36 protein-coding genes, 1 tRNA gene and 1 pseudogene are annotated in these 42,025 nt (G+C 67.4%); 23 read left to right on the forward strand and 15 right to left on the reverse strand.

Going from position 1 to position 42,025, the window contains the following annotated elements; genetic code table 11:
- The 3 genes from BN972_RS30270 to hisI form a co-directional block, all read left to right on the forward strand.
- The coding region (locus tag BN972_RS30270) for an inositol monophosphatase family protein (RefSeq protein WP_036355919.1) at positions 1-223 on the forward strand (223 nt) is incomplete at its 5' end.
- Positions 223-1,104, forward strand: coding sequence for an imidazole glycerol phosphate synthase subunit HisF (hisF, locus tag BN972_RS10290; protein WP_235192403.1), 882 nt, complete (start codon positions 223-225; stop codon positions 1,102-1,104). The genes BN972_RS30270 and hisF, both read left to right, overlap by 1 nt.
- Positions 1,101-1,451, forward strand: a complete 351-nt coding sequence (gene hisI / locus BN972_RS10295) for a phosphoribosyl-AMP cyclohydrolase (RefSeq protein WP_036355924.1) — start codon at positions 1,101-1,103, stop codon at positions 1,449-1,451. Before hisF ends, hisI begins: the two co-directional genes overlap by 4 nt.
- Here the strand turns inward: hisI and BN972_RS10300 are convergent.
- Both BN972_RS10300 and BN972_RS10305 read right to left on the reverse strand, forming a co-directional pair.
- Positions 1,448-2,950 carry a serine/threonine-protein kinase gene (locus BN972_RS10300; protein WP_036355927.1) on the reverse strand — a complete coding sequence of 501 codons (1,503 nt, stop codon included), beginning with the start codon at positions 2,948-2,950 and terminating at the stop codon, positions 1,448-1,450. The two genes, hisI and BN972_RS10300, sit on opposite strands and share 4 nt — an antisense overlap.
- A 33-nt stretch (positions 2,951-2,983) precedes the next feature.
- Positions 2,984-3,439, reverse strand: a complete 456-nt coding sequence (locus BN972_RS10305) for a peroxiredoxin (protein ID WP_036355930.1) — start codon at positions 3,437-3,439, stop codon at positions 2,984-2,986.
- Between the two features lie 50 nt (positions 3,440-3,489).
- On the opposite strand from BN972_RS10305, the gene BN972_RS10310 reads away from it, so the two are divergent.
- The 11 genes from BN972_RS10310 (at position 3,490) to BN972_RS10360 (ending at position 15,456) form a co-directional block, all read left to right on the forward strand.
- On the forward strand, positions 3,490-5,079 hold the full coding sequence (locus tag BN972_RS10310; protein ID WP_051545350.1) for an anthranilate synthase component I: 1,590 nt from the start codon (positions 3,490-3,492) through the stop codon (positions 5,077-5,079).
- Positions 5,066-5,725, forward strand: coding sequence for a TIGR02234 family membrane protein (locus tag BN972_RS10315; RefSeq protein ID WP_036357245.1), 660 nt, complete (start codon positions 5,066-5,068; stop codon positions 5,723-5,725). The genes BN972_RS10310 and BN972_RS10315 overlap by 14 nt, the downstream gene beginning before the upstream one ends.
- Before the next feature lie 120 nt (positions 5,726-5,845).
- Positions 5,846-6,664, forward strand: coding sequence for an indole-3-glycerol phosphate synthase TrpC (gene trpC, locus BN972_RS10320; protein WP_036355932.1), 819 nt, complete (start codon positions 5,846-5,848; stop codon positions 6,662-6,664).
- A gap of 35 nt (positions 6,665-6,699) precedes the next feature.
- Positions 6,700-7,950 carry a tryptophan synthase subunit beta gene (gene trpB, locus BN972_RS10325; protein WP_036355935.1) on the forward strand — a complete coding sequence of 417 codons (1,251 nt, stop codon included), beginning with the start codon at positions 6,700-6,702 and terminating at the stop codon, positions 7,948-7,950.
- Entirely contained in the window at positions 7,947-8,759 is an 813-nt protein-coding gene (gene trpA, locus BN972_RS10330; RefSeq protein ID WP_099051028.1) for a tryptophan synthase subunit alpha, read from the forward strand. The genes trpB and trpA overlap by 4 nt, the downstream gene beginning before the upstream one ends.
- Positions 8,756-10,699, forward strand: a complete 1,944-nt coding sequence (locus tag BN972_RS28190; RefSeq protein WP_036355941.1) for a prolipoprotein diacylglyceryl transferase — start codon at positions 8,756-8,758, stop codon at positions 10,697-10,699. Before trpA ends, BN972_RS28190 begins: the two co-directional genes overlap by 4 nt.
- Positions 10,700-10,780: 81 nt before the next feature.
- Positions 10,781-11,179, forward strand: coding sequence for an NINE protein (locus tag BN972_RS10340; protein WP_036355943.1), 399 nt, complete (start codon positions 10,781-10,783; stop codon positions 11,177-11,179).
- Positions 11,169-11,594 (forward strand): DUF2752 domain-containing protein, encoded by a 426-nt coding sequence (locus BN972_RS10345; RefSeq protein WP_036355946.1) that lies wholly within the window; start codon positions 11,169-11,171, stop codon positions 11,592-11,594. Before BN972_RS10340 ends, BN972_RS10345 begins: the two co-directional genes overlap by 11 nt.
- Positions 11,595-11,668: 74 nt before the next feature.
- Positions 11,669-13,087 (forward strand): pyruvate kinase, encoded by a 1,419-nt coding sequence (gene pyk / locus BN972_RS10350; RefSeq protein ID WP_036355949.1) that lies wholly within the window; start codon positions 11,669-11,671, stop codon positions 13,085-13,087.
- Complete coding sequence (locus BN972_RS10355; RefSeq protein WP_036355952.1) at positions 13,088-13,954, forward strand: acyl-CoA thioesterase II; 867 nt, start codon at positions 13,088-13,090, stop codon at positions 13,952-13,954. It begins immediately after the preceding gene.
- 125 nt (positions 13,955-14,079) lie between these two features.
- On the forward strand, positions 14,080-15,456 hold the full coding sequence (locus BN972_RS10360) for a bifunctional lysylphosphatidylglycerol flippase/synthetase MprF (protein ID WP_390176188.1): 1,377 nt from the start codon (positions 14,080-14,082) through the stop codon (positions 15,454-15,456).
- On the opposite strand, the gene cydC is transcribed toward BN972_RS10360, so the two are convergent.
- The 8 genes from cydC to BN972_RS10400 all read right to left on the reverse strand — a co-directional run bounded on the left by cydC (position 15,431) and on the right by BN972_RS10400 (position 24,704).
- Positions 15,431-17,086 (reverse strand): thiol reductant ABC exporter subunit CydC, encoded by a 1,656-nt coding sequence (cydC, locus tag BN972_RS10365; RefSeq protein WP_036355954.1) that lies wholly within the window; start codon positions 17,084-17,086, stop codon positions 15,431-15,433. The genes BN972_RS10360 and cydC overlap by 26 nt on opposite strands.
- Complete coding sequence (cydD, locus tag BN972_RS10370) at positions 17,073-18,689, reverse strand: thiol reductant ABC exporter subunit CydD (protein ID WP_167659573.1); 1,617 nt, start codon at positions 18,687-18,689, stop codon at positions 17,073-17,075. Before cydD ends, cydC begins: the two co-directional genes overlap by 14 nt.
- 71 nt (positions 18,690-18,760) lie before the next feature.
- Positions 18,761-19,801, reverse strand: a complete 1,041-nt coding sequence (gene cydB / locus BN972_RS10375) for a cytochrome d ubiquinol oxidase subunit II (protein ID WP_036355957.1) — start codon at positions 19,799-19,801, stop codon at positions 18,761-18,763.
- Positions 19,802-19,824: 23 nt separating this feature from the next.
- Positions 19,825-21,291: a cytochrome ubiquinol oxidase subunit I gene (locus tag BN972_RS10380; protein ID WP_036355960.1), complete on the reverse strand. Its 1,467-nt coding sequence runs from the start codon at positions 21,289-21,291 to the stop codon at positions 19,825-19,827.
- Between the two features lie 71 nt (positions 21,292-21,362).
- Entirely contained in the window at positions 21,363-21,962 is a 600-nt protein-coding gene (locus tag BN972_RS10385) for an HdeD family acid-resistance protein (RefSeq protein WP_099051029.1), read from the reverse strand.
- A 30-nt stretch (positions 21,963-21,992) separates the two neighbouring features.
- Positions 21,993-23,324, reverse strand: a complete 1,332-nt coding sequence (locus BN972_RS10390) for an adenylate/guanylate cyclase domain-containing protein (protein ID WP_036355962.1) — start codon at positions 23,322-23,324, stop codon at positions 21,993-21,995.
- Positions 23,325-23,417: 93 nt separating this feature from the next.
- Entirely contained in the window at positions 23,418-24,242 is an 825-nt protein-coding gene (locus BN972_RS10395) for a GAF and ANTAR domain-containing protein (protein WP_036355964.1), read from the reverse strand.
- Between the two features lie 385 nt (positions 24,243-24,627).
- Positions 24,628-24,704, reverse strand: a tRNA-Leu gene (locus BN972_RS10400).
- Between the two features lie 69 nt (positions 24,705-24,773).
- Here BN972_RS10400 and BN972_RS10405 point away from each other — a divergent pair.
- Complete coding sequence (locus BN972_RS10405) at positions 24,774-25,385, forward strand: ANTAR domain-containing response regulator (RefSeq protein WP_036355966.1); 612 nt, start codon at positions 24,774-24,776, stop codon at positions 25,383-25,385.
- A 29-nt stretch (positions 25,386-25,414) separates the two neighbouring features.
- Here the strand turns inward: BN972_RS10405 and BN972_RS10410 are convergent, their stop codons facing one another.
- Positions 25,415-26,617 (reverse strand): lipid-transfer protein, encoded by a 1,203-nt coding sequence (locus BN972_RS10410; RefSeq protein ID WP_036355969.1) that lies wholly within the window; start codon positions 26,615-26,617, stop codon positions 25,415-25,417.
- Entirely contained in the window at positions 26,614-27,060 is a 447-nt protein-coding gene (locus BN972_RS10415; RefSeq protein ID WP_036355972.1) for a Zn-ribbon domain-containing OB-fold protein, read from the reverse strand. Before BN972_RS10415 ends, BN972_RS10410 begins: the two co-directional genes overlap by 4 nt.
- A gap of 141 nt (positions 27,061-27,201) precedes the next feature.
- Here BN972_RS10415 and polA point away from each other — a divergent pair, with 141 nt between their 5' ends.
- From polA to BN972_RS10440, 5 genes are all read left to right on the forward strand, one after another.
- On the forward strand, positions 27,202-29,865 hold the full coding sequence (gene polA / locus BN972_RS10420; RefSeq protein WP_051545211.1) for a DNA polymerase I: 2,664 nt from the start codon (positions 27,202-27,204) through the stop codon (positions 29,863-29,865).
- A gap of 66 nt (positions 29,866-29,931) precedes the next feature.
- On the forward strand, positions 29,932-30,942 hold the full coding sequence (locus BN972_RS10425; protein WP_036355977.1) for a lysophospholipid acyltransferase family protein: 1,011 nt from the start codon (positions 29,932-29,934) through the stop codon (positions 30,940-30,942).
- Positions 30,943-31,213: 271 nt separating this feature from the next.
- On the forward strand, positions 31,214-32,659 hold the full coding sequence (gene rpsA, locus BN972_RS10430) for a 30S ribosomal protein S1 (RefSeq protein WP_036355980.1): 1,446 nt from the start codon (positions 31,214-31,216) through the stop codon (positions 32,657-32,659).
- A gap of 9 nt (positions 32,660-32,668) precedes the next feature.
- A complete protein-coding gene (gene coaE, locus BN972_RS10435; protein ID WP_036355983.1) occupies positions 32,669-33,883 on the forward strand; it encodes a dephospho-CoA kinase in 1,215 nt (404 codons plus the stop codon).
- A gap of 7 nt (positions 33,884-33,890) precedes the next feature.
- On the forward strand, positions 33,891-34,841 hold the full coding sequence (locus BN972_RS10440; RefSeq protein WP_036355986.1) for a DUF2889 domain-containing protein: 951 nt from the start codon (positions 33,891-33,893) through the stop codon (positions 34,839-34,841).
- On the opposite strand, the gene BN972_RS10445 is transcribed toward BN972_RS10440, so the two are convergent.
- The gene (locus BN972_RS10445; RefSeq protein ID WP_080696811.1) at positions 34,786-35,367 is read right to left on the reverse strand and encodes a TetR/AcrR family transcriptional regulator; all 582 of its coding nucleotides are present in this window, start codon (positions 35,365-35,367) and stop codon (positions 34,786-34,788) included. The genes BN972_RS10440 and BN972_RS10445 overlap by 56 nt on opposite strands.
- A 155-nt stretch (positions 35,368-35,522) precedes the next feature.
- Between BN972_RS10445 and BN972_RS10450 the strand changes: the two genes are divergently transcribed.
- Positions 35,523-35,993 (forward strand): hypothetical protein, encoded by a 471-nt coding sequence (locus BN972_RS10450; protein WP_036355992.1) that lies wholly within the window; start codon positions 35,523-35,525, stop codon positions 35,991-35,993.
- On the opposite strand, the gene BN972_RS10455 is transcribed toward BN972_RS10450, so the two are convergent.
- The gene (locus BN972_RS10455; protein ID WP_036355995.1) at positions 35,974-36,414 is read right to left on the reverse strand and encodes a DUF402 domain-containing protein; all 441 of its coding nucleotides are present in this window, start codon (positions 36,412-36,414) and stop codon (positions 35,974-35,976) included. The genes BN972_RS10450 and BN972_RS10455 overlap by 20 nt on opposite strands.
- A gap of 75 nt (positions 36,415-36,489) precedes the next feature.
- Positions 36,490-39,072 carry an FHA domain-containing protein gene (locus BN972_RS10460; protein WP_080696762.1) on the reverse strand — a complete coding sequence of 861 codons (2,583 nt, stop codon included), beginning with the start codon at positions 39,070-39,072 and terminating at the stop codon, positions 36,490-36,492.
- Between the two features lie 252 nt (positions 39,073-39,324).
- On the opposite strand from BN972_RS10460, the pseudogene BN972_RS30975 reads away from it, so the two are divergent.
- Positions 39,325-41,419: pseudogene (locus BN972_RS30975) on the forward strand (serine/threonine-protein kinase).
- A 199-nt stretch (positions 41,420-41,618) separates the two neighbouring features.
- A partial coding sequence (locus BN972_RS30980; protein WP_051545352.1) for a PE family protein occupies positions 41,619-42,025 on the forward strand: 407 nt, incomplete at its 3' end.

Here is a 42,025-nt window from a genome sequence, read left to right on the forward strand (position 1 = left end):
TACGTCGCAGACGGAATTCCTGGGTGGCGCAATCAGTTTCGGCAGCCATGTGTGGGATCACGCCGCCGGGGTGGCGCTGGTCCGGGCCGCCGGCGGCATCGTCACCGATCTGGCCGGCGAGCCGTGGGTACCGGCGTCGAAGAGTGCTCTGGCAGCGGCGCCCGGTGTGCACGCCGAGATCCTGGAGATCCTGCGCAGCACCGGCCAACCCGAGGACTACTGATGCCGAGCAGACACTCAAGTCCCCGACACGCCGAGGAAAAGGGCGCTTTCGCGTCTGCTCGCGGGGGAGAGGTGCGCCCCGCGCACACCGATGGTGACGGCCTGGCGGTGCGGGTGATCCCGTGCCTGGACGTCGACGGCGGACGCGTGGTCAAGGGAGTCAACTTCGAAAACCTGCGCGACGCGGGCGATCCGGTCGAACTCGCGGCTGCCTATGACGCCGAAGGCGCCGACGAACTCACCTTCCTCGACGTGACGGCGTCCTCCTCGGGCCGGGCCACCATGCTGGACGTGGTGCGTCGCACCGCTGAGCAGGTGTTCATCCCGCTGACGGTCGGCGGTGGCGTGCGCACCGTCGCCGACGTCGACGTGCTGCTGCGCGCCGGCGCGGACAAGGTTTCGGTCAACACCGCCGCCATCGCCCGCCCCGAATTGCTCGCCGAGATGGCAAGGCAATTCGGCTCCCAGTGCATCGTGCTGTCCGTCGACGCCCGCACGGTCCCAGCCGGCTCGCCGCCAACCCCGTCGGGGTGGGAGGTCACCACCCACGGCGGGCGCCGGGGCACGGGTATCGACGCCGTCGAGTGGGCCACCCGCGGTGCCGAGTTGGGGGTGGGGGAGATCCTGCTCAATTCGATGGACGCCGACGGGACCAAGGCCGGATTCGACCTGGCCATGTTGCGCGCGGTCCGCGCGGCCGTCACCGTGCCGGTCATCGCCAGCGGCGGCGCGGGCGCGGTCGGGCACTTCGCGCCGGCCGTCGCGGCGGGAGCCGACGCGGTCTTGGCCGCCAGCGTGTTTCACTTCCGCGAGCTGACCATCGGCGAGGTCAAGGCCGCGATGGCCGCGGAGAAGATCACCGTTCGGATCGCCGCGCCATGACACTCGACCCGGATATCGCGGCGCGTCTCAAGCGCAACGCCGACGGCCTGATCACCGCCGTCGTGCAGGAACGCGGCAGCGGCGACGTATTGATGGTCGCCTGGATGGACGACGACGCCTTGGCCCGCACACTGGAAACCCGTGAAGCCACCTACTTTTCGCGGTCCCGCGGCGAACAGTGGATCAAAGGCGCCACCTCCGGGCACACCCAGCGCGTGCACGAGGTGCGCCTGGACTGCGACGGCGACACCGTGCTGCTGACCGTCGACCAGGTCGGCGGGGCCTGCCACACTGGTGATCACAGTTGCTTCGATGCCGCGGTGCTGTTGGAGCCGGGCACCGATTAATTGGCCGCGACGTCCAGCCCGTTGGCGGCCACCAGGGCGGCGCGGGTCCATTCCCGGCGCTCGACGGCCGGCGCGATGCGCTCCCGGCGGATCTCCTCGACGTCGATCGGCTTGCCCACCGTGGCCGCCACCGGTACGTGGAAGGCGAACGAGGGTTGGTCGGTGGCGATGGCCAGCAGGGCGTCGTGGTCGGTGAAATCGTTGGCGCGCAGGGTGCGCTCGGCCCAGCGGGCCGGCTTGAATTCACCGAAATCGGTGACATAGACGACCCACAGCTTGATGCCCCGGGTGTCCGCGAGTCTTCTGAGATCACGCTCGATGACGGCACGTTCGGCGGGCCGTAGTACTCGCGCCTCGTCGGTGACCTGTTCGGTCAGATGCAGTGTCGGCGGCGCCGAGTTGTTGCCGGGCGGCGGCGCCGAGTACGTGCTGGTGCCGCCGCCGCCGGGCTTGCCGGCCGGAGCGGCGGCCGGGTCGCCGGACGGACCGTGCAGCGCCACCAGGCCGAGCACGGCCGCGGCCGCCACCAGCGCCACGGCCACCAGTGACGCGATCAGCGTGCCGTGCCCGCGGTGGGGCGGGGGCGGCGGCAGCGGGGCGATGGCTGGGGTCGGGACAACCCCGACCGGCGGGTACAGGGTGCCCGGCGGTGCTGCCAGCGCGGCCGCGAACTCCGCACACGACGCGAAACGACCGGCCGGCTCCTTGGCGAGCGCCCGGGTGATGACGCCGTCGAGGTGCGCCAGATCCGGTCGTCGGGTGCTGAGCAGCGGCGGCGGCGCGGACAGTTGCTGGGCGATCACCACCGCCAAGTTGGAGTCCTGGAACGGGGCCGCACCGGTGAGCAACTGGAACGCGGTACAGCCCAGCGCGTACTGATCGGCCCGACCGTCCAGGTCGAACCCCTGCAGTTGCTCGGGCGCGCAGTAGGCGCTGGTGCCCATCGTCATGTTGGTGGCCGTCAGGCCACTGGCTTGGCCCAGTTCGCGGGCGATGCCGAAATCGGCCAACAGGATGCGGCGCTTGGGCTGACCGTCGCCGAGCAGGATGTTGGCCGGCTTGACGTCGCGGTGCAGCAAACCACGCGAGTGCGCGTAGTCGAGCGCGTCGGCCACGGCCGAGACGATCTCGACGACCTCGGGCAGGGGCATCCCGGACGGGTACCGGGTACGCAGCAATTCGTTGGCGTCGGTGCCCTCGACGTAGTCCATCGAGATCCACAGTTGGCCGTGATACTCGCCGCGGTCGTGGATGCCGACGATGTGTTCGTTGTACAGGCTCCCGGCCAGATCGGCCTCGCGGTTGAAGCGCTGGCGGAATTCGGAATTCGCGGTGTACTCGCGCGGCAGGATCTTCAGCGCATCCCGGCGCGGTAGCCGCGGGTGTTGCGCGAGATAGACCTCACCCATCCCGCCCGCCCCGAGCCGGCGGACGATGGTGTAACCGGCGAACAGCTCGCCTTCCTTGAGGCCGCCGCCCTCGCCGGCGCTTGTTGGCATGGATGCATGCTAACGAGCCGTCCCCGGCAAAGCTCAGCGATTGCGCAGCGTCGCCAAAGCCTTATCGGCGTGTGTGTCCATGCTGATCTCACTGGAGATCACGTCGAGCACCTTGCGGTCGGTGTCGATGACGAACGTGGTCCGCTTCACCGGCAGCAATTTGCCTAACAGCCCGCGCTTGACGCCGAACTGGGTGGCGACGGTGCCATCGGCGTCCGAGAGCAGCGGGTAGTCGAATTTCTGTGTATCGGCGAACTTGGCCTGCTTCTGCACCGGGTCGGTGCTGATGCCGACCCGGTTGGCGCCCACGGCGGCGAATTCGGTGGCCAGGTCGCGGAAGTGGCAGGCCTCCTTGGTGCAGCCAGGGGTCATGGCCGCCGGGTAGAAAAAGAGCACCACGGGCCCGTCGGACAACAGCTCGCTGAGTCTGCGCGGCGTGCCGGTCTGATCGGGAAGCTCGAAGTCGGCCACGGTGTCACCAGTTTTCATGGTCGACACGCTACGCGGGCTGGCGCTTAGCAATCTGATTGGATGGTTCGGTGCACGCCAACCTTGCAGCCACGATCACGCGGGAAGAATTCCGCGCGCTGGCGGCCGAGCACCGGGTGGTCCCGGTGACCCGCAAGGTCTTGGCCGACAGCGAAACTCCGCTCTCGGCCTACCGGAAGCTGGCCGCCAGCCGTCCTGGGACTTTCTTGCTCGAGTCAGCCGAGAACGGGCGGTCATGGTCGCGCTGGTCCTTCATCGGGGCCGGCGCGCCGACGGCGCTGAGCGTTCGCGACGGGCAGGCCGTGTGGCTGGGCGCCGTGCCCAAGGATGCCCCCACCGGTGGCGACCCGCTGGACGCGCTGCGCGCGACGTTGGAGGTGCTGGCGACCGCGGCTCCCCAGGAGTCGAGGCCGGGATTGCCGCCGCTGTCCGGAGGCATGGTCGGGTTCTTCGCCTACGACATGGTGCGCCGCCTGGAGCGGTTGCCCGAACTCGCCGTTGATGACCTGCAGCTGCCCGACATGCTGCTGTTGCTGGCGACCGACCTGGCCGCCGTCGACCACCACGAGGGCACCATCACCCTGATCGCCAACGCGGTGAATTGGAACGGCACCGACGAGCGGGTCGACTGGGCTTACGACGACGCCGTCGCCCGGTTGGATGTGATGACCGCGGCGCTCAGCCTGCCGGTGCCGTCGACGGTGGCGACGTTCGCCCGGCCCGAGCCGCGCCATCGTGCGCAGCGCACCGTCGAAGAGTACGGCGCGATCGTCGAGTACCTGGTGGAGCAGATCGCGGCCGGCGAAGCCTTTCAGGTGGTGCCGTCACAACGCTTCGAGATGGACACCGACGTCGACCCGATCGACGTCTACCGCATGTTGCGGGTGACCAACCCCAGCCCCTACATGTATTTGCTGCAGATTCCGGACAACCAAGGCGCCGTTGACTTTTCGATCGTCGGATCCAGTCCCGAGGCGCTGGTGACCGTGCACGACGGGCGGGCGACCACGCATCCGATCGCCGGGACCCGCTGGCGCGGAGCCACCGACGAGGAAGACCTCCTGCTGGAAAAGGAGCTGCTGGCTGACGAGAAGGAACTCGCCGAGCATCTGATGCTGGTGGACCTGGGCCGCAACGATCTCGGCCGGGTCTGCGCGCCGGGCACCGTCCGCGTCGAGGACTACAGCCACATCGAACGCTATAGCCATGTGATGCACCTGGTGTCGACGGTGACCGGCCTGCTGGCCGAGGGGCAGACCGCACTGGACGCCGTCACGGCCTGTTTCCCGGCCGGCACCCTGTCGGGTGCGCCGAAGGTACGGGCGATGGAGCTCATCGAGGAGGTCGAGAAGACGCGTCGCGGCTTATATGGCGGCGTGGTCGGCTACCTGGACTTCGCCGGTAATGCCGACTTCGCGATCGCCATCCGCACGGCATTGATGCGCCGCGGCAAGGCCTACGTCCAGGCCGGCGGCGGCGTGGTCGCCGACTCCAACGGGCCCTACGAATACAACGAGGCCAGAAACAAGGCGCGGGCCGTGCTGAACGCGATCGCCGCCGCCGAGACACTTGCCAGCCCCGACATCGGCAGTTCCGACATCGGCAGTTCCGACTTCAGCGCGGTGCCTGGCGGTGGCTGATCGGCGCCGCCTCTCGATCGGGGTCGCGCAGGTGCTGTTGGTGGTGGCCGCGGGCGCGCTGTGGGGCGCGTCGCGGTTGACGTGGGTGATGATCCGGTCCTTCGACGGTCTGGGGCCGCCGAAGGAGGTGGCGCTGTCGGGCGCCACCTGGTCGAGCGCGTTGCTTCCATTGGCGATCGTCGACCTGGCCGCCGCGGTGGCGGTGCTGGCCGTGCGCGGCTGGCAGTTGCGGGTGCTGGCCGCGTTGCTGGCCGCGGCCAGCTTCGCTGCCGGTTACCTGGGTGTGAGCCTGTGGGCGGTGCCGGATGTGGCCGCGCGCGGCGCCGACCTCGCGCACGTCCCGGTGGCGACGCTGGTCGGTAGCGCGCGCCACTACTGGGGAGCCGGTGTCTCCGTGGCGGCCGCGGTCTGCACGCTCATCGCCGCGGCCTTGTTGCTGCGCGCGGCGTCGGGAGCTCGATCCGGCAGCACCAAGTACCTGGCGCCCGCCGCCCGCCGCTCGGCAGCGCGTGGGGACGACGCCGGTGCGCAACAACGCGCCGGGGGCGCCGAACCGGAGTTATCGGAACGGATGATGTGGGATGCTCTCGATGAGGGCCGTGACCCTACCGATCGGCCACCCGAGGCGGACACCGAGGGGCGGTGACGGACCCTGTGATGAGGGTCGCTACCCTTCTTGCACGTCGTCGCAATCGGTCGGCGCGTGGGGTGGCGGTGGTTCGCAACAGGGCCACTAAAGGCCACAGAGGGAAGGGAAACCGCAGGTATGAGTCCGGCCAACGTGCTTGACTCCATTCTTGAGGGAGTCCGGGCCGACGTTGCCGCGCGCGAAGCCCGCGTGAGTCTTTCGGAAATCAAGGCCCGCGCCGCCGCGGCTCCGCCGCCGCGCGACGTGATGGCCGCACTGCGTGAACCCGGCATCGGTGTCATTGCCGAGGTCAAGCGAGCTAGCCCGTCGAAGGGGCCGCTGGCCACCATCTCCGATCCGGCGAAGCTGGCCCGCGCCTACGAAGACGGCGGCGCCCGGATCATCAGTGTGTTGACTGAGGAACGGCGTTTCCGGGGGTCGCTGGACGATCTGGACGCGGTGCGCGCAGCGGTGTCAATTCCGGTGTTGCGCAAGGACTTTGTGGTGCAGCCGTATCAAATCCATGAGGCGCGCGCGCATGGTGCGGACATGTTGCTGCTGATCGTTGCCGCGCTGGACCAGTCGGCGCTGGTGTCGATGCTGGACCGCACCGAGTCACTCGGCATGACAGCGCTCGTCGAGGTGCACACCGAAGAGGAAGCCGACCGCGCGCTGAAGGCCGGAGCCAACGTAATCGGCGTCAACGCCCGCGATCTCACCACGCTCGAGGTCGACCGGGACTGCTTCGCGCGGATCGCACCCGGGCTGCCCAGCAACGTGATCCGGATCGCCGAATCCGGTGTGCGGCACACCGGTGACTTGTTGGCCTACGCCGGTGCGGGCGCCGACGCCGTCCTGGTGGGCGAGGGTCTGGTGAAAAGCGGGGACCCGCGCGCCGCGGTCGCCGATCTGGTCACTGCCGGTACCCACCCGTCCTGTCCGAAGCCGGCTCGCTAGTTGTTGATGTGCCGCGCGCGCGTTGAGTCTTTCTGATGGCAGATCTATCCCCGGATATTCCGCGTACCAGTGCCGCCGTCGTCGAACGCACCCACCACGACCCTGACCAGGGCGGGCATTTCGGCGTCTACGGTGGCCGCTACGTTCCCGAGGCGCTCATGGCGGTGATCGACGAGGTCACCACCGCCTACGAGAAGGAACGCGTCAACCAGGATTTCCTGGACACCCTGGACAAGCTGCAGAAGCACTACGCGGGCCGCCCGTCACCGTTGTACGAGACCACTCGGCTCGGCGACCACGCCGGGGCGGCGCGGATCTTCCTGAAACGAGAAGACCTGAACCACACCGGTTCTCATAAGATCAACAACGTGCTCGGGCAGGCATTGCTGGCTCGCCGGATGGGCAAGACCCGGGTGATCGCCGAGACCGGGGCAGGACAGCACGGCGTCGCCACCGCCACCGCCTGCGCGCTGCTGGGCTTGGACTGCATCATCTACATGGGCGCGGTCGACACGGCGCGCCAGGCCCTCAACGTGGCGCGGATGCGACTGCTCGGGGCGAAGGTCGTGTCGGTGGAGACCGGGTCCAGGACGCTCAAGGATGCCATCAACGAGGCGTTCCGGGACTGGGTGACCAACGCCGACAACACCTACTACTGCTTCGGCACCGCCGCCGGGCCGCACCCCTTCCCCACCATGGTGCGTGACTTCCAGCGCATCATCGGGCTGGAGGCCCGCGTGCAGATCCAGCAGCAGGCGGGCCGGCTGCCCGACGCGGTGGTGGCGTGCGTCGGCGGTGGATCCAACGCGATCGGCATCTTCCACGCGTTCCTGGACGACCCCGCGGTACGGCTGGTCGGTTATGAGGCCGCCGGCGACGGCGTCGAAACCGGCAGGCACGCGGCGACTTTCACCGGTGGCTCACCAGGCGCATTCCAGGGGTCGTTCTCCTACCTGCTGCAGGACGAGGACGGCCAAACCATCGAATCGCACTCCATCTCAGCGGGTTTGGACTATCCAGGGGTCGGTCCCGAGCACGCCTATCTCAAGGACATCGGGCGCGTGCGGTATGAGCCGATCACCGACACCGAGGCCATGGAGGCGTTCGGTCTGCTGTCGCGGTCCGAAGGCATCATCCCGGCGATCGAATCCGCACACGCGGTTGCGGGCGCACTGAAGCTGGGCGCCGAATTGGGCAAGGGCGCCATCATCGTGGTGAACCTGTCCGGCCGCGGTGATAAGGACGTGGAGACCGCCGCGAAGTGGTTCGGCCTGCTGGACGAGTGATGACAGTGGAGCAGAGCGCAGTTAGCAGACTGGGGTCGTTGTTCGAGGCGTGCGCCGCGGACAACCGCGCGGCGTTGATCGGTTATCTGCCGACCGGCTTTCCCGACGTGTCGACATCGGTGCGAGCGATGACGGCGCTGGTCGAATCCGGTTGCGACATCGTCGAAGTCGGCGTGCCGTATTCGGATCCGGGCATGGACGGTCCGACCATCCAGCGGGCCACCGAACAGGCGTTGAGCGGGGGAGTGCGGGTGCGTGACACCCTGGCCGCCGTCGAGGCGATCAGCAAAACCGGCGGACGTGCGGTGGTCATGACCTACTGGAATCCGGTGCTGCGCTACGGGGTTGAGGCCTTCGCCCGGGACCTGGCCGCGGCCGGTGGGCAAGGTTTGATCACGCCGGACCTGATTCCCGACGAGGCGCAGCAGTGGCTGGCGGCGTCCGAGGAACGTGGCTTGGATCGCATCTTTCTGGTGGCACCGTCCTCGACGCCCGAACGGTTGGCCGCCACGGTCGAGGCGTCCCGCGGGTTCGTCTACGCGGCCTCGACGATGGGAGTGACCGGTGCACGCGATGCGGTGTCGCACGCTGCGCCTGAGTTGGTGGGGAGGGTGAAGGCGGTGTCCGACATACCCGTGGGCGTGGGCCTCGGCGTGCGGTCGGGACAGCAGGCCGCCCAGATCGGCAGCTATGCCGACGGCGTGATCGTCGGGTCGGCGTTGGTGTCCGCGCTCGGCGAGGGTTTGCCAGCCCTGCAGGCGTTGACCGAGGAACTCGCGGCCGGTGTGCGCCGGAAGGCGTCAGCATGAGAACGACGTTGCTTGCCTATATTCCCAGCCCGCCGCGCGGAGTCTGGCACCTCGGGCCGTTGCCCATCCGGGCGTATGCGTTCTTCATCATTCTGGGCATCCTGATCGCGCTGCTGATCGGGGACCGGCGCTGGGCGGCCCGCGGCGGCGAGCGGGGGGTGGTCTATGACATCGCGTTGTGGATGGTGCCGTTCGGTCTGATCGGCGGACGGCTGTATCACCTGGCTACCGATTGGCAGACGTACTGGGGACCCGGCGGCGCCGGTTTCGGTGCGGCGATCCGGATCTGGGACGGCGGCCTGGGCATTTGGGGTGCCGTCGCGCTGGGTGTGGTCGGCGCATGGATCGGCTGTCGGCGTCGCGATATCCCGTTGCCGGCGTTTGTGGACGCCGTCGCACCCGGGGTGGTGTTGGCGCAGGCCATCGGCCGGCTCGGAAATTACTTCAACCAGGAGCTGTACGGCCGCGAAACCACGTTGCCGTGGGGCCTGGAGATCTTCTACCGCCGGGACCCGGCCGGTTTTGTCGACGTGCATTCGCTGGACGGTGTGTCGACGGGTCAGGTCGCGCTCGTCGTGCAACCGACTTTCCTCTACGAACTGCTGTGGAACCTTTTGGTATTCGCCGCCCTGATGTACCTCGATCGCCGGTTCGTGCTCGGCCACGGACGACTGTTCGCGTCGTACGTGGCGCTGTACTGCGTCGGGCGTTTCGGCGTGGAATTGCTGCGCGACGACACTGCCACGCATATCGCCGGCATCCGCATCAACACTTTCACTTCGACGTTCGTGTTCATCGGGGCGGTCGTGTACATCATGCTGGCGCCGAAGGGTCGCGAGGATCCGGAGTCGTTGCGAGGTCGAGGTGACTCCGACGAGCGGGAGCCGGAATTGGCCACCGTCGCGGCGGGCAGCGCTGGTGCCGCGGGGGCCGCATCCAGTGCGGGCGGTGATTCGGCCGAGACCGCTCGGTCCGCTACTGAGTCCTCCCAAGGCGAGCCGGAGGTCGAGATCGCGGAGGTCGAGGCGGCGCTGGCCGAGGCGGAGCAAGACGAGGTGGCCACCGAGGCCGAACCCGACGCCGAGGCCGGCGATGGCGCTGAGGAAGCAAGCGAAGAAGCCGAAGCTGCTGAGGCCGAGGTAGCGGCCGAGGAGCCCGCGTCGGAGCAGGCGGAGGCTGTTGAGGATGCCGCCGAGGAATCCGAAGCTGACGAGGCTGATGGTGAGGCGGTGCTGGCCGAGTCCGCTGAAACCGACCCTGTCGAGGAAGCGATAGAGGAGGTCGAGGCTGCCGAGCCCGCGCTAGTTGCCGAGGGGCCCGCGTCGGAGCAGGCGGAGGCTGTTGAGGATGCCGCCGAGGAATCCGAAGCTGACGAGGCTGATGGTGAGGCGGTGCTGGCCGAGTCCGCTGAAACCGACCCTGTCGAGGAAGTGATCGAGGGGGTCGAAGCTGCCGAGCCCGAGGTAGTGGCCGAGCAGACCGAAGAGGCGGTCGAGGAGGCCGAAGCGGCCGAGCCGGTGCCCGCCGAGTTGACAGCCGCCGACGACGCTGAGGTTGCGGCGGTGCTCGACGAGCCCCAACGGGCCGAGGATGAGCAGGCCGACGACGCCGAATCCGCTCTAGAGGAAGCCGGGGCTGCTGGGCCCGAGGTGCCGGTCGAGGAGCCCAAATCCGAGCAGGCCGAGGCTATTGAAGAGGCGGCCGAGGAGCCGGAAGCCGACGAGGCTGACGAGGCGGTGCGCGACGAGCCCGAGGTCCTCGAGGATGAGACAGCGGAGGCCGAGCCCGAACAGGCCGACGATGCCGAAGCCGCCGTCGAGAACGAAGCGCAAGCCGAACCCGAGACCGACGAATCCGAGCCGGCCCCGACCCCGGCGCCGCAGACCGCCGAACCGGAACGGCGGCGGTGGTCATTCCGGCGCCGACGCCAGCGACCGTAACGCCCGCGACCAGCGGCCCAAGCCGGGCCGGCGGCAACACGAGCGCAGCCAAGCAGGTCGAAGATCTGGCATGCTGAACCCGTGACTGAACAGCCCTGGTCTGGCACCCCACAGCCCGGCCCGCAGTACGAGGGGCAGGGATACCCGCCACCGCCCTTCCCGCCGCCTTACCAGTCGTACCCGCAATACGCGCCGGGCTACGACCCCTCGGCGCCGTTCGGTCGGCATCCCGTTACCGGCCAGCCTTATTCGGACAAGTCGAAGACCGTTGCCGGTCTGCTGCAACTGCTGGGCTTGTTCGGCATAGCCGGCATCGGCCGCATGTACGCCGGGTACGTCGGGCTGGGCGTCGCGCAACTTCTCGTGGGTTGGCTGACGTGCGGGCTGGGTGCGGTCATCTGGGGCACGATCGACGCGCTGCTGATCCTCACGGACAAGGTCAACGATCCGCTGGGTCGCCCGATGCGTGATGGCACCTGATCGGTCGTCCCAACCGGCCACCCGGGATCCGCGTCATCGCGGCCCTGCCGTCGTCGGCGCCGCGGCGCTCTCCGGCGCCCTGCTCTACATCGGGTTCGCCGACCCGCATAGCCCCCACACCATCTACCCGCAGTGTCCGTTCAAGTGGCTCACCGGCTGGAACTGCCCGGCCTGCGGCGGTCTGAGGATGACCCACGATCTCCTGCACGGCGATCTTGCGGCCAGCATCAACGACAACGTCTTCCTGCTCGTCGGCATCCCGCTGCTTGCGGCGTGGATCCTGGTGCGGCGGGTGCGCGGCCAGTCCTGGTTACCCGTGCCCACCGCCGTCACGGCCGTGGCCCTGATGACCGCATGGACGGTCGTCCGCAACTTGCCCGGCTTCCCGCTGGTGCCCACCGTGCTGAGCGGCTGACGCCGCAGGGATAGTTGCGGCCGGCCGTGCGTTCCCGGCCCCCATCACACAAAGCGCGACTATGCTTTGACGTCGTGACTAGACGCGGAAAGATCGTCTGCACTCTCGGGCCTGCCACCCAACAGGATGACTTGGTCAAAGCGCTGGTCGAAGCCGGTATGGACGTCGCCCGAATGAATTTCAGCCACGGCGATTACAGCGATCACGAGGCCGCCTACAAGCGGGTTCGCGCCGCTTCGGACGCCACCGGACGCGCGGTAGGGGTGCTCTGCGACCTGCAAGGTCCGAAAATCAGGTTGGGGCGGTTCGCCTCCGGGCCGACGCATTGGCGTGACGGCGAGACCATCCGGATCACCGTCGCCGACTGCGAAGGCAGTCACGACCGCGTGTCCACCACGTATAAGAGATTGGCCCAGGACGCCTCGGCCGGTGACCGGGTACTGGTCGACGACGGCAAGGTCGGCCTCATCGTCGACCACGTCGACGGCGACGACGTGGTCTGCAAGGTCGTCGAGGGCGGGCCGGTCAGCAACAACAAAGGGATCTCGCTGCCGGGGATGAACGTGTCGGCGCCCGCCCTTTCGGAGAAAGACATCGAGGACCTCACGTTCGCACTGAACCTGGGTGTCGACATGGTGGCGCTGTCATTCGTGCGCTCGCCGTCGGACGTCGAACTCGTCCACGAGGTGATGGACCGGGTGGGGCGGCGGGTTCCGGTGATCGCCAAACTGGAAAAGCCAGAAGCCATCGACAACCTCGAAGCGATCGTGCTGGCATTCGACGCCGTCATGGTGGCCCGCGGTGATCTGGGTGTTGAACTGCCGCTGGAAGAGGTCCCGCTGGTGCAGAAGCGGGCCATCCAGATGGCCCGGGAAAACGCCAAGCCGGTGATCGTGGCGACGCAGATGCTCGACTCGATGATCGAGAACTCGCGGCCCACCCGTGCGGAGGCCTCGGACGTGGCCAACGCGGTCCTCGACGGCGCCGACGCACTGATGCTCTCCGGTGAAACCTCGGTCGGTAAATACCCGCTGCAGGCCGTCAAGACGATGTCGCGGATCGTGTGTGCGGTCGAGGAGAACTCGACGGCGGCGCCGCCGCTGACGCACGTGCCGCGCACCAAGCGCGGTGTGATCTCTTACGCCGCCCGCGACATCGGCGAGCGGCTAGACGCCAAGGCCTTGGTCGCCTTCACCCAATCCGGCGACACGGTGCGCCGGCTGGCCCGCCTACACACCCCGCTGCCGTTGCTGGCGTTCACCGACCTGCCCGAGGTGCGCAGCCAGCTCGCGATGACGTGGGGCACCGAAACGTTCATCGTCCCGCACATGAAGACGACCGACGGCATGATCCGCGAGGTGGACAAGTCGCTGTTGGCACTCGGCCGGTACAAGCGCGGTGACCTGGTGGTCATCGTCGCGGGTGCGCCGCCAGGCACCGTCGGCTCGACCAACCTGATCCACGTGCACCGGATCGGCGAGGACGACGTCTGATTGTCTGATTTTCAGGAACTGCTGGATGCCCTGAGCCTCAACAGAATTGAAGACCACCGATTCAGCGGCTCGCATCCCAGCAAGACCCCGATGCGGACGTTCGGCGGGCAACTGATGGCGCAATCGTTCGTGGCCGCCAGCCGCACTCTCACTCGCGACGACCTGCCGCCGAGCGCGTTGTCCGTGCATTTCATCAACGGGGGCGACACGTCGAAGGACATCGAATTCCACGTGGTGCCGCTGCGCGACGAACGCCGCTTCGCCAACCGCCGCGTCGATGCCGTGCAGGACGGCGTGCTGTTGTCGACGGCGATGGTGTCTTACATGTCCGGTGGCCGCGGCCTCGAGCACGCCGTCGACCCGCCCGAGGTGGCAGACCCCGAAAGCCTGCCGTCCATCAAAGAGTTGTTGCGCGGCTACGAAACGACGGTCCCGCTGTTCGTCAACGCCCTGCAACCCGTCGACTGGCGCTACACCAACGACCCGGCCTGGATCATGCGGGACAAGGGCGATCGCCTGGCGTACAACCGGGTTTGGCTCAAGGCGCTGGGCACGGTGCCAGAGGATCCGGTGCTGCACACTGCGACGCTGCTGTATTCGTCGGACACCACCGTGCTGGATTCGGTCATCACCCGACACGGGCTGTCGTGGGGATTCGACCGGATCTTTGCGGCCTCGGCCAATCACTCCGTGTGGTTTCACCGCCAAGTCGATTTCAATGATTGGGTCTTGTATTCGACGAGTTCACCGGTCGCCGCGGACTCGCGCGGACTGGGCACTGGGCACTTCTTCGACCGCTCGGGGCAGGTTGTCGCCTCGGTGGTGCAGGAAGGCGTCCTGAAATACTTTCCGGCCGTCCGCCGATAGTCATAACGGCGAGCAGACGCAAAAGTCCCAAAATGCCCGGCGTGTCGGGGGCTTTTGCGTCTACTCGCCACAGGCTGCGAGCGGCGTAACGTCGGTGTAGGGCGCCGCTCAGCGAGGAGGTGCCGGTGAAACCGCCTACGCTTCACACCTTTCCCGGCCTGCATGCGTTGCGCGTGCGCGAACGCGTTGTCTGGCATGTCGATTCGCTACGCGCCCGCTACACCAGTGCGCTGGCTCTGTTGTGCGGGGCATGTTTGCTGTTCGCGGTGCTTGCGCGCGAGGGCCGATCGGGTTGGTGTCTATCCGTCTTGGCGGCGGCACTGCTGATCACGCGCGGAATCTTCCTCGGTCGCCCCGTCACCGCGATGCACGCGGCGGCCGCCGTCGCCTTGCTGGTCGCCGGTTTGGCCGCGCACCTGGTCTCGCTGGAGGCGCTCGGTGAGGTCATGATCGCCGGATCCGGGGTAGCGCTGATGTGGCCGACGGCCGCCCGGCCGGAGCCCGACGATCTGCCCCGGGTATGGGCGCTGATCGATGTCACCAAAAACGATCCCTTGGCTCCGTTCGCCATGCAGACGGGCAAGTGCTATCACTTCGACGTCACCGGCACCGCCGCGCTGGCCTACCGGACCCGATTCGGGTTCGCGGCGGTCAGCGGAGACCCCATCGGTGACGAGGCGCGGTTCCAAGACTTAATCGCCGACTTTGCCTTGCTGTGCCACACCCGCGGCTGGCGGATCGTGGTGGTGGGTTGCAGCGAGCGCCGACTTGGGCTGTGGACTCCCGCCGCCATCGGGCAGTCGTTGCGTCCCCTGCCAATAGGCCGCGATGTCGTCGTCGACCCGGCCCATTTCGAGCTGGCCGGACGGCGCTTCCGCAATCTGCGTCAGGCGGTGAACCGCACCCACAACTTCGGAATCACCACCGAGATCGTGGCCGAGCGCGAACTCGACGAACGCCTCCGTACCGAGCTGAAATCGGTATTGCTGCATTCCGCCAAGGGCGCACACACCGATCGCGGGTTCTGCATGAACCTCGACGGCGTTTTGGAAGGCCGTTATCCCGGGACGCAGCTGATCATCGGCAGGGACGCCGCGGGCACAGTGCAGGGCTTCCACCGCTACGCGACGGCGGGCGGCGGTAGTGATTTGACGCTTGACGTGCCGTGGCGCCGCCGCGGGGCACCCAACGGCCTGGACGAGCGGCTCGCGGTCGATATGATCGCCGCTGCTAAAGAGGCTGGGGCGCAACGTGTATCGCTGGCGTTTGCGGCGTTCACTGATCTCTTCGATGACGAGCGTTGCGGCGCGGTAGCGCGGTGCTGCTACCTTCTGCTCCATCTGCTGGACCCGTTGATCGCGCTCGAGTCGCTGGACCGTTATGTGCGCAAGTTCCATGCCATGGATACTCGGCGCTACGCCCTCGTCACCCTCACCCAGACGGTGCCGCTCGCTTTCGTGCTGCTGTCCCTGGAGTTCATGCCGCGTCGACGACGGCTTTGACGGGAAGCTCCGCACACCGAACATCGTTGGGTAAGTGGTGAGTCGCCACCACCACGGTTTTGGCGGCCGCGATCAGCCCATTGCCGGGCGCCAGCAGCCGACGCAGCACCCGGTCGGCGTCGGCGGCATCGAGATGCTCGGTGGGTTCGTCGAGCAGGACGACTCCGGCGGGGGACAGGACCGCCCGGGCGAGCAGCAACCGTCGACGCTGGCCGGCCGAAACGGCTTGCGCGCCACCAGTCAACACCGTGGACAGCCCGTCGGGCAGACCGGCCAGCCAGTCGCCCAGGCCCACCGCCTCCAGCGCGTCGGTCAATTCGTCGTCGTCGCAGTCACCGCGGACGACCAGCAGATTGTCCCGGACCGTGGTCGCGAAGATGTGCGCGTCTTCGGCGAAAAAGCAGACGGACGATTGTAGTTCGGGTTCGCGGATGCACTGCAAGTCGACTCCATCCAGCATCACCGCGCCGCGCACCGGTGGCAGCAGCCCGGCCAGCGTCATCAGCAGCGTCGTCTTGCCGGATCCACTGGGCCCGGTCACGGCCAGCCGGGCGCCGGGGCCAAGATCGACCGTGGCGTGGCAGCTTCCGACCGCGGAGTGACCCGCTACCACGTCAGCGGACAACCGCCCTACCGGCCGGTCCGGTGACACTGGGGTTCCGGCCGGTGTGACCGAGCCCGGTGGGGCCAGCGCCAACAGGCGGCGCGCGGCGATCCTGGACCGCGTCAATTGCACCGCGGCCGTCGGCAACACGCTGGTGGCTTCGAAGGCCGACAACGGCAGCAGCATCAGGACGGCCAGGGTCGTCGGCGCGACCGCGGGCCCCATGCTGATAGCGGCCACCACCGCCCCGAGCACGCTGATGCCGATGGTGGCGGTCGGAATGGCTTCGGCGAGCGCGGCGGGCCGGGCGGCAGCGTCGGCCGCGGCGCCCCAGGCCCGTTGCTGCCGTTGCGATTCGGCGATGATGCCGGGCAGCGCACCCGCGACCCGCAGCTCGGGCGCGTGCTGCAACGCCAGGAGCGCCGCGGTGTCGCGTTCGGCGTGATGCTGGTCGGCGATCATTTCCTGCGCGACCGCGGCCCGGCCGGCCAGCCACGGCGCGAGCACTCCGGCCACGGCCAAACAGGCGGCCAGCACCACCGCCGCCGATGGTGAGATGAGGCCGACCGTCACCACGCCCGCCACCGAGAGCACCGTCGCCACGCCGATCGGGACCAGCGCGCGCACCAGCACATCGGCCAGGGCATCCACATCCGCGCCCACCCGGGCCACCAGCTCGCCGCTGTGCAGCCGGACGGCGCCGGCCGCCGGTCCGGTAGCCAGGCGGTGATAAATCTGCGCACGCGCGCTGCCGGCGGCCCGCAACGCGGCGTCGTGGGTGGCCAGCCGCTCGCAATAGCGCAGCACGCCACGTGAGATCGCGAATGTCCGCACCGCGACCACGGCCACCGACAGATCGAGTACCGGTGGCATCTGCGCGGCCCGGGTGATCAGCCACGCCGACACACCCGCCAGGGCCAGCGCGCTGCCCAGCGACAGCACGCCGAGCGCGATGGCCGCCAGGATGCGGGGGACACGTGGCCGCAGCAACGCGGCGACGGCGCTCCAGAGCTCAGACCGGCGCATACCGCGCCTCACTGCCGGCGAATACCTCCACCACCTGGTCACCGATCGCCAGGACCGGCGCGCGGTGTCCGACCACCACCACCGTTGCGCCGGCCCGCGCGCGGGCGACAATCGCCCGCAGCACCCGCTCCTCGGAGGCGGCGTCCAAATGCGCGGTCGGTTCGTCGAGCAGCAGCACCGGTGCCGACGATCCGAGTGCCCGGGCCAGGCCCAGCCGTTGCCGCTGGCCCAGCGACAGCCCGACCCCCCCGCGGCCCAGCATGGTGTTCAACCCGTCGGGCAGGGCGGTTAGCACGTCATCGAATCCCGCCGCGGCACAAGCGGTGTCGATATCGTCGAGATCGCCGAGCAGCAGCAGGTTGTCCCGGACGGTTCCCGGAACGAGTACCGGACGCTGTGGTAACCAGGACAACTGGCGCCACCACGGCGCGGAGGCCACTTCGGCGAGGTCGATGCCGTCCACGCTGACTCGGCCCAACGACGGCGTGGTGAGCCCGGCGATCACCTGCAGTGTGGTGCTCTTGCCGGCGCCGTTTGGGCCGGTCAGCACCGTCACCTGGCCCGGTTCGACGACCGCGCTCAGACCGTCCGGCGCATAGCCCCTTCGGGCTGCGACGCTGAGGTTTTCCAAGCGGATCTGGGCGCTGCGGGCGGCGATGGCGCAGTGGGCGGTGATCGTGCGTTGCGCGGACGGCGCCGGTTCCAGTTCGCCGATGAGCGCGAACGCCCGGTCGGCCGCGGCCCGTCCGTCCTGGGCGGCATGGAATTCGGCCCCGATGCGGCGCAGCGGCCAGTACACATCCGGCGCCAGCAGCAGCACCGTCAAACCGACCGTGAGGCTCAGTTCGCCGAACACCAGGCGCAGCCCGATACTGACCGCGACCAGCGCCACTCCGAGCGTGGCCAGCAGTTCCAGCACCAGCGCCGACAGGAACGCGATCCGCAACGTCGCCATCGCCGAACGGCGATGCGCCACACTGAGTTCGGTGATGCGCCGCTCCGGTCCGGTCGCCCGGCCCAACGCCCGCAATGTGGGGATGCCGGCGATCAGATCCAGCAGCCGCGATTGCAGAGTCGTCATGGCCGTCAGGGCGGCCGCCGACCGTTGGGCCGTGGCCAGCCCGATCAGCACCATAAAGATCGGTATCAGCGGCAGCGTCACCACCACGATGACCATCGACGTCAGGTCGTACAGCGCGATCACCAGCACGGTGGCCGGAGTCAGGATCGCCGCGAGCAGCAGGGTGGGCAGATACCCGGTGAAATAGGGCCGCAACCCATCCAGCCCGCGGGTGACCACCACCGCGGCGGAGTCACGCTGCGCGGCCAGCTCGTGGGGCTGACGGCCGGTCACAGCGGTCAGCACCTGCCCGCTGAGGTCGGCGATCACCGCGCTGGCCCCACGCTGGCTCAGACGTGCCTGCAGCCACTGGGCGATCGAACGAATGGCCCACAGCCCGAACACAATCGATATCGGGACCGCCCAGCAGCGCAGGCAGCGCGCCGACGGGTCGGCCGCCACCCTCGCTACTATGCCGGCCAACACGATCGCCGCCGCGATCGCGCAACCCGAGATCACCACCCCGCAACCCACCGCGGCCAGCAGGTAGCCGCGTAACGCCGCGGATGCCCGCAACAACCGTGGGTCCAATGGCGCTCGAGAGCTGTTGGCGCTCAGGACGGACGCCTTCTCAGCCCGATCGAGGCCGGGATCCGGTCAGCGGAGATACGTTGCCGGAACACCCAATACGTCCACCCCTGATAGACCACCGTCAACGGCACCATGATGGCCGTCACCCAGGTCATGATCTTGAGCGTGTAGGGAGTCGACGAGGCGTTGTAGATGGTGACATTCCATTGGCTGTTCAGAGTCGAGGGCACCAGGTTGGGATACAGCGAGCCGAACAGCAATACCACCACGCTGGCGACCACCAGCAGCGTGCAGAAGAACGCCCAACCGTCGGACACACGTCGCCACACCAGCAGCACCGCCGCCGACATGGCGACCACAGCCACGCCCAGCGGCGCCCAGGTCCAGTTCTTGCCGTGCACCAGCTGCGTCCAAATACCAAATCCGGCAACCAAACCCGTCGCCGGCAGCGTCAACCACAGGGCGAACCGCTGAGCGTCGTCACGGATGGGCCCCTCGGTTTTCAACGACACAAACACCGCACCGTAGAACAGGAACAAGCCGGCCGTGGCCAAACCGCCCAACAGCGTGTAAGGGTTGAGCACATCACCGATCGACAGATGCACTTGCCCGTCGGCGTCCACCGGCAGGCCGCGCAGCAGGATCGCGAATGCCGTACCCCACAACACGGCTGGCAGCCACGACCCGGCTGCGATCGCCAGGTCGGCCCAGCTCCGCCATTTCGGGTCGTCCACCTTGCCGCGCCATTCGATGGCCACAACGCGGACGATCATGCCGAACAGGATGGCGAGCAGCGGCAAGAACAGGGCCGAGAACATGGTGGCGTACCAGCCCGGGAAGGCGGCGAACATGGCCGCGCCGGCGGTGATCAACCATACCTCGTTCGCGTCCCAGACCGGTCCGATCGTGTTCAGCGCCGCACGTCGATGAGACTCCTTGTCGCCCTTGCCGACTCGCGCGAAGGGTGCGATCAGCATGCCGACACCGAAGTCGAAACCCTCGAGGATGAAGAAGCCGAGAAACAGCGCCGCGATGAGGCCGAACCACAACTCTTGCAGATTCATCGGTCAGCTCCTTTCGCGAAGGCTCAGTAGGCGAACGACAGGGGTTTCACCTGCTCCTCATCGGACTGCTGGTCTGATGGCAGTGCCGCGGGTTCGGCGTCGTGTTCCTGGGGGCCTTCGACGATGTAGCGCTTGAGCAGCCAGAACCAGATCACCGCGAGCACGGCATAGATCAGTGTGAACGTGGTGAGGGAGGTGATCACCATGCCTGGTGCGTGGTGGGAGACCCCGGCAGCGACGTTGAGGCGCACGCTCTGATCACCAGTGGGATTGGGCACGACAAGCCAAGGCTGGCGGCCCATTTCGGTGAACACCCAGCCAGCGCTGTTGGCCAGGAACGGGGTGGGAATGGTCAGCAGCGCGAACCAGGCGAACCAGCGTTGACTCGGGATCCGGCCACGGCGGGTCAGCCACAGGGCAACCAGCGCGAACAGCACCGGCACCGCGAGCAGGCCGATCATCATGCGGAACGACCAATAGGTGACGAACAGGTTAGGGCGGTAGTCGTTCGGCCCGAACCGCTGTTGGTAGTCCCGTTGGATATCGCGTACGCCCTGCAGCTTGACGCCGTCGAACTTGCCCTCGGCGAGGAACGGCAGCACGTAGGGCACTTCGATCACGCGGGTGAGGGCGTCACAGTTGTTCTGCCTGCCGACCGTCAAGATCGAGAAGTCCGGGTCAACTTGGGTGTCGCACAACGATTCTGCCGATGCCATCTTCATCGGCTGCTGTTGAAACATCAGCTTGCCCTGGAAGTCGCCGGTGAAGAACAGCCCGACGGCGGCGAGCAACACCAGCCAGCACCCCAGGGCGGTGGCCGGGCGATACATGGCCCGGGTGCCCGGGTCCACGGGGCTGGTCTGCGACCGGACCAGCCACCATGCGCTGACAGCGGCGACGAAGGTGCCCGCGGTCAGCAGTGCGCCGGCGACGGTGTGCGCGAAGGCAGTAAGGCCGGTGTTGTTGGTAAGCAACGTCAGGATGTTGTTCAGCTCGGCCCGGTGGGTCTCTGGGTTGAAATGCACGCCCACCGGGTGCTGCATGAACGAGTTCGCCGAAATGATGAAGAAGGCGGAGACGTTGACGCCGATGGCGACGATCCAAATGCAGGCCAGGTGCACCAGTTTGGGCAGCCGGCCCCACCCGAAGATCCACAATCCAATGAACGTCGATTCGAAGAAGAAGGCGAGCAGACCCTCCATCGCCAGCGGTGCACCGAAGACGTCGCCGACGAAGCGCGAATACTCGCTCCAGTTCATCCCGAACTGGAATTCCTGGACGATGCCGGTGGCCACGCCGATGGCGAAGTTGATCAGGAATAACTTCCCGAAGAACTTGGTCAGCCGGTACCACGCGACGTTGTCGGTGGCCACCCACGCGGTCTGCATGACCGCCAGCAGCGGCGCCAGGCCGATGGTCAGCGGCACGAAAATGAAGTGGTAGACGGTGGTGATACCGAACTGCCACCGCGATATGTCGACGACATTCATCTGTCATCTCCCGAGGCCGCGGGGAAAAGTGAGTAACTACGACACAGTGTAGTAGTTAGGCGGAGCGGGCGCTAGCGCAGCGTGTGTGACGCCTTGCGGATGCCGAACGCGGAAACAACCTCGAAGACTCCGATGACCACCAGCCAGATACCGACCACGAGGGCAAGGGTGATGATCGATTCGAACGGCGAGGCCATCACCACGATCCCCGCGAGGAGGCTGATTACGCCGATGAAGATCTGCCAGCCTCGGCCGGGCAGGTGCGGATCGCTGATCGCCGACACCGTCGTCGCGACGCCACGGAAGATGAACCCGACCCCAATCCAGATCGCCAGGAGCAGCACGGCGTTGCCGAAATGCCGGAACGCCAGCACCGCCAGGATCAGTGACGCGGCACCGCTGATGAACAACAGGATGCGGCTACCGGCCGAGACGTGCAGCGAGAACGCGAACACGACCTGGGCGGCGCCGGTGATCAACAGGTAGACGCCGAATGCAATGGCCGCCGCGAGCACGGATATTTGCGGCCACGCCAGCACGACGACGCCCAGGGCGACGGACAGGATTCCCGACACCAGCGTCGACTTCCACAGGTGCGGCAACAGACTCGGCGGTGACTGCGGTGCGGGGGTTGTGGCAGGACTTGGTTCCATCGCACCAGTGTGACGCATGTGGCGGTCTCGGTATAGGGCCTTTCGGACCTACACGCGCGCTGCCCGCACGTCCTCGCTGCGCACTTCGGCCGGCTCGTCCGCCGGCTTGCGGCCGACGAGATACCAGGTCCGCATCAGGCCTTTGCCCTTGACGTCGATGAGGCCCCGTTCGCGCAGCACAAAGTCGTCCTTGAGCCGTTCGTAGACCTCGTCGGGCACCTGGATCTGGCCGACGGAGTCGGTGGTCTCCATCCGGGAGGCGACGTTGACGGCGTCGCCCCACACGTCGTAGAAGAAGCGGCGCGAACCCACCACGCCGGCCACCACCGGACCGGTGGCCAGACCCACTCGCAGCGGGACCGCTCGTCCGTGCGGGTCCTTGAGAGATGCTGCGACGTCGGCCATTTCGAGTGCGAAGTCGGCCAGCGCGTGCACGTGGTCGGGGCGTGGCCGTGGCACACCGCTGACCACCATGTAGCAGTCGCCGGTGACCTTGATCTTCTCTAGGTCATGTTTGTCGACCAGTTCGTCGAAGGCGCCGTAGAGACGGTCCAGGAAGCGGACGAGGTCAGCCGGCGCGGTGCTGCTGGCGCGTTCGGTGAAGCCGACGATGTCGGCGAACAGCACCGAGGCCTCGTCATACTTGTCGGCGATAACCTGCCGTTCGGGTTCCTTGAGCCGCTCGGCAATGCTGGCCGGCAGCATGTTCGCCAGCAGCGCCTCGGAGCGGTCGTACTGCTCCTCCATGACCGCCTCCGCGCGTTCGGTGTCACGCAGGGCGAACCACATCGTGACGACCACCATGACGCAGGCAGAGATCGTGGTGATGATGAAACCCGCCGACTGAGCCCACGGCGGCTGCAGGCCGGTGTCGCGGGGGATGACGAATTCGGTCGTGATGACCAGGGCCGCGGCCACTGCCGCCAGGAAACTGGCCAGAGCGATGTGTTCGGTGCCCAGCACGAGCACCACCAGGCAGGCGCCCACGATGAAGAACAGCTGCGCGCCCGAGTTGGTCCCCACGTCCCAGCAGCTGGCGAAAACCGTGACGTAGGCCGCGGTGATGAACGTCAGCGGCGCCACCAGGTCACCGAATCGGTGCAAGGTGGGCACGATCGCGAAGATCAGCGCCGCGCAGATGTTGATCGAGACGACCTGCCACAGCCAGGTGCCCAGCAGCAACTGCATGAGGACGAAGCTGGCACTGACGATCACGGCCAGCCAGGAGGTGATGTTGAGGATCCGGGCGCGACGGGCAGCGCTGGCGGCGTAGTGCTGACGGATATCGCGCGTCTGCGTCCGTACGGCGGCGACGCAGTCTGGCCGGCTTGCCGAGTGATCATCGCCAGCTGAAAGGGCACCGCATTTTTTAGCGGCCACGTGTCAAGAGTAACCGTCGAACTCGGCGTTTACCCCGGGTAGCGATAGGGACCCTTCATCGGCGGGGTTTTGCTGGCACGGGGGACCAGTGAACTAGTCGAATATGTCGGGCTGAGCGGCTACCACTCTTGCGATCTCACTCAGCTTTACGTTCAGTTTTTGGGACGACGACCGCAGGATGTCGAAAGCTTCTTCGGCCGAGATGTTCCGCCTGCCCATCAGGATGCCCTTGGCTTGTCCGATTACGTCGCGGCTATCGATCGCTTGATGCAGCTGCGCTTCACGCAGTTTGCCGGTGGTCACCGCTTCCGTCGTCGCCAGGGCCAGAGACGCGTGCGTCGCCAGCAGCAGGATGGCGTCCCGGTCGATGTCGTCGAGCCCGGCGGACGAGTGGGAGTACAGATTCAAGGCTCCGGACAGCCGGGGCGGGACGGGCGCGGGGAGCAGGGACAGGGAGAGGACGGCTTCCACGCCCAATCTGCGTGCCGCCTCGGTGAACCCAGGCCATGGCGAATTGGCGCGGCCCGGTTCAGGCCACGCCGCAAAGCCGGGGCCGGGATTGTGGGCGGCCGCGACGCACGGACCTTCGCCCAGGTTGTACTGACACTCGTCGAGCATCTGAGCCACCGCATGCGTGGCGATGGGAGTGTGGAACCGGCCATCAGGGCTGCGCAGGGTCACGCTCACCACGTCGGCCTGGGGGGCGACGCTGACCGTCGCGTCCACCACCTGTTCAAGTACCTCTTGGACGTTTCCGGCATTGAGTAGGGCTGTGGTCAGCGCCGCGAACTGGCAACCCAACGGACCCAGCGGGACGTCGTGGTCTCTGGTGGGGGACGTCCCTTGCCGGGTGGCCTGGTCGGCGTCGGCGACGAACAGCAGCCGGTCGCGAGCCCAATTGTCGGTGCGATCAGACATTCGGCTCATCTACTTCCTGCGATGACCGTCCAGGACGCGCGCCGTGAACTCTTCGCCTAAGAGCGGTGGCCGGGATTACCGCTGCTAGCTGATTGAATCGCCGCTGCTGCTGTACGACGGGTGGGCGTGAAATCCGATAACGGTCGCACTACGTGCAGTCTTCGCCATGTGTCCGCTGGCGCAAGCCTACGACGTGTGGCTTCGGATCTATACCTTGGCGGCGAACATCTGCGTTTATTGGCTAGCGATCGCATTGCGTTTCCGGCTGGGACCGCAGGGGCGGATGTTGCAGCGTGGGCAGCACCGGCGAGGTTGAGGCGATGACCGCTGCGCCGCATTACAAGCGGCCCGCGGGGACGGTGTGATGCCCAGTGAACTGCGGCGTTGGTGCCCTCGGTGAGATTCGAACTCACACTGTACGGGTTTTGAATCCGTTTCCTCTGCCAGTTGGGATACGAGGGCTGGTCCGGCTACCTACCTTAGAGGAACCCCCCGAGCGCCCGTCACAGCCGTCACGACACAATGTCCGTCATGACCGGCCCCACCACCGACGCTGACGCCGCTCCGAAGCGGCGGGTCCTGATCGCTGAGGACGAGGCGCTCATCCGCATGGACCTTGCCGAGATGCTGCGAGAGGAGGGGTACGAGATCGTCGGCGAGGCCGGCGACGGACAGGAAGCCGTCGAGCTGGCCGAGCAGCATAAGCCGGATCTGGTGATCATGGACGTGAAGATGCCCCGCCGCGACGGCATCGACGCGGCGTCCGAGATCGCGAGTAAGCGCATCGCGCCGATCGTGGTGCTGACCGCGTTCAGCCAGCGTGATCTTGTCGAACGTGCCCGCGACGCCGGCGCGATGGCCTATCTGGTCAAGCCCTTCACGGCCAGTGATCTGGTTCCGGCCATCGAGTTGGCGGTGAGCCGCTTCAGTGAGCTCACCGAGCTCGAACGCGAGGTGGCGACGCTGTCTGATCGGTTGGAGACGCGCAAGCTGGTCGAACGCGCCAAGGGGCTGCTGCAGGTCAAGCAGGGCATGACCGAGCCGGAGGCGTTCAAGTGGATCCAGCGGGCAGCGATGGATCGGCGGACGTCGATGAAGCGGGTCGCCGAGGTCGTGTTGGAGACGCTGGACACGCCCGAGTAGTCGGTGCCTCGGCACCCTTCGCGCGCCCTTTAGCGCGCGACGATCACCGACGAGCCGTGCCCGAACAGACCCTGGTTCGCGGTCACGCCAACCGTTGCGTTCTCCACCTGCCGACCGGTGGCCTGGCCACGCAGCTGCCAAGTCAACTCGCAGACCTGCGCGATCGCCTGGGCGGGGATGGCCTCGCCGAAGCAGGCCAGTCCGCCGGACGGGTTGACCGGCACCTTGCCGCCGATCGCCGTCGCGCCGCTGCGCAGTAGCTGCTCGGCCTCGCCTTTCGGGCATAGTCCCAGGTGCTCGTACCAGTCGAGTTCCAGCGCGGTGGACAGGTCGTAGACCTCGGCCAGGCTGACGTCCTCGGGTCCGATTCCGGCCTCGGCGTAGGCGGCGTCGAGGATCTGGTCCTTGAACACCCGCTCGGGCGCGGCCACCGCGGCGGTGGAATCCGTTGCGATGTCGGGCAATTCGGGCAGATGCTGCGGGTATCGCGGGGTGACGGTGCTGACCGCGCGCACCGACGGGACCCCGTCCAGCGAGCCCAGGTGCTTGCGGGCGAACTCCGCGCTCGCCACGATCAGCGCCGCCGCACCGTCGGAGGTTGCGCAGATGTCCAGCTGGCGCAACGGGTCGCTGACTACCGGGCTGGCCAGCACGTCCTCGATCGAGGACTCCTTGCGGTAGCGGGCATTCGGGTTCTGCAGACCGTGCTGGGAATTCTTCACCTTCACCTGCGCGAAGTCCTCGGACGTCGCCCCGTACAAATCCATCCGGCGCCGCGCGAGCAGCGCGAAGTACACCGGGTTCATCGCCCCGATCAGGTGGAAGCGCTGCCAGTCGGGGTCGTTCTTACGTTCCCCGCCGACGGGAGCGAACGCGCCCTTGGGTGTGGTGTCGGCGCCGATCACCAGCGCGACGTCGCAGAAGCCGGCCAGGATGTGCGCCCGGGCGCTCTGCAGGGCCTGTGACCCGCTGGCGCACGCGGCGTAGCTGGAGCTGACCGGCACGCCGTTCCACCCGAGCTTCTGCGCGAATGTCGACCCTGCAATGAAACCGGGGTATCCGTTGCGGATCGTGTCAGCCCCGGCGACGAGCTGAATCTGCCGCCAGTCCAGCCCGGCCTCGGCCAGCGCCGCCCGGGCGGCGACCACGCCGTATTCGGTGAAGTCCCGGCCCCACTTGCCCCACGGGTGCATGCCGGCGCCGAGAATGTAAAGCGGTTCCGGAGTGCTCATGAAGACGACACCTTCCACGCGTGCACCAGCCGTTCAACGCCGTCGGCGTCGGTGAACAGCGGCATGATCGCCAGCTCCATCTCCATGCCCACCTTCAGATCCGCAGCCAGCGTGCCCTCGACGACCTTGCCAAGGACGATGATGCCCTCGTCGGCCAACTCCACGGCGGCGATGGCGAACGGCTCGAACGGCTCCTGCGCGGGGTAGGGCGCGGGCGGCGGATAGCGGTTCTCGGTGTAGCTCCACAGCTTGCCGCGACGCGACAAGGCGACGGACTCTAGTGAGTCGCTCGCGCATGCCGGGTTGGGGCAGTTGTTCTCCCGCGGCGGAAACACATAGGTGCCGCACGCCGGGCACTTGCTGCCGATCAGGTAAGGGTTTCCGGCATCGTCGGTGGCGAACCACCCATCGATCGCCGGCTGCTGGTAGGTGACCTCTGGCACCGGCTCAGCGTACCCAGCCCGCGCGCAAAACTGAAACGTGTTCCAGTTCTGGCGCCGCAAGGAGCGTCGTACCGGGTGCCTAGAGTGTGAGCCGTGAGTGCCCCGCCTTCGAAGAGCGCAGAATCCACGAAACCGACGCTGATGCTGCTGGATGGCAACTCGCTGGCTTTCCGGGCGTTCTACGCCCTGCCCGCGGAGAACTTCAAGACTCGCGGCGGGCTGACCACCAACGCGGTCTACGGGTTCACCGCCATGCTGATCAACCTGCTGCGCGACGAGGCGCCCACGCACATCGCGGCGGCGTTCGACGTCTCCCGGCAAACGTTCCGTTCCGAGCGCTATCCGGAGTACAAGGCCAACCGCTCCTCGACGCCCGACGAGTTCCACGGCCAGATCGACATCACCAAGGAAGTCCTTGGCGCACTTGGCATTACCGTCCTGGCCGAGCCGGGCTTCGAGGCAGACGACATCATCGCGACGCTGGCCACCCAGGCCGAGGGCGAGGGTTACCGGGTGCTGGTGGTCACCGGTGACCGCGACTCGCTGCAACTGGTCAGCGACGACGTGACGGTCCTCTATCCGCGCAAGGGCGTCAGTGAACTCACCCGCTTCACCCCGGAGGCCGTCGTCGAGAAATACGGCCTGACGCCCAAGCAGTACCCGGACTTCGCCGCGCTGCGGGGCGACCCGAGTGACAACTTGCCGGGCATCCCGGGTGTGGGCGAGAAGACCGCGTCGAAATGGATCATTGAATACGGGTCACTGCAATCCCTGGTCGACAACGTCGACTCGGTGCGCGGCAAAGTCGGCGACGCGCTGCGTGCCCATGTCGCCAACGTCGTGCTGAACCGGGACCTCACCGAGCTGGTCCGGGATGTGCCGCTCGCGCAGACACCCGACACACTGCGATTGCAGCCGTGGGACCGCGACCACATCCACCGGCTTTTCGACGACCTCGAGTTCCGCGTCCTGCGGGACAGGCTCTTCGACACACTCGCCGCCGTCGAACCCGAGGTCGACGAGGGGTTCGACGTGCGCGGCGGGGCGCTGGATCCGGGCACCGTCGGTCAGTGGCTGGCCGACCACGCCGGTGACGGGCGCCGGTCGGGCCTGACGGTGATAGGCACCCATCTGCCGCACGGCGGTGATGCCACCGCGTTGGCCATCGCCGCGGCCGACGGGGACGGCGCGTACCTCGACACCGCCACGCTCACACCCGAGGACGACGCCGCGCTGGCCGCCTGGCTGGCCGACCCGGACAAGCCCAAGGCCCTGCACGAGGCGAAGCTGGCCATTCACGATCTGACCGGCCGGGGCTGGACCTTGGCCGGCGTCACCTCCGACACCGCGCTGGCCGCCTACCTGGTGCGGCCCGGGCAGCGCAGCTTCACCCTCGACGACCTCTCGCTGCGCTACCTGCGTCGCGAGTTGCGAGCCGATAACCCCGAACAGCAACAACTTTCGCTGCTCGACGATATCGACGGGGTGGACGAGCAGGCGGTACAGACCAGCATTCTGCGGGCTCGGGCCGTCGTCGACCTCGCCGACGCCCTGGACGCCGAGCTGGCTCGCATCGATTCCACCGCGCTGCTGGGCGAGATGGAGCTGCCGGTGCAGCAGGTGCTGGCCGAGATGGAGCATGCCGGCATCGCGGTTGACCTGGCCAAGCTCACCGAGCTGCAGACCCAGTTCGCCGACCAGATCCGCGACGCGGCCGAGGCCGCCTACGCCGTAATCGGCAAACAGATCAACCTCGGCTCACCCAAGCAGCTGCAGGTGGTGCTGTTCGACGAACTAGGCATGCCCAAGACCAAGCGCACCAAGACCGGCTACACCACGGACGCGGACGCTCTGCAGGGTCTCTTTGACAAGACCGGCCACCCGTTCTTGCAGCACCTGCTGGCTCATCGCGACGTCACGCGCCTCAAAGTCACCGTCGACGGTCTGCTGAACTCGGTCGCCGGCGATGGCCGCATCCACACCACCTTCAACCAGACCATCGCGGCCACCGGCCGGTTGTCCTCGACCGAACCGAACTTGCAGAACATCCCGATTCGCACCGACGCCGGCCGTCAGATCCGTGATGCGTTCGTCGTGGGACGCGGCTACGACGAGCTGATGACCGCGGACTACAGCCAGATCGAGATGCGGATCATGGCGCACCTGTCCCGTGACGAAGGCCTGATCGAGGCGTTCAACACCGGCGAGGACCTGCACTCATTCGTGGCGTCTCGAGCCTTCGGCGTGCCGATCGAGGAGGTCACCGGCGAACTGCGGCGGCGCGTCAAGGCAATGTCGTACGGGCTGGCCTACGGGTTGAGCGCCTACGGGTTGTCCGCCCAGCTCAAGATCTCCACCGAAGAAGCCAAGGACCAAATGGACCAGTACTTCGCCCGATTCGGCGGGGTGCGTGACTACCTGCTCAACATCGTCGAGCAAGCCCGCAAGGACGGCTACACCTCGACGGTGCTGGGCCGCCGGCGCTACCTGCCCGAGCTGGACAGCAGCAACCGGCAGGTGCGGGAGGCCGCCGAGCGGGCGGCGCTGAACGCCCCGATCCAGGGCAGCGCTGCGGACCTGATCAAGGTGGCCATGATCGAGGTGGACAAGGCGATCAAGCAGGCCGGGCTGGCCTCGCGCATGTTGCTGCAGGTGCACGACGAGCTGCTGTTCGAGATCGCGCCGGGAGAGCGCGACCAGCTCGAGGCGCTGGTGCGCGACAAGATGGGCGGCGCGTACCCGCTGGACGTGCCGCTGGAAGTGTCGGTGGGCTACGGCCCCAGTTGGGATGCTGCGGCCCACTAGGTAGCGAACTTAAACTGCACGGGTGTCGGAACCCGACCCGCGACCGCGACCATGCAGAGCGCAGCCATGAGGCGGGGGCACCCGCCGCTTGCGGGGAAGAGCGGCGAACCGGCCCAGCGACCGCCGCTGCTGCGCTACCCGCTGGTCGTCGCCTCGAAGCTGTTCGGCCTGCTGCCGGCTCCGGTCGCCGACGCGCTGTTGGCCGTCGTCGCGCGGCTGGTGTACTGGCGCGGCCGTGCCCAGCACCTGCACGTGTTGCAGGATTTCCGCGACAATGTGGACCCGACGGCCCAGTTCTCGTCCCGCAAGTGGCGGCCGGTCCAGGCGATGTACCGGGCGCTGGTCCGCAACGCCAACGACGCGATCTGGTTCCTCGCCGCGCCGCACGACGCCGCACTGCGCCGGTTCCGCATCGCTGACCCGGCGCCGATCCACGCCGCTCTCGAAGCGGGCCGAGCGGCCGGTGTCGGCGTCATCGTCGCCTTTCCGCACCTAGGTTCCTATGCAGCGCTGCCGATCGTGCTGGCGCTCAATGGGTTGCCGACGACGGTTGTCGCCAACCGGCAGCGGGCCCTGATGCAGTGGGTGATTCATCGTGGTGCGCAGAAGGCCGGTTTGGAACTCATCGTCGTCGAGCGCACCGGCGGCGCCAGCATCACCGCGGCCATGGCGGACGCGCTGCGCCGTGGCCGGATCGTCGCGATCGCCGGCGACTATTTCCGGGCCCGCGAGGGCACGCAGGCCACGCAGGGCGGGACAAGCGCCGGCATCCACGTCGACCTCGCCGGCATCAAGCGCCCGGTTGGTCCGGGACCGGCGCTGCTGGCTCTGCGCACCGGCGCGCTGATCGTCCCCGGTGCGGTCTTCCAGCACAGGCACCAGCGGGAACCGGTGTTCGGCGAGCCGATCGCCGCCGAGGTGCCCCTGGGCGGGGACGACCACAGCGTGCGGGACGCCGTGCAGCTGACGTCGCAGCGCGTCGCCGATGCCCTCGCCGAGTTCATTCGGCGCGAGCCCGATCAATGGTTGATGCCCGGCGGGCTGGTATCAGATTCGGTCGGCCGCCGACGTCGGTAGATCCAGGTCGTCGAGCGTGACGTTTATGCACGTCAACAGCGCGAATCAGGTACATAAGGCCCACGCTGGGCGGCCAACTAGACCGAAAAGTGGGCCGCGCGTCAGCGCGGATGCGCACCCGGTAGTCTGATCATGATTTCGACCGAGTTTGTCCAGCGTGTAGGCAGTCGAGTAGCCTCGACTGGTATCCGTTTGCGCTCGATCGCGGGTCACACCAATAACTCAAGTCCCAAGTCCCTACGATGAACCCTGTCCGGAGCAACCCAACAATATGCCGAGTCCCGCCGTCACCTCGCCGCAAGTAGCCGTCAACGACATAGGCACCAGCGAGGATTTTCTTGCCGCAATAGATAAAACGATCAAGTACTTCAACGATGGCGACATCGTCGAAGGCACCATCGTCAAAGTTGACCGGGACGAGGTGCTCCTCGACATCGGCTACAAGACCGAAGGGGTCATCCCCGCCCGCGAACTCTCCATCAAGCACGACGTCGACCCCAACGAGGTCGTTTCCGTCGGTGATGAGGTCGAGGCCCTGGTTCTCACCAAAGAGGACAAAGAAGGCCGACTGATCCTGTCCAAGAAGCGCGCCCAGTACGAGCGCGCCTGGGGCACCATCGAAGAGCTCAAGGAGAAGGACGAGGCCGTCAAGGGCACCGTCATCGAGGTCGTCAAGGGCGGCCTGATCCTCGACATCGGGTTGCGCGGCTTCCTGCCCGCCTCGCTGGTCGAGATGCGCCGCGTGCGCGATCTGCAGCCGTACATCGGCAAGGAGATCGAGGCCAAGATCATCGAGCTGGACAAGAACCGCAACAACGTGGTGCTGTCCCGCCGTGCCTGGCTGGAGCAGACCCAGTCCGAGGTGCGCAGCGAGTTCCTCAACCAGCTGCAGAAGGGCACCATCCGCAAGGGTGTGGTCTCCTCCATCGTCAACTTCGGCGCGTTCGTCGACCTGGGCGGGGTGGACGGCCTGGTGCACGTCTCCGAGCTGTCCTGGAAGCACATCGACCACCCGTCCGAGGTGGTTCAGGTGGGCGACGAGGTCACCGTCGAGGTGCTCGACGTGGACATGGACCGCGAGCGGGTTTCGTTGTCGCTCAAGGCGACTCAAGAAGACCCGTGGCGCCACTTCGCCCGCACGCACGCCATCGGGCAGATCGTGCCGGGCAAGGTCACCAAGCTGGTGCCGTTCGGTGCGTTCGTCCGCGTCGAGGAGGGCATCGAGGGCCTGGTGCACATCTCCGAGCTGGCCGAGCGTCACGTCGAGGTGCCCGACCAGGTGGTTGCCGTCGGCGACGACGCGATGGTCAAGGTCATCGACATCGACCTGGAACGTCGGCGGATTTCGCTGTCGCTCAAGCAGGCCAACGAGGACTACACCGACGAGTTCGACCCGGCGAAGTACGGCATGGCCGACAGCTACGACGAGCAGGGCAACTACATCTTCCCCGAGGGCTTTGACGCCGAAACCAACGAGTGGATGGAAGGTTTCGACGCCCAGCGCAACGAGTGGGAGGCCCGCTACGCCGAGGCGGAGCGTCGCCACAAGATGCACACCGCGCAGATGGAGAAGTTCGCCGCGGCCGAAGCTGCCGACCACGGTGCCGGCGGTCAGTCGTCCTCGAGCAGCAGCTCCTCGGAGAAGTCCGCGGGTGGATCGCTGGCCAGCGACGCCCAGCTGGCGGCTCTGCGGGAGAAGCTCGCCGGCAGCGCGTAACACGCACGGATGCTGCGCATCGGGCTGACCGGCGGCATCGGCGCCGGGAAGTCGGCGCTATCCAAGACGTTCTCGGAGTGCGGTGGCATCATCGTCGACGGTGATGTCATCGCGCGCGAGGTCGTCGAGCCGGGCACCGAGGGTTTGAAGTCGCTGGTCGAAACGTTCGGCGAGGACATCCTGCAGCCCGATGGGTCCCTGGACCGCCCGGCGTTGGCGGCCAAGGCTTTCGCAAACGAGGACGAGCGCAAGAAGCTCAACGGCATCGTGCACCCACTGGTGGCCCAGCGCCGCGCCGAGATCATCGCGGCGGTGTCTCCGGATGCCGTTGTGGTGGAAGATATTCCGCTGCTGGTGGAGTCCGGCATGGCTCCGCTGTTCCCGCTGGTGGTCATCGTGCACGCCGACGTCGAACTCCGGTTGCGACGATTGGTCGACCAACGCGGCATGTCCGAAGAGGATGCGCGGGCCAGGATTGCCGCGCAGGCCACCGACGAGCAGCGGCGGGCGGTCGCCGACATCTGGCTGGACAATTCGGGCACCCCCGAGGCGCTGACCGAACGGGCCCGCGAAGTGTGGCACAACCGGATCGTCCCGTTCGCACACAACCTCAGCGAGCGCGCCCATACCCGGGCCCCGGCGCGGGTGGTGCCCGCCGACCCGAGTTGGCCCGATCAGGCCCGGCGTATCGTCAACCGGCTGCAGACCACCTGCGGGCACCGCGCGGTGCGGGTGGACCACATCGGATCGACTGCCGTGCCGGGCCTGGACGCCAAGGATGTCATCGACATCCAGGTCACCGTCGAATCCCTGGACGTCGCCGAGGAACTCGTCGAACCGTTGCTGTCGGCGGGGTATCCGCGTCTCGAGCACATCACTCAGGACGCCGCGAAATCCGATGCCCGCAGCACCGTGCCGGGCCTCGACCACGGTGACGATCCGGCGTTGTGGCACAAGCGCATTCACGCCTCAGCTGACCCGGGGCGACCGACCAACGTGCACATCCGCGTCGCGGGCTGGCCGAATCAACAGTTCGCGCTGCTATTCGTGGATTGGCTCAAGGCCAATTCCGATGTGCGAGAGAAGTATCTGGAGGTCAAGCGGGCGGCCGACGCGGGCGCTCACGGCGACACCGTGCGCTACGTGACGGCCAAGGAACCCTGGTTCCGCGAGGCCTACCGTCAAGCCTGGGAATGGGCCGACACCACCGGCTGGAAGCCCTGAGTCGACTATGCCGTTCGTCAGCGACATCCTGGGTCCGCGGCGGCCGGTCGTTGACGAGCCGCCGCCGCTGACCAAGGGCCGGCGGCGACGCACCAGCACCATCGACACCCATCCGGACGGGGCGCGCGGCAAGCTGGCCGATTTGCGGGCCCGGGACGCGGCGGCCGAGAGCGCGGCAGAGGTCCGGGTCACCGCCCATCTGACCGATCACGTCATCGACGACATCCGTTCGGACGAAGCCAATCTGGACGCGCTACTGGGCTGCCGGGTCGGTGCGGGGTTTCGGGCGAAGATCGCCCAATTGTTCCCCGAGCAGGTGCGGCAAGCCACCCTGCTTCATCTGCTGCTCGACGACTGGGTGGGTGCAGCGCTGGTGTCCGGGTACGCCACACAACATGGAGCGATCGTCGACGGCGTCGAGGCAAAGATGCCGGTGGGCGTCGCCGACCGGATGGCCGGGATCTGCGCCGGCTTCGCCCCGGACGCGTCGTTGATCGCCTACACCCGGCGACACGACGTCATCCCGACGGGCCGCGGGCCGGTGGCGCCGGCGCTGCGTGGCCTACATGACGTCAATCCGCTCCGGGAACGGGGGATGCGCCGGTTCCGCCGCCTCGACGTGTGGCCGCTAAGCGCTGGGGCGGTGGGCTTTGACGTCCACTTCCGCGACTCGCACATGGACAACGACCTGGTCGAAACGATCGTGCACGAATACACCGTGGTCGGCACGGTCGACGCGTCGACGCGGACCATCACCGCGGTCAATGCCGAAGTTCGGGTGCTGCCCTGGCGGGAATGCCCCGGCGCGATCGGCAGTGCCGCGCGAATCCAAGGCATGACGCTGACCGAGCTACGGGACCGGATCCGCGGCGAATTCGTCGGTACCAGCACCTGCACGCACCTCAACGACACTCTCCGCGCGCTGGCCGACCTGGATGCGCTGCTAGATAGCCGGTAAGCAGCGCGACAATCTCATCTTCGACTTCTCCGAAGTCCACCGGTTCGGTCCCGAAATCGGCCCTAGTGACCAGCCGGTGCACCAGTGAGTCGATCGTCGCCACAGCCACCTGCGCGTTCAATCGGCTGTCGGCGCGGACTTCGGGATGCTGCTCGAGCAGCCGCGCGGCCGTGTCCACGCTGAACTGCTCCAATGCGTGCAACCGGTCAAGAAACTCCGGCGCACGCGGTGCCTCCTCGAACAACACCCGGTGCAGGCGCGGATTGTCCCGGTGGTTGTCGATCGCCGCTCGCACGAACAAGCGCAGCAGGTCGTCGAGTCGTTCCGGCAAGCCGCCCGACAACCGCTCGGTGAGCAGCCGGGCGCCGTCGTCGACGTGCGCGTCCATCAAGGCGCGGAGGACGGCGTCCTTGTTGGGAAAGTATTGGTAGACCGAGCCGATCGAGACCCGGGCCCGCTCGGCGATGCGGTTCGTGGTGCCCGCCGCATAGCCGTGCTCGGCGAAAACCTGAGCCGCCGCATCCATAATGCGCTGCCTGGTCTCGGCGGCCCGCTCCTGTTTGGGCTGCTTGCGTTGCCGAAATCGGTCTGTCGGTGCGATCGCGAAACTCCTGAGCAAAAGCGAGTAGTCATCCGACGCCGACCCTAGCAAGATTAGGTTGCCCTAAGAAGGAGTTCGCGATGCGCACCGTCCACGTCGAAACTATGCTGCCCACCAGCGCCGAACGCGTCTGGTCGGCAATGCTCTCGCCTGCCACGTTTCTCTACGTCTGCAAGGGCCTGTTCGGCTTCCCGGCGCTGGCCGGACGCACCGAGGCGTTGCGGCTCGGCGAGTCCGGCACCGGCTGGTTGTTTGCCTTCCATGTCATCCCGGCCTACCGGCACACCATCAACGTGGTCGAGGTCGACGAAGCCGCCGGAACCATCCGCACACAGGAGCATGGCGGGCCGCTCAAGACCTGGAACCACACCTTGCACGTTGAACCGATCGACTCGCAGTCCTGCCGCTACAGCGACACCGTCGATATCGACGCGGGAATCATGACCGGCGTGGTGGTCGCGGCGGCGAACGAGATCTACCGGTACCGGCAACACCGTTGGCGCAAGCTGGTGCGCCGGCACATGTCGCCGGCTACGCCTGCCGCCAGGTGAGCGCCATGCCGTGCGAATCGAGCCAGCGGGACAGGTCGTAGCGGTTGCGGGCCAGGCCGTCGATCGCCGTCACGGCGCGCAGCACCGCCAGTTCGGCTACATCGGGCGCCAACAGCCCCTGCCGTACGGCTGCGAAAAGCTCGTCGATGTCAGCTAATTCGGCGCCGCGGCCGCTGCGCACCTCGATGTCGAGGTAGTGGTCCTCTGAGCGCCAGACCGTCGGACCGGGGGTGTACTCGCCGATATCCAGGTAGTAATCGTGGTCGCGCTCGTGGCCTGGATTGAAATGAAACACCGTGGCGCGCAAACCCAGCGACGGCAGCAACCACGATTGGAGGTAGTGGAACTGAGCGCGCCCGGGCGTCGGCCGGGCCAGATAGAGGCCCCACGGCTGCAGGACGTACTCGTCGACCGCCCGCACGATTCCCTTGGGGTCCGTGTTGGTGCGGGCAGCGAGGTCGAATGTCTCGTGCTTGGGCGGATGGATGGTCTCACTCTAACGACGTAGCCGGATCCGCCACCGCACGAAGCAGGCGTAGAACAGCGACAATCCGGCCAGCATGCCCATGTCGGTCAGCCAGCTCTTCGACGTGTGCTCCCAGAACCGGTCCTGCGACACCAGTGAACCGGGCACCAGATGGCGCAGATCGACCGTCGAAGCCGCGGCCGCGTAGCCCCACCGCGCCGGCGTGGCGAAAGACAGCTGGTTGAGCCCGAGCCGGCCGGTAACCGGGACCATCCCGCCGCACAGCACGAGCTGCGCCATGACCGTCACCACGAACAGCGGCATGATCTGCTCGCTGGACCGCACCAGCGACGAGATGGCCAGCCCCAGAATGGCCGAGGCGACACAGGTCGCGGCCACGGTGGTGAACAGTTCCACCGAAGCCCCGAACGTCGAGTGGCCCATCAGGACCGCGCCCCGCGTCGGCGCGCTCTTGCCGACCACCACGATCGCGGTGATGATCGCCGACTGAACAACGGCGAAGCCGCAGAACACCACCGTCTTGGCCAGCAGATAGGCCGTCGTCGACAGTCCGACCGCCTGCTCGCGCTGGAAGATGGCCCGCTCGCCGACCAGGTCCCGGATCGTCAGCGCGGTCCCCATGAAAGCGGCGGCCGGCAGCAGCAGCGCCAGAATCTGCGCAGCTTCGTCGGGCGTGCCCGCGTTGGGCCCGGGGACCCGAAACCCGTTGCTGCCCGGCACTGTTAGCGACAGCGAACCCAGGATGAACGGCAGCAGGGCCAGGAATACGAAGTACGCCCGGTCGGCGACCACCAGGCGGACCTGTCGCCGGGCGATGGTCGAGATCTGCCGTCGCACACTGGTGTGCACCGGCTCACCGAGGTCCGCCGGCTCGGCGGCCCCGGCCGCGGGCTGCCGCAGGCTCTGCGCTTCGTTCTGGGCCAGGAAGCGACGATTGGCCTCGTCCGGGTCGGCACCCACCTGGCTGAAGATCTTGGCCCAGTTGGTGGTGCCCATTGCCTCGCCGATCTGGTCGGGCGGACCGCAGTACGCGGTCTTTCCGCCCGGCGCCACCAGCAGCAACTGGTCGCAGGTGTCCAGGTAGGACAGCATGTGCGTGACGACGATGACCACCCGCCCGGCATCGGCGAGCTGACGCAGCATCGTCATCACCTGGTGGTCGAGGGCGGGGTCCAGGCCCGACGTCGGTTCGTCCAGGATCAGCAACGATGGCCCGGTAAGCAGCTCCAGTGCTACCGAGGCCCGCTTGCGCTGCCCGCCGGACAACTTGTCCACCCGGGTTTCGGCGTGCTTGGTCAGGTCGAGTTCCTTGAGCACCTGGGTGACCACCCGCGCCCGGTCGGACTTGCTGGTGTCGGGGGGCAGCCGGAGTTCGGCGGCGTACCCCAACGCCTGGTTGACGGTGAGCTGGCGGTGCACCACGTCGTCCTGCGGGACGATGCCGATCCGGCTGCGCAGCGACGCGTACTCGGCGTGGATGTCGTGGCCCTCGAAGGTGACCGACCCTGAGCTCGGACGGGCGTAGCCGGCGATCAGCCGGGCCAGCGTGCTCTTGCCGGCGCCGGATCCGCCGATCACCGCGGTCAGTGTTCCCGGTCGGGCAACCAGGGAGATGCCGTCCAGCAGCCGTTTGCCGTTGTCGACGGTGTAATTGACGCTTCGTACTTCCAAACCGCCTGTCCGCGTTGCCGTTTCGTTGCGCGGAACCAGGGTGTCGTCGCGGAACTCCAGGTCGACATTGCCGATCGTGACGACGTCACCCTTGGACAGGATCGCCGATCCCACCCGGGTGCCGTTGACGAAGGTTCCGTTGATGCTGCGGTCCTGGATCTCAGTGCCCAACGGCGTATCCCGCAGTACGGCGTGCTGTCGTGAGGCCAGCACGTCGGAGACGACGATGTCGTTGTCGTTGGCCCGACCGATCGTCAGGGTGCCGGCCGATTTCGCGGAGGCGGACGCGCCGGCTACCCGGGGCGACAAAATCCGGACCATTCGGGTGGCCAGACTCGACACGTCGGCCGACTTGATGTCGATCTCGGTCATCTCGGCCCGTTCCGGCTGGATGTGGACCGAGGTGACTTCGTCGGCTGGCGGCAACGGCGGTACCGGTTGCCGCTGCGGGCGCCGCGGTGTCGGTCGGGGCGGCGCCGCATGCACCGGTCCGCGCGCGGGGCCGACCGGGGGGCGCGGAGGCGGCGGCGTGGTCGTCCATGCCAGGGTGGGCGGCCCGCTGTCGTGGGCGGTTCTGGGCTTGGCGACGGGCGGGCGGGTCGTCGATCCGCGGTGCTGCCCGATCTCGAAGGTCAGTCGCGGTCCGGCCGGATTCCCGACATTGATGCTTTGCCCGTCGTGAATGTCGACCACCGGCATCCGGTAGCCGTTGACGTAGGTGCCGTTCAGTGAGCCGTTGTCGATCGCCAGCCATCGGCCCTGGTCGAACCGCAGCACCAGGTGTGCCCGCGAGATGCGCGGATCCGGAATGCGCAGATCGGCGTGCAGGTCTCGTCCGATGATCACCTCGTAACCTGGAGCGAACGAAAGCTGGGTACCGTCGTGTCGGATGGTCAGCGCGGGTGGGGCTGGTCGACTCACCAGATCAGTATCCGTGGCGAATCTGAGTGTGCTCTGTGTGACGCAGCTGTGAATCCGCTATGTTTCGGTCCGGTCACTCACAGCTGCTACATAACCGGTATTTCCCCAGCGGCGGGCCAACTTCCGGCATGATTCGACGGTAGGGGAATGTCTGTACGGCCGAGCGGACAACTCTAGGTCCTCGGCATATCGCAATGTCGCCTAGCCCGAGCCCAGGCCGCGACAGCCAGCACGCATCAGAGGGGAACAGCTATGGACGACCAGAGCGGCGCCACCCGGCGCCTGCACGCCGGTCGACGGCTGCTGACCAACCCGCGTCAGGCGCGCGCCGCGCTGCGCGCAGGTTTCCAGGCCTTGCCGTCGGCGACCGTCGCGCACCTCCGCCGCCGCGCGGCACCGGCACCGAGCGCGCCCGCGAACCAGCTGCCGGCGCCGGAGCAGGAACCGGAAGTCGTCGCCGTCGTCGAGGAGGCGGGCGCTCGTGTCGCACTGTCCCGTGGCGCCGCCTTCGCCGGGTACACCATCCTTCGTCAGCTGGGCGCCGGCGGCATGGCCGAGGTGTATCTGGCCCTGCATCCCCGGCTGCCCCGCCGCGACGTGATCAAGGTTCTGGCCGAAGCGATTACGGCGGACGGCGAGTTCCGCGAGCGGTTCAACCGGGAGGCCGACCTGGCCGCCACGCTCTGGCACCCGCACATCGTGGGAGTGCACGACCGCGGTGAATACAACGGCAAGCTGTGGATCTCGATGGACTACGTCGAAGGCACCGACGCCTCCCGGCTTGTCAAGGAGCAGTATCCCGACGGCATGCCCGTCGATGAGGTGTGCGCCATCCTCAGCGCCGTCGCCGGCGCGCTCGATTACGCGCACGACCGCGGCCTGCTGCACCGCGACGTCAAGCCCGCCAACATCCTGCTCACCCATCCCGAGGACGACGAGCGGCGAATCCTGTTGGCTGATTTCGGTGTTGCCCGGCACCTGGGGGATATCAGCGGGATCACCCAGACGAACGTCGCGGTCGGCACAGTCGCCTATGCGGCCCCCGAGCAGCTGACGGGATCCAACATCGACGGTCGCGCCGACCAATACGCGTTGGCGGCCACCGCGTTTCACCTGTTAACCGGGGCGCCGCCGTTCCTGCACCCCAACTCGATCGCGGTGATCAGCCAGCACCTCAACGACGAGCCGCCCCGACTGAGCGAGCGCCGACCCGATCTGGCGTACCTCGACGAGGTGTTCATCCGGGCCCTGGCCAAGGACCCGGCCGACAGGTACGAGCGGTGCCGGGCCTTCGCCGCCGACTTCCGTGCCCGACTGCCCGACGGTTGCGACCAGGACGGTGAAACCGATTCTGCGGGCGGGCCTGGTAGACGCGGCGTCGCCCCGGTGCTGGGCCGCAGATTATCGGCCCGGACCCGGATGGCGGCCGCGCTCGTCTGTGCGGTGCTGATCGCGGTGGCCGCGACCTGGTCGATCCTGTACTCCTTCGAACCCGACCCCTCCAGCACGCCGCAGCCGAAGCCCGCGCTGGCAGCCCGGCCCGCGGCTCCGGAGGCGCCACCCCCTCCGGCCCCGGTCGCCGCTACCGGCATGCGTGTCCTGAACGGCACCTATCGGCTGGACTACGACCGGTCCAAGAAGACCAGCAACGGCCTGGGCATCCGGCATGACGGCTCCACTACCGACTGGTGGGCGTTCCACTCCGTGTGCACCACCAACGGGTGCGCGGCGACCGGGGTCCAGGTGGACACCACGAACCACCAGGTAGTCGCCACTGCCGGCGGCGGCCAGACCGACGCCCTGCGCTTCGTCGCGGGGTACTGGCAGGGCGCGCCACAGCAAGAACGGGTGGCCTGCCGTCAACTCAACGGACCGGCCGGAGCCACCCAGCAGGAAACCGTGGCCTGGTCGCTGGCGCCGCAGGCCGACGGCACGCTGCGCGGCGTGGAAACCGAGACCGTGCTCAGCAACGAGTGTGGGGCGCAGGGGGCGGTGCTGCGCGTGCCGGTGGTGGCCACCCGGGTGGGGGATCCGCCGCCGGGGCTCACGTGGGCCGGATCCAGCGCAGACGCTCGCGGCGCCCGCCTCGCCGTCCAGCAAGCCGGCGCCACCCGTGCTCGGCGGCGCGTGCAATGACGTCGACAAGCTGGCCTACGACCAGACCAGCAATGAGCAGGTGGTGTGCGAGGGCGGAACGTGGGGAAAGGCGCCGATCACCACTGGCGTCCACGCCGTCAGCAGTTCGTGCGACAGGCCGGACATCCCGGTTTTCGCCATGTCCGCGTCCAACGACGGCCACCTGATCGAATGCAACCCGGTGACCCGGGTTTGGGCCCGGCACAGCTGATTTCGGTTAGCCCGCACCGCGCGAAGGTGCGCGGATGGACAGCGACACGCCGCTGAGAGCGGCATTCTTCGCACGCTGGGCGTCAGCGCGGCGGTTGCCACGTTTCGCTCATGGCGAGTTTTGCCATTCGCCCACGTTGCTGACGCGTGCGTTGATAAGTTGCGTCGCCGAAGGGGGTCATTGGCCTGAGGAGGCTCGGATGTCGTTCGTGGTCGCTACGCCCGCGTTGGTTTCGGCCGCAGCCGCACAATTGGCCGGGATCGGCTCGTCCCTGAATGCGGTCAATGTCAACGCCGTCACCACCACCACAAACCTGGTTACCGCCGCAGCCGATGAGGTATCGACGGCAATCACCGCGCTGTTCAACGCGCATGGCCAGCAATACCAGGCACTCAGCGCGCAGGTATCCGCGTTCCACGAGCAATTCGTGGAGACCCTGAACGCGGGCGCCGGCGCGTACGTCACCGCCGAAGCCACCAACGTCCAACAGAGTTTGCTCGACGCGATCAACGCGCCCGCGCAGTCGCTGACCGGGCGTCCGCTGATCGGCGACGGCGCCAACGGCGCGCCAGGCCAGCGCGGTGGCGACGGCGGCTGGCTGTACGG

Origin of the sequence: Mycobacterium asiaticum DSM 44297 (assembly GCF_000613245.1) — a bacterium.
GTDB classification, from domain to species: Bacteria; Actinomycetota; Actinomycetes; order Mycobacteriales; family Mycobacteriaceae; genus Mycobacterium; species Mycobacterium asiaticum.

What these genes read in the sequence shown, in the direction of transcription:
- hisF (WP_235192403.1), top strand. Translation starts at nt 223, where the DNA reads ATGCCGAGCAGACACTCAAGTCCCCGACACGCCGAGGAAAAGGGCGCT.
- hisI (WP_036355924.1), top strand. Translation starts at nt 1,101, where the DNA reads ATGACACTCGACCCGGATATCGCGGCGCGTCTCAAGCGCAACGCCGAC.
- BN972_RS10300 (WP_036355927.1), bottom strand. Translation starts at nt 2,950, where the DNA reads ATGCCAACAAGCGCCGGCGAGGGCGGCGGCCTCAAGGAAGGCGAGCTG.
- BN972_RS10305 (WP_036355930.1), bottom strand. Translation starts at nt 3,439, where the DNA reads ATGAAAACTGGTGACACCGTGGCCGACTTCGAGCTTCCCGATCAGACC.
- trpC (WP_036355932.1), top strand. Translation starts at nt 5,846, where the DNA reads ATGAGTCCGGCCAACGTGCTTGACTCCATTCTTGAGGGAGTCCGGGCC.
- trpB (WP_036355935.1), top strand. Translation starts at nt 6,700, where the DNA reads ATGGCAGATCTATCCCCGGATATTCCGCGTACCAGTGCCGCCGTCGTC.
- BN972_RS28190 (WP_036355941.1), top strand. Translation starts at nt 8,756, where the DNA reads ATGAGAACGACGTTGCTTGCCTATATTCCCAGCCCGCCGCGCGGAGTC.
- BN972_RS10345 (WP_036355946.1), top strand. Translation starts at nt 11,169, where the DNA reads ATGGCACCTGATCGGTCGTCCCAACCGGCCACCCGGGATCCGCGTCAT.
- cydC (WP_036355954.1), bottom strand. Translation starts at nt 17,086, where the DNA reads ATGCGCCGGTCTGAGCTCTGGAGCGCCGTCGCCGCGTTGCTGCGGCCA.
- cydB (WP_036355957.1), bottom strand. Translation starts at nt 19,801, where the DNA reads ATGAATCTGCAAGAGTTGTGGTTCGGCCTCATCGCGGCGCTGTTTCTC.
- BN972_RS10380 (WP_036355960.1), bottom strand. Translation starts at nt 21,291, where the DNA reads ATGAATGTCGTCGACATATCGCGGTGGCAGTTCGGTATCACCACCGTC.
- BN972_RS10385 (WP_099051029.1), bottom strand. Translation starts at nt 21,962, where the DNA reads ATGCGTCACACTGGTGCGATGGAACCAAGTCCTGCCACAACCCCCGCA.
- BN972_RS10395 (WP_036355964.1), bottom strand. Translation starts at nt 24,242, where the DNA reads ATGTCTGATCGCACCGACAATTGGGCTCGCGACCGGCTGCTGTTCGTC.
- BN972_RS10405 (WP_036355966.1), top strand. Translation starts at nt 24,774, where the DNA reads ATGACCGGCCCCACCACCGACGCTGACGCCGCTCCGAAGCGGCGGGTC.
- BN972_RS10410 (WP_036355969.1), bottom strand. Translation starts at nt 26,617, where the DNA reads ATGAGCACTCCGGAACCGCTTTACATTCTCGGCGCCGGCATGCACCCG.
- polA (WP_051545211.1), top strand. Translation starts at nt 27,202, where the DNA reads ATGCTGCTGGATGGCAACTCGCTGGCTTTCCGGGCGTTCTACGCCCTG.
- BN972_RS10425 (WP_036355977.1), top strand. Translation starts at nt 29,932, where the DNA reads ATGAGGCGGGGGCACCCGCCGCTTGCGGGGAAGAGCGGCGAACCGGCC.
- rpsA (WP_036355980.1), top strand. Translation starts at nt 31,214, where the DNA reads ATGCCGAGTCCCGCCGTCACCTCGCCGCAAGTAGCCGTCAACGACATA.
- coaE (WP_036355983.1), top strand. Translation starts at nt 32,669, where the DNA reads ATGCTGCGCATCGGGCTGACCGGCGGCATCGGCGCCGGGAAGTCGGCG.
- BN972_RS10440 (WP_036355986.1), top strand. Translation starts at nt 33,891, where the DNA reads ATGCCGTTCGTCAGCGACATCCTGGGTCCGCGGCGGCCGGTCGTTGAC.
- BN972_RS10445 (WP_080696811.1), bottom strand. Translation starts at nt 35,367, where the DNA reads ATGGATGCGGCGGCTCAGGTTTTCGCCGAGCACGGCTATGCGGCGGGC.
- BN972_RS10450 (WP_036355992.1), top strand. Translation starts at nt 35,523, where the DNA reads ATGCGCACCGTCCACGTCGAAACTATGCTGCCCACCAGCGCCGAACGC.